This window comes from Cognatitamlana onchidii (assembly GCF_004804355.1).
Taxonomy (GTDB): domain Bacteria; phylum Bacteroidota; class Bacteroidia; order Flavobacteriales; family Flavobacteriaceae; genus Cognatitamlana; species Cognatitamlana onchidii.
In genome coordinates this window covers 57,672-115,342 of sequence record NZ_SRWZ01000006.1, presented here as the reverse complement: position 1 = coordinate 115,342, position 57,671 = coordinate 57,672, and the positions used below count along the sequence as shown (strand labels likewise).

General features: G+C 35.2%; 47 protein-coding genes (2 of these 47 cut by a window edge). 28 read left to right on the top strand and 19 right to left on the bottom strand.

Annotated elements, in window-relative coordinates; all coding sequences use genetic code 11:
- The 3 genes in view from E5D58_RS12045 to E5D58_RS12035 are tightly spaced (at most 21 nt apart) and all read right to left on the bottom strand, a layout consistent with a single transcriptional unit that may run on beyond the window.
- Positions 1-800: the start of a GNAT family N-acyltransferase gene (locus tag E5D58_RS12045; RefSeq protein ID WP_136482122.1), read on the bottom strand. It extends 1,030 nt beyond the left edge of the window; the window shows 800 of its 1,830 coding nt (coding positions 1-800); it begins with the start codon at positions 798-800; the stop codon falls past the left edge of the window.
- Positions 801-821: 21 nt separating this feature from the next.
- Positions 822-2,072, bottom strand: a complete 1,251-nt coding sequence (locus E5D58_RS12040) for an aspartate kinase (protein WP_136482121.1) — start codon at positions 2,070-2,072, stop codon at positions 822-824.
- 1 nt (position 2,073) lies between these two features.
- Positions 2,074-2,553 (bottom strand): GNAT family N-acetyltransferase, encoded by a 480-nt coding sequence (locus E5D58_RS12035; protein WP_136482120.1) that lies wholly within the window; start codon positions 2,551-2,553, stop codon positions 2,074-2,076.
- A 119-nt stretch (positions 2,554-2,672) separates the two neighbouring features.
- Between E5D58_RS12035 and fbp the strand changes: the two genes are divergently transcribed.
- Entirely contained in the window at positions 2,673-3,680 is a 1,008-nt protein-coding gene (fbp, locus tag E5D58_RS12030) for a class 1 fructose-bisphosphatase (protein WP_136482119.1), read from the top strand.
- Between the two features lie 71 nt (positions 3,681-3,751).
- On the opposite strand, the gene E5D58_RS12025 is transcribed toward fbp, so the two are convergent.
- Complete coding sequence (locus E5D58_RS12025; RefSeq protein WP_136482118.1) at positions 3,752-4,381, bottom strand: outer membrane beta-barrel protein; 630 nt, start codon at positions 4,379-4,381, stop codon at positions 3,752-3,754.
- A gap of 195 nt (positions 4,382-4,576) precedes the next feature.
- Here E5D58_RS12025 and E5D58_RS12020 point away from each other — a divergent pair, with 195 nt between their 5' ends.
- The 4 genes from E5D58_RS12020 to nadD all read left to right on the top strand — a co-directional run bounded on the left by E5D58_RS12020 (position 4,577) and on the right by nadD (position 7,855).
- The gene (locus E5D58_RS12020; RefSeq protein WP_136482117.1) at positions 4,577-5,689 is read left to right on the top strand and encodes a BamA/TamA family outer membrane protein; all 1,113 of its coding nucleotides are present in this window, start codon (positions 4,577-4,579) and stop codon (positions 5,687-5,689) included.
- 117 nt (positions 5,690-5,806) lie between these two features.
- Complete coding sequence (locus E5D58_RS12015; protein ID WP_136482116.1) at positions 5,807-6,664, top strand: YicC/YloC family endoribonuclease; 858 nt, start codon at positions 5,807-5,809, stop codon at positions 6,662-6,664.
- Positions 6,665-6,679: 15 nt separating this feature from the next.
- Positions 6,680-7,267 carry a guanylate kinase gene (gmk, locus tag E5D58_RS12010; protein WP_235835910.1) on the top strand — a complete coding sequence of 196 codons (588 nt, stop codon included), beginning with the start codon at positions 6,680-6,682 and terminating at the stop codon, positions 7,265-7,267.
- 9 nt (positions 7,268-7,276) lie between these two features.
- On the top strand, positions 7,277-7,855 hold the full coding sequence (gene nadD, locus E5D58_RS12005; RefSeq protein ID WP_136482115.1) for a nicotinate (nicotinamide) nucleotide adenylyltransferase: 579 nt from the start codon (positions 7,277-7,279) through the stop codon (positions 7,853-7,855).
- Between the two features lie 76 nt (positions 7,856-7,931).
- Here the strand turns inward: nadD and E5D58_RS12000 are convergent, their stop codons facing one another.
- On the bottom strand, positions 7,932-9,395 hold the full coding sequence (locus E5D58_RS12000) for a glutamate synthase subunit beta (protein WP_136482114.1): 1,464 nt from the start codon (positions 9,393-9,395) through the stop codon (positions 7,932-7,934).
- Positions 9,396-9,400: 5 nt separating this feature from the next.
- Positions 9,401-13,915, bottom strand: a complete 4,515-nt coding sequence (gltB, locus tag E5D58_RS11995; RefSeq protein ID WP_235835909.1) for a glutamate synthase large subunit — start codon at positions 13,913-13,915, stop codon at positions 9,401-9,403.
- A gap of 510 nt (positions 13,916-14,425) precedes the next feature.
- Here gltB and E5D58_RS11990 point away from each other — a divergent pair.
- From E5D58_RS11990 to E5D58_RS11975, 4 genes are all read left to right on the top strand, one after another.
- A complete protein-coding gene (locus E5D58_RS11990; RefSeq protein WP_136482113.1) occupies positions 14,426-15,445 on the top strand; it encodes an outer membrane beta-barrel protein in 1,020 nt (339 codons plus the stop codon).
- 94 nt (positions 15,446-15,539) lie between these two features.
- On the top strand, positions 15,540-16,805 hold the full coding sequence (locus E5D58_RS11985; RefSeq protein WP_136482112.1) for an ammonium transporter: 1,266 nt from the start codon (positions 15,540-15,542) through the stop codon (positions 16,803-16,805).
- A 192-nt stretch (positions 16,806-16,997) separates the two neighbouring features.
- The gene (locus E5D58_RS11980) at positions 16,998-17,336 is read left to right on the top strand and encodes a P-II family nitrogen regulator (protein ID WP_136482111.1); all 339 of its coding nucleotides are present in this window, start codon (positions 16,998-17,000) and stop codon (positions 17,334-17,336) included.
- Positions 17,337-17,357: 21 nt separating this feature from the next.
- Positions 17,358-18,587 carry an ammonium transporter gene (locus tag E5D58_RS11975; protein WP_136482110.1) on the top strand — a complete coding sequence of 410 codons (1,230 nt, stop codon included), beginning with the start codon at positions 17,358-17,360 and terminating at the stop codon, positions 18,585-18,587.
- Between the two features lie 232 nt (positions 18,588-18,819).
- Here the strand turns inward: E5D58_RS11975 and E5D58_RS11970 are convergent, their stop codons facing one another.
- The gene (locus E5D58_RS11970; RefSeq protein WP_136482109.1) at positions 18,820-21,411 is read right to left on the bottom strand and encodes a phosphoenolpyruvate carboxylase; all 2,592 of its coding nucleotides are present in this window, start codon (positions 21,409-21,411) and stop codon (positions 18,820-18,822) included.
- Positions 21,412-21,734: 323 nt separating this feature from the next.
- On the opposite strand from E5D58_RS11970, the gene E5D58_RS11965 reads away from it, so the two are divergent.
- The 3 genes from E5D58_RS11965 (at position 21,735) to nadB (ending at position 26,241) form a co-directional block, all read left to right on the top strand.
- Entirely contained in the window at positions 21,735-23,543 is a 1,809-nt protein-coding gene (locus E5D58_RS11965; protein ID WP_136482108.1) for a hypothetical protein, read from the top strand.
- A 219-nt stretch (positions 23,544-23,762) separates the two neighbouring features.
- Positions 23,763-24,689 carry a quinolinate synthase NadA gene (gene nadA / locus E5D58_RS11960; protein ID WP_136482107.1) on the top strand — a complete coding sequence of 309 codons (927 nt, stop codon included), beginning with the start codon at positions 23,763-23,765 and terminating at the stop codon, positions 24,687-24,689.
- Position 24,690: 1 nt separating this feature from the next.
- Entirely contained in the window at positions 24,691-26,241 is a 1,551-nt protein-coding gene (gene nadB / locus E5D58_RS11955) for an L-aspartate oxidase (protein WP_168796682.1), read from the top strand.
- Between the two features lie 122 nt (positions 26,242-26,363).
- Here the strand turns inward: nadB and E5D58_RS11950 are convergent, their stop codons facing one another.
- A complete protein-coding gene (locus tag E5D58_RS11950) occupies positions 26,364-26,696 on the bottom strand; it encodes a single-stranded DNA-binding protein (RefSeq protein WP_136482106.1) in 333 nt (110 codons plus the stop codon).
- 220 nt (positions 26,697-26,916) lie between these two features.
- Here E5D58_RS11950 and E5D58_RS11945 point away from each other — a divergent pair, with 220 nt between their 5' ends.
- The 4 genes from E5D58_RS11945 (at position 26,917) to E5D58_RS11930 (ending at position 30,234) form a co-directional block, all read left to right on the top strand.
- Complete coding sequence (locus tag E5D58_RS11945; protein ID WP_136482105.1) at positions 26,917-28,629, top strand: DUF262 domain-containing protein; 1,713 nt, start codon at positions 26,917-26,919, stop codon at positions 28,627-28,629.
- A gap of 202 nt (positions 28,630-28,831) precedes the next feature.
- Entirely contained in the window at positions 28,832-29,341 is a 510-nt protein-coding gene (locus tag E5D58_RS11940) for a DinB family protein (RefSeq protein WP_136482104.1), read from the top strand.
- Between the two features lie 9 nt (positions 29,342-29,350).
- Positions 29,351-29,881, top strand: a complete 531-nt coding sequence (locus E5D58_RS11935) for a GNAT family N-acetyltransferase (protein WP_136482103.1) — start codon at positions 29,351-29,353, stop codon at positions 29,879-29,881.
- A 2-nt stretch (positions 29,882-29,883) separates the two neighbouring features.
- Complete coding sequence (locus E5D58_RS11930) at positions 29,884-30,234, top strand: hypothetical protein (RefSeq protein ID WP_136482102.1); 351 nt, start codon at positions 29,884-29,886, stop codon at positions 30,232-30,234.
- 109 nt (positions 30,235-30,343) lie between these two features.
- On the opposite strand, the gene E5D58_RS11925 is transcribed toward E5D58_RS11930, so the two are convergent.
- A complete protein-coding gene (locus tag E5D58_RS11925) occupies positions 30,344-30,811 on the bottom strand; it encodes a CBS domain-containing protein (protein WP_136482101.1) in 468 nt (155 codons plus the stop codon).
- Positions 30,812-31,022: 211 nt separating this feature from the next.
- Here E5D58_RS11925 and E5D58_RS11920 point away from each other — a divergent pair, with 211 nt between their 5' ends.
- Positions 31,023-31,736, top strand: coding sequence for a tetratricopeptide repeat protein (locus E5D58_RS11920; protein WP_136482100.1), 714 nt, complete (start codon positions 31,023-31,025; stop codon positions 31,734-31,736).
- A 67-nt stretch (positions 31,737-31,803) separates the two neighbouring features.
- Here E5D58_RS11920 and E5D58_RS11915 read toward each other — a convergent pair whose 3' ends face one another.
- Positions 31,804-32,322 carry a hypothetical protein gene (locus E5D58_RS11915; protein WP_136482099.1) on the bottom strand — a complete coding sequence of 173 codons (519 nt, stop codon included), beginning with the start codon at positions 32,320-32,322 and terminating at the stop codon, positions 31,804-31,806.
- Between the two features lie 158 nt (positions 32,323-32,480).
- On the opposite strand from E5D58_RS11915, the gene E5D58_RS11910 reads away from it, so the two are divergent.
- From E5D58_RS11910 to E5D58_RS11895, 4 genes are all read left to right on the top strand, one after another.
- Positions 32,481-33,443 (top strand): NAD-dependent epimerase/dehydratase family protein, encoded by a 963-nt coding sequence (locus E5D58_RS11910; protein WP_136482098.1) that lies wholly within the window; start codon positions 32,481-32,483, stop codon positions 33,441-33,443.
- 22 nt (positions 33,444-33,465) lie between these two features.
- Complete coding sequence (locus E5D58_RS11905; protein WP_136482097.1) at positions 33,466-34,056, top strand: HupE/UreJ family protein; 591 nt, start codon at positions 33,466-33,468, stop codon at positions 34,054-34,056.
- A 206-nt stretch (positions 34,057-34,262) separates the two neighbouring features.
- Positions 34,263-34,694, top strand: coding sequence for a deoxycytidylate deaminase (locus tag E5D58_RS11900; RefSeq protein ID WP_136482096.1), 432 nt, complete (start codon positions 34,263-34,265; stop codon positions 34,692-34,694).
- On the top strand, positions 34,694-36,286 hold the full coding sequence (locus E5D58_RS11895) for a S41 family peptidase (RefSeq protein WP_136482095.1): 1,593 nt from the start codon (positions 34,694-34,696) through the stop codon (positions 36,284-36,286). The genes E5D58_RS11900 and E5D58_RS11895 overlap by 1 nt, the downstream gene beginning before the upstream one ends.
- On the opposite strand, the gene E5D58_RS11890 is transcribed toward E5D58_RS11895, so the two are convergent.
- The 3 genes from E5D58_RS11890 to E5D58_RS11880 are packed head-to-tail and all read right to left on the bottom strand — an operon-like array spanning position 36,283 to position 37,700.
- Positions 36,283-36,888 carry an FAD-dependent oxidoreductase gene (locus tag E5D58_RS11890; protein WP_136482094.1) on the bottom strand — a complete coding sequence of 202 codons (606 nt, stop codon included), beginning with the start codon at positions 36,886-36,888 and terminating at the stop codon, positions 36,283-36,285. The genes E5D58_RS11895 and E5D58_RS11890 overlap by 4 nt on opposite strands.
- Entirely contained in the window at positions 36,888-37,091 is a 204-nt protein-coding gene (locus tag E5D58_RS11885) for a hypothetical protein (RefSeq protein ID WP_136482093.1), read from the bottom strand. The genes E5D58_RS11890 and E5D58_RS11885 overlap by 1 nt, the downstream gene beginning before the upstream one ends.
- 21 nt (positions 37,092-37,112) lie before the next feature.
- Positions 37,113-37,700: a MarC family protein gene (locus E5D58_RS11880; RefSeq protein ID WP_136482092.1), complete on the bottom strand. Its 588-nt coding sequence runs from the start codon at positions 37,698-37,700 to the stop codon at positions 37,113-37,115.
- A 108-nt stretch (positions 37,701-37,808) separates the two neighbouring features.
- Here E5D58_RS11880 and E5D58_RS11875 point away from each other — a divergent pair, with 108 nt between their 5' ends.
- From E5D58_RS11875 to E5D58_RS11865, 3 genes are all read left to right on the top strand, one after another.
- Positions 37,809-38,372 (top strand): DUF3109 family protein, encoded by a 564-nt coding sequence (locus E5D58_RS11875; RefSeq protein WP_136482091.1) that lies wholly within the window; start codon positions 37,809-37,811, stop codon positions 38,370-38,372.
- A gap of 297 nt (positions 38,373-38,669) precedes the next feature.
- Positions 38,670-39,650 (top strand): ribonucleotide-diphosphate reductase subunit beta, encoded by a 981-nt coding sequence (locus E5D58_RS11870; protein ID WP_136482090.1) that lies wholly within the window; start codon positions 38,670-38,672, stop codon positions 39,648-39,650.
- A 201-nt stretch (positions 39,651-39,851) separates the two neighbouring features.
- Positions 39,852-42,335: a ribonucleoside-diphosphate reductase subunit alpha gene (locus E5D58_RS11865; protein ID WP_136482089.1), complete on the top strand. Its 2,484-nt coding sequence runs from the start codon at positions 39,852-39,854 to the stop codon at positions 42,333-42,335.
- A 79-nt stretch (positions 42,336-42,414) separates the two neighbouring features.
- On the opposite strand, the gene E5D58_RS11860 is transcribed toward E5D58_RS11865, so the two are convergent.
- Positions 42,415-43,137 carry a DUF6503 family protein gene (locus E5D58_RS11860; RefSeq protein WP_136482088.1) on the bottom strand — a complete coding sequence of 241 codons (723 nt, stop codon included), beginning with the start codon at positions 43,135-43,137 and terminating at the stop codon, positions 42,415-42,417.
- Between the two features lie 134 nt (positions 43,138-43,271).
- Here E5D58_RS11860 and porZ point away from each other — a divergent pair, with 134 nt between their 5' ends.
- Genes porZ through E5D58_RS11845 form a run of 3 tightly spaced genes read left to right on the top strand, consistent with a single transcriptional unit; the run spans position 43,272 to position 48,761 of the window.
- Positions 43,272-45,623 (top strand): type IX secretion system anionic LPS delivery protein PorZ, encoded by a 2,352-nt coding sequence (gene porZ / locus E5D58_RS11855; RefSeq protein ID WP_136482087.1) that lies wholly within the window; start codon positions 43,272-43,274, stop codon positions 45,621-45,623.
- Complete coding sequence (gene recO / locus E5D58_RS11850; RefSeq protein WP_136482086.1) at positions 45,623-46,342, top strand: DNA repair protein RecO; 720 nt, start codon at positions 45,623-45,625, stop codon at positions 46,340-46,342. Before porZ ends, recO begins: the two co-directional genes overlap by 1 nt.
- 4 nt (positions 46,343-46,346) lie before the next feature.
- Complete coding sequence (locus E5D58_RS11845; protein ID WP_136482085.1) at positions 46,347-48,761, top strand: TonB-dependent receptor plug domain-containing protein; 2,415 nt, start codon at positions 46,347-46,349, stop codon at positions 48,759-48,761.
- A 62-nt stretch (positions 48,762-48,823) separates the two neighbouring features.
- Here E5D58_RS11845 and E5D58_RS11840 read toward each other — a convergent pair whose 3' ends face one another.
- The gene (locus E5D58_RS11840) at positions 48,824-51,247 is read right to left on the bottom strand and encodes a T9SS sorting signal type C domain-containing protein (RefSeq protein WP_136482084.1); all 2,424 of its coding nucleotides are present in this window, start codon (positions 51,245-51,247) and stop codon (positions 48,824-48,826) included.
- A gap of 147 nt (positions 51,248-51,394) precedes the next feature.
- Positions 51,395-55,117, bottom strand: coding sequence for a T9SS sorting signal type C domain-containing protein (locus E5D58_RS11835; protein ID WP_136482083.1), 3,723 nt, complete (start codon positions 55,115-55,117; stop codon positions 51,395-51,397).
- Positions 55,118-55,182: 65 nt separating this feature from the next.
- Here E5D58_RS11835 and E5D58_RS11830 point away from each other — a divergent pair, with 65 nt between their 5' ends.
- Positions 55,183-55,653: a regulatory protein RecX gene (locus E5D58_RS11830; protein WP_136482082.1), complete on the top strand. Its 471-nt coding sequence runs from the start codon at positions 55,183-55,185 to the stop codon at positions 55,651-55,653.
- Between the two features lie 67 nt (positions 55,654-55,720).
- Here E5D58_RS11830 and E5D58_RS11825 read toward each other — a convergent pair whose 3' ends face one another.
- From E5D58_RS11825 to bioB, 3 genes are all read right to left on the bottom strand, one after another.
- Complete coding sequence (locus E5D58_RS11825; RefSeq protein ID WP_136482081.1) at positions 55,721-56,212, bottom strand: DUF6646 family protein; 492 nt, start codon at positions 56,210-56,212, stop codon at positions 55,721-55,723.
- Between the two features lie 63 nt (positions 56,213-56,275).
- Positions 56,276-57,136, bottom strand: coding sequence for a cupin-like domain-containing protein (locus E5D58_RS11820; protein ID WP_136482080.1), 861 nt, complete (start codon positions 57,134-57,136; stop codon positions 56,276-56,278).
- Between the two features lie 156 nt (positions 57,137-57,292).
- A protein-coding gene (gene bioB, locus E5D58_RS11815; RefSeq protein ID WP_136482079.1) for a biotin synthase BioB crosses the window boundary here: on the bottom strand, positions 57,293-57,671 show its 3' portion. Its footprint extends 716 nt past the window's final position; only the last 379 of its 1,095 coding nucleotides appear in the window; the start codon falls outside the window, past its right edge — the gene reads right to left on this strand; it ends in the stop codon at positions 57,293-57,295.

Genomic DNA, 57,671 nt, shown 5'->3' with positions numbered 1-57,671 from the left:
AAAAATTCTGTAAATTCTTCCAAAGATTGATGCTCTTTTTGATCTTCTACAGAAATAGGTTTGCCTATCCTTACTTTAATGGTTCTTCGCTTTTGCGTAAGCAACTCTGAAGGAAGTTTTGCCGTTCTAAATGTGTCGCTTATTTTAGAAAGCTGATAAAACAGCCTGCTGTTTTTTGCATGAAAATATATTGGAACCACTGGTACTTTTGCCTTTTGTACCAATTTCATGGCGGTTTCTTCCCAGGGTCTATCTACAACCAATTTGCCGTCTCGATAGGTAGAGACTTCACCTGCAGGAAAGATGCCTAAGGGGTGCCCGCTTCTTAAATGTAGAATCGCATTTTTAAACCCTGCAATGCTTGATTTGACATCCTTTCTGTCTTCAAAAGGATTAACAGGCATAATATAAGGTTTCATAGGTTCAATTCTATGGAGCAAAAAATTAGCTATAATTTTAAAGTCTGTTCGCTGTTCTAGCATTAATTTTAAAAGTAAAATACCATCAATACCTCCAAGGGGATGATTGGAAATAGTAATAAAAGGCCCTTCTTTTGGAATACGTTTTAAATCCTCCTCAGGTATTTCAAATTTTATCTGGAAATCGCCTAAAATGCCATTAAGAAATGGAATATGACTTAAATGTTTATTCCGTTTATATATTTTATTGAGGGTTGATATTTTAAGAACTTTCATTAGTAGCCAGCCAACAAATGTTCCAATAAAACCATATCGTTCTAGCTGAATGGCTTTTGCAACTTCTTTGGCATTTACTAACCCTACATCTTGTTGTTTACTCATGTTTGTAAATGTACTAAATGTTTACCTAGTTACCATTTGAAAGGTTTCCTGTGTTAATTGCTTCAACAAAATGGTTTTACCTCTTTCAATATCGTTAATAGCCTTTTCCGTATAATGCCTAATAGTATAAAGCGATACATTATCATAGCAGGTAACTTTAAACTTAGCTTTTAATTGTTGTAAGAGTGTATCCAAATTATTATAAATATTATCTACACAAACAGAAAAGCTAATAGCTGAGTTTTGGATAAGATCTACCTTCATTTTATTAGTGTGTAAAAGTCTAAAAATTTCACTAATGTTATCTTCTACCATGTAAGAGAAATCTAAGGAAGAAACAGATATGAGTACTTGTTTTTTCTTAACGATAAAGCAAGGTACGAGTGGCTCTAATGGGGCATTTTTTCCTATGTGGGACCCTTGTGCTTCTGGTTTAAAAAAGGGTTTCACGTATAAAGGGATTTCTTTTCGTTGCAGAGGTTGCAATGTTTTTGGATGTATTACTGAGGCGCCATAAAAGGCCAACTCGATAGCTTCTCTGTAAGATATTTTATTGAGCAACTGCGTATTTTTAAAATACCTTGGATCGGCATTAAGAACTCCGGGTACATCTTTCCAAACAGTAACACCTTTAGCATTAAGGCAATAGGCGTAAATAGCTGCCGTATAATCACTTCCTTCCCTTCCAAGTGTTGTGGTAAAATTATTGGCGTCGCTTCCTAAAAATCCTTGTGTAATGTTTAAATTCTTAGTGTTGAGAGTGCTTAAAATTATTTTTTTCGTGTTTTCCCAATTAACATGAGCGCTTCGGTAATAGTTATCAGTTTTTATATGGTTTCTAGAATCAACCCAGTTGTTTTTTAAACCTATTTGGTTAAGATATTCGGCAACTATTTTTGTTGAAACCAATTCGCCGTAGGGTATAACTTGATCATACACAAAGTTGTAATCAGGCGATTTATTAGTTTTTAAAAACGTGTCTAATTCCAAAAAAAGAGCAGATATCTTTTTGAAGATGGGATGTGTTTGGTTTTCAAATAAATTATGAAGAATTTCAGAATGATATTGTTTTACTTCTTGCAAAGAATTTTGAAGCTCCTGTTTGTTATTAAAATAATGCTTAACAACCAGTTCTAAGGCATTGGTAGTTTTTCCCATCGCAGAAATTACTACTAATGTGTTTTTGTAACCTACTTTTTGTAATACTGACGCAAGATTTCTTACACCATTAGCATCTTTTACAGAAGCGCCTCCAAATTTGAATATTTGCATGTTACAAATTAGCTATGTAGTTTTCTATGGCTTCTTTATTGAGTTGAACAACATTCCAATCGCGCATCACATGGGCTCCTTTTTTTTCATAGAAAGCAATAGCAGGTTCATTCCAATCTAATACTTCCCAATTAATGCGTCTTACACCAAGATTATGACCGTATTTAATAACTTCGTCTAATAAGGCTGTGCCTATACCAGTGCCTCGCATAGATTTACTTACAATTAAATCTTCCAAGTGAATGGCCTTTCCTTTCCAAGTAGAATATCTATTGTAAATGAGAGCGATACCCATTATTTTAGAATTAACTTCTGCAACAAAACAATGAAAAGCTGGGGTGTCTCCAAAGCCATCAAGCTCAAGGTCTTTAACTGTAATTTCAACTGCTTCAGGTTCTTTTTCAAATATAGCCAGTTCTTTAATTAAATCATGAACTTCTGGCATATCTGTTTTTTGGGCGTTTCTAATTATAAAATCCATAGTTGTACTAAATCGTTCAAATATAGTTTAAAGTTAAATATATTTTGTGTTTAAGACTTCCGAAAACGATGTAGTTTACTAAAAATTGTAGATATTTGTAAAAATCAAAACAAACTAACATGACGCATAAAAAACAGACCTTAGGCGAGTTTATTATTGAAAACCAAACCTCTTTTCAATATTCCTCAGGAGAATTATCAAGCTTACTAAATTCCATCAGACTGGCAGCTAAGATTGTAAATCATGAGGTAAATAAGGCAGGATTAGTTGATATTATAGGTGCTGCTGGCGACACTAATATTCAAGGAGAAGATCAGCAAAAATTGGATGTGTATGCTAATGAAAAGTTTATACAAACTTTAACTAAAAGAAATATTGTTTGCGGTATTGCTAGTGAGGAGGAGGATGATTTTATAACCATTAATAGTCAAGACGAAAATCATCAGAATAAATATGTGGTTTTAATTGATCCCTTGGATGGATCATCAAACATTGATGTTAACGTATCTGTGGGGACTATATTTTCAATTTATAGACGTGTTACACCGGTGGGAACACCTGTTCAACTTGAAGATTTTCTTCAAAAAGGAAGTGAACAAGTAGCTGCTGGGTATGTGGTTTATGGAACCTCTACCATGTTGGTATATACTACTGGAGATGGTGTAAATGGATTTACTTTAAATCCAGCCATAGGATCTTTTTACCTCTCACACCCTAGAATGCAGTTCCCAGAAGATGGACAAATTTATTCAGTGAATGAAGGGAACTATATTCATTTTCCGCAAGGTGTAAAAAACTATATTAAGTATTGTCAGGAGGAAGAGGGCGATAGGCCTTATACTTCAAGATATATTGGGTCTTTGGTTTCAGATTTTCATAGAAATATGATTAAAGGAGGGATTTACTTGTATCCACAGAGTTCAAAAAACCCAAATGGAAAATTACGTTTGTTATATGAGTGTAATCCTATGGCTTTTTTAGCAGAACAAGCTAATGGGAAATCTAGCGATGGGTATACAAGAACCATGGATATAGAGCCAACAGAATTGCACCAAAGAGTACCCTTTATATGTGGTAGTAAAAATATGGTTGAAAAAGCCGAAGAGTTTATGCGTAACATGTTATAACTCTATAAAAACTAAAAAATGCTAACCTCAATCAAGGTTAGCATTTTTGTTTTCATTCTATATCTGGTTTATTAAAACCTAAAGCCTAAATTTAAGTAACCTTGGTTGGGGTTAGAATTTACGGTGTTTATCATATCGTCAAATCCGTAATTATACCCAAGTTCTACAAAAAAGAAGGCAATGTCTACACCAACACCCAGCTGTCCATAAAAAATAAAATCTTCTAGGTTATCAGTTGTTATATCATCAATATTCTCTACACTTTTTGAGGTGGTAAAAGAGGGTATGCCACTTACAAACACCCGTACTCCAACTAGTCTATCTGCAAAAGAGGTTAAGTTAACCCCAAGAGAAACAGGTACATCAATCGCCGTAGTTTTAAAACTAAAAGTGTCACTAGAATCGAATGCATCTGTAAAATCGTAAGGCCTGTTATTTAGGCGCGCTCCAATTTCATAGTAGAAAAAGCGACCTCTCTTGTAAGAAAGGCCTAGGTTATAACCAATGGTTAAATCTGATGTGGTTTGGGTTTTGGTGTCTAAATTAAGTCCATTAAAATTAACACCAGCCGATATTTTAAATGAGCTTCTTGCCTTACGTTCTTTTTTTTCTTGAATATCGCCATTTTGGGCAAAGGCCATATTAGAAAGCCCACAAAAAAGAATCATAAAAAAAGTTAGGTATGTTGTGGTATGTTTCATTTTGGTGTAAGTTTTATTTAAGCTAAATATAAAACAATTTCAGCAAAGCCATTTAGAGTGGGTGAGCTGGTTAAATGGTGAGCTGGTTAAATTAAAGAATGACCGTATGCATGCAATTAGTTTTAAAACGTATTCTTGTTCTGGGTTGAAGTATTTTACTAACTTCGTTTTTCGATCAAACATTTAAAAAAAGTCATGTTCAATATTAATAGAACGCTTAATTTTTCTGTAAATAGAAACTTGTGCTATGTCATTTTTTTTATAATGGTTATAGGTTTTAAAGGTTTTTCGCAAAAGAAAAATGATTCTATTAAAAAGGTCAATTTTGCAGGGATTCCCATTATAAATTATAGTAATGCCATTGGTCTAAGTGCTGGGGTTATGGGACAAATGTTTTATAAAGTAAATGCAAAAGATACTATTTCGCCTACATCGTCCACAGGCGTTTTTGGAATGTACTCAACAAATAACACGTTTTTTGCTGCAGCGTTTCAAAAACTATATTTAAATGAAGATAGGTGGCGACTCATGTTTGGTATAGGTCTGGGAAATATTAATTATCAGTATTGGCAGGAAATTCCAACTATTGGCGGTGATTTTATTGGGTTTAATACAAGGGCAGAGTTTGCAATGCTAAAGGTAGAACGAAAAATTATAGGCAAATTGTATGGAGGTGTAAGAACTGTAATATCTACTAGTAAGACGGATTTTGATCTCCCCGATTTTTTACCGCCAGAACTATTAACCGACGAGCGGCGCATGAATAGTTTGGGATATCTATTTAATTACGACGAGCGTGATAATCAGCTAAACCCATACAAGGGATTTAACGTGGAGTTTAAAAATGATTTCTTTAGAACATGGCTTAATAGCGAAGATAACTTTGAAAGTTTTGAGTTAACCTATAACCACTATTACCCCTTAAGCTCGGAAAGAAAAATTATAGCTACACGAGTACAGGCTTCTATAGCTACTGGCGATGTGCCTTTTCAAGGACAGAACGTAGTTGGTCAAGACGATATTAGAGGCTATTCTAACGGGAAGTACCGCGATAATCAGGTATATGCTATCCAATCTGAATACAGATGGCGTTTCGAGAATAAATTTGGTATGGTTGGTTTTTTTGGATTAGCGACGGCTGTTGAGAATTTTGCGGACTTAAGTAATGCAGAGATATTACCTGGTGGTGGTGTTGGGATTCGATATATGATGATCCCCAAAGAACGTATTAATATAGGTATTGATGTGGCAGCGGGAAAAGATGACTGGGGGTTGTATTTTAGAATTGGAGAGTCGTTTGGGAGGTAGCATTACGGTCATCTTAGAATAGATTATAAAAAATTGTTAGAAATAAAAGTTGCCTTACACATACTGTTTCTATCCTTATGGTTTTGTTACCTTTGCATAACTTAAACAATAGTATATATGATATATTCAATGACAGGTTATGGGAAATCTGTTTTGCAATTACCTACTAAAAAAGTCACTATAGAACTTAAATCTTTAAACAGTAAAAATTTAGATTTAAATGCCAGAATGCCCTCAATTTACAGAGAAAAGGAATTGAAGGTTAGAAAGGTTCTTGCCGATAAGTTAGTTCGTGGAAAAATTGATTTCTCGATATATGTGGAGGCTACCGCTGAAGATACCTCGACACAGATAAATAAGCCTGTTGTAAAGCAATATATAGCACAGCTTAAAGACCTTGTAGCTGGTGATGATGTTGAATTGCTTAAAATGGCAGTGCGTTTTCCCGATGCTTTAAATACCGTGAGAGAAGAGATCGATGAAGATGAATGGAAAGCCATTGAAACTGGAATTTATAAGGCCGTAGAAGATTTAACAGCTCATAGACTTGATGAGGGTAAGGTTCTAGAAAAGGACTTTAATAGTAGAGTAAGGACCATTACTAATATTTTGGAACAGGTTATTGCCATGGATCCCCAACGTATTGAAGGCGTTCGGGAACGCTTATTAAGAGGGGTTGAGGATTTAAAAGAAAAGTATGACGAAAACAGGTTTGAGCAAGAGCTGGTTTATTACATAGAGAAGTTCGATATCACAGAGGAGAAAGTTCGACTAAAAAATCATTTAAGTTATTTTACCGAATCAATAAACTCTCAGGAGTCCAATGGTAAAAAATTAGGGTTTATTAGTCAGGAAATGGGAAGAGAAATCAATACCATTGGTTCTAAAAGTAATTATGCACCCATGCAACAATTGGTTGTTCAAATGAAAGATGAACTTGAAAAAATTAAAGAACAGTTATTAAATGTACTCTAGTTAAAGTCATTTACAATGGAAAAGAATATGAAGAAAAAAGGAAAGCTCATTGTTTTTTCTGCTCCATCAGGCTCAGGAAAAACTACCATTGTTAGGCATCTTCTTAAAAATAAAGAGTTAAACCTGGAGTTTTCAATCTCTGCAACGTCTCGTGCAAAAAGGGGCACGGAAGAACACGGGAAAGATTATTACTTCCTATCTGCAGAAGAGTTTAAAAGTAAAATAAAAAGTGATGCTTTTTTGGAATGGGAAGAGGTATATCGCGATAATTTTTATGGGACTTTAAAAACAGAAGTGGAGCGTATTTGGGCTCAGGGCAAGAACGTTATTTTTGATATTGATGTGTCTGGCGGGCTTCGTATAAAAAGAAAGTTTCCTGAAGAAACGCTTGCCGTTTTTGTTAAACCTCCAAGTGTTGATGAATTAAAAATTCGTTTGAAAAAGAGAAAAACAGAGAGTGAAGATAAAATAAACATGCGTGTTGCCAAGGCGTCTGCAGAATTAGCAACATCGCCGTTATTTGATACCATTGTTGTGAATGATACTTTAGAACATGCTCTTGAAGAAGCTTATGAAAAAGTAAGTACGTTTATTAATTCATAACAAAGAAGCATGAAAATAGGCTTGTATTTTGGTTCTTTTAATCCTATTCATGTGGGTCACCTTATTATTGCTAACCATATTGCGGAGTTTAGTGATTTAGATCAGGTTTGGTTTGTTGTGACGCCGCATAATCCTTTTAAGAAAAAATCGACGTTATTAGATAATCATCAACGCTTAGAAATGGTATATAGAGCGACCAAAGATTATCCGCATCTAGAACCAAGCAGTATTGAATTTAATCTTCCGGAGCCTAATTACACAGTGAATACCTTGGCGTATTTAGAAGAAAAGTATCCCAGTCATGAGTTTTCTTTAATTATGGGAGAAGATAATTTAAAAAGCTTTCATAAGTGGAAAAACTATGAAGTTATTTTAGATCGTCATCATATTTATGTGTACCCAAGAATCTCTAAAGAGGAGGTAAAAACAGACTTTCATGATCATAAAAGAATTCATTTTATTGATGCGCCAGTCATGCAAATATCTTCTACGTTTATAAGAAAAGCCATAGCGGCTGGGAAAAACGTAAAACCTATGTTTCCAGAACCTGTTTGGGAGTATTTAGATCACATGAATTTTTATAAATAGCTATTTGTTGGTCTCTATAAAAACAAAAAGCGAACCATATAAGGTTCGCTTTTTATATATGCTTTAATATTACATCTTACATAGCAACTAAATCGCCAGACATATCTTTTGATGGTAAATTAGATTTACCCATTAAATATAAATCTACTTGTCTAGCGGCTTCTCTACCTTCAGAAATAGCCCATACAATCAACGATTGGCCGCGACGCATATCGCCTGCAGTAAAGATGTTAGGGATATTGGTTTGGTATTTGCCGTATTCCGCTTTGTAGTTAGAACGTGCATCGGTTTCTATGCCTAACTTGTCGGCTAAAGTGCTTTCTGGTCCAGTAAACCCAAGCGCTAATAAAGCTAATTCACAAGGCCAAGTTTTTTCAGTACCTTCAATTTCTACAAGCTGAGGACGCTGACCAGGAACCATTTTCCATTCTACATTAACCGTTTTTAATGCGGTTAATTTGCCGTTCTCATCGGTAACAAACTCTTTAGTGTTTATTAACCAATTGCGTTCTACACCTTCTTGATGAGAAGAAGAGGTTTTTAACTGAAGAGGCCAATACGGCCATGGTGTTGTTGGAGAACGATGCCCTGGTGGTTTAGGCATAATTTCAAAGTTTACTACAGATTTAGCTCCATGACGGTTTGAGGTTCCAATACAGTCAGATCCTGTATCACCACCACCAATTACAATCACGTTTTTATCTGTAGCCATTACTTGGTTTTCTACTTTTTTACCAAATAATACTTTTGTTTGCTGTGTTAAAAAATCCATGGCTTGAACCACACCATCGGCATCAATACCTGGTGTTGGCAAACTACGTCTTTCTGTAGCACCACCACAAAGCACAACAGCATCAAAGCTTTTTAATTCCTCAGTATCATAATTAACACCAACATTAACATTGGTCTTAAATGTGATGCCTTCGGCTTCCAAAATGGCAAGTCTACGGTCAATAATTTCTTTTTCCATTTTGAAATTAGGGATACCATAGCGTAATAGCCCCCCAATTTCATCATCACGTTCAAAAACGGTTACGGTATGCCCAGCTCTATTTAATTGTTGAGCAGCTGCCAATCCAGCAGGACCAGACCCAACAACAGCAATGGTTTTTCCTGTTCTTGTTTTTGGTGGTTGTGGTTTTATCCAACCCTCCTTAAAAGCACGTTCTACAATGTTTTTCTCAATATTTTCAATAGAAACAGGATCTTCAATAATACCTAGCACACAGGATTTTTCACAAGGCGCAGGGCATAGTCTGCCCGTAAATTCTGGGAAGTTATTTGTAGAGTGCAACAACCAAGAAGCTTTTTGCCATTCTCCTTGATGCACCATATGGTTAAAGTCTGGAATTAAATTACCAAGTGGACATCCACTATGGCAAAATGGAATTCCGCAATCCATACAACGCGATCCTTGCTTTGTTAACTCTGCTTCACTTAAGGGAACAGTAAATTCTTTATAATGTTTAACACGATCCTCAACTGGTGAGTATGTTTCATCTTGTCTTTCAAATTCTTTAAATCCGGTTACTTTACCCATGACAATTATGCTATTTCTAATTCTTCAACCATTACTTCTCCTTTTGCTAAACGCGCAAGGGCTTTTTTATACTCTATTGGCATCACTTTCACAAAGTTTCCTAAACTGGTATCCCAATCGGCTAATAATTCTTGGCCTTTGTTACTGTTAGTATACAGTGTGTGTTTTTCAATAGATGCTTTTAAGTCTGCTGCATCTTCTGAAGTGATATCTTCAAATTCAATGGTTTCCGTATTACATAAACCATTTACAAATTTGTTTTCTGGATCATAAACATAGGCTATACCTCCACTCATACCAGCAGCAAAGTTTCTACCTGTGTCTCCTAGAACGATTACTTTTCCTCCAGTCATGTACTCACAACAGTGATCACCTACACCTTCAACAACGGCACTGGCGCCCGAGTTTCTAACGGCAAAACGTTCTCCAGCAATACCATTTATATAGGCCTCGCCTTCAACAGCTCCAAATAAGCATACATTACCAACAATAATATTATGTTCTGCTATAAAATCGGCAGCGTCTGGTTTTTTAACAATAAGTTTGGCTCCAGACAGCCCTTTACCAAGGTAGTCGTTGGTATTGCCATCTACAGTAAATGTTAAACCATGAGCACCAAAGGCTCCAAAACTTTGCCCTGCAGAGCCTGTAAAACTAATATTTAAGGTGTCTTCAGGTAAGCCTAAATGGCCATAAATTTTTGAAATTTCGTTACTTACTATGGCTCCTACCGTTCTATCGATGTTTTTTATAGGGTATGAAAGGTTTGTTTTTTCCTTTCTATATAAAGCTCTATGAGAATCTTTTAGTATCGTAAAGTCAAGAACGTTATCTAAATTATGGTCTTGCGTTTCGGTATTGCGAACGGTAAGTTCTTTATATACAGATGGTCTATGCAAAATACTTGATAAATCTAGACCTTTAGCCTTATAGTGTTTAATAGCTTTGTTTGCATTAATTTTATGCGTTTGCCCAACCATTTCGGCCAGCGTTCTAAACCCTAATTGCGCCATAATTTTTCTTAATTCTTCAGCAACATAATAGAAGAAATTAATTACATGTTCTGGCGTGCCTTTAAAGTTTTTACGTAACTCTTTATCTTGAGTGGCAATACCAACTGGGCAGGTATTTAAATGACACTTACGCATCATTATACATCCAGAGGCAACAAGCGGAGCAGTAGCAAAGCCAAATTCTTCAGCTCCTAATAAGGCTGCAATGGCAACGTCTCGACCTGTTTTTAACTGACCATCGCACTCTACAACAATTCTACTTCTTAAGTTATTAAGTACAAGTGTTTGTTGTGCTTCAGATAAACCAAGCTCCCATGGTAGTCCGGCATGTTTAAGTGATGTAAGCGGAGAGGCTCCTGTACCACCATCGTAACCAGATATTAATACCACATCAGCTTTCGCTTTTGCTACACCAGCAGCAATAGTACCAACACCAACTTCTGATACTAGTTTTACGTTAACGCGTGCATCTCTATTCGCATTTTTTAAATCGAAGATTAGCTGTGCTAAATCTTCAATAGAGTAAATATCGTGATGAGGCGGTGGAGAAATTAATCCAACAAAAGGCGTTGAATTTCTTGCCGATGCAATCCAAGGTAGTACCTTTTCTCCAGGAAGTTGTCCTCCTTCTCCAGGTTTTGCACCTTGGGCCATTTTTATCTGAATCTCACGTGCATTGGTTAGGTAGTGTGAAGTTACTCCAAATCGTCCAGAAGCTACCTGTTTAATCGCCGAATTTCGGCTATCACCATTAACATCTTTCTGGAAACGTTTTCTGTCTTCACCACCTTCACCAGAGTTAGATTTACCTCCAATACGGTTCATGGCAATGGCAAGGTTTTCATGAGCTTCTCTTGAAATAGATCCGTAAGACATGGCGCCTGTTTTAAAACGCTTTACTATTTCTGTCCATGGCTCTACTTCATCAAGAGGGATAGGGTCTAAATTATCGAACTCAAATAGGCCACGAATAGTCATTAAGTTTTCAGACTGTTCATTGATAGTTTTTGAGTATACATCATAACTTTTCTGATCACTTAACCTCACGGCTTGCTGCAATTTAGCAACCGTTGTAGGATTAAACAAGTGTCTTTCGCCATTACGTCTCCAGCGGTAATCACCACCAATATTTAATCCTAATTTTTTGTCAACTTTGTTGTCAGGATAGGCCTGTTTATATCGTTGGTTGATTTCTTTTTCGATTTCATACAAACCAATACCTTCAACTCTTGAAGCTGTATAAGGGAAGTACTTTTCTACAAACTGAGAGTTAAAACCAACAATTTCAAAAATTTGTGAACCTCTATAAGAATGTAATGTCGAGATTCCAATTTTATTCATGATTTTAAGAATACCTTTACCTATGGCTTTATTAAAATTATCGACAGCCTTTTGCTCGTCCATACCTGTAATAAAGCCTTCTTTAACCTGCATTCTTATAATCTCATTCACCATATAAGGGTTAATGGCACTAGCACCATAACCAAATAAGGTAGCAAAATGATGTGGTTCGCGTGGCTCCGCAGACTCTATGATAATATCGAAATAAGAACGCTTACGTAAACGATTAAGTTGATGATTAACGTACGAACAGGCCAAAAGTGCTGGGATAGGTGCGTTTTCTTGATTTACACCTCTATCTGAAAGAATAATAATATTTGTTTTTCTTTCTAAAGCTTTTTCAACTTGTCTAACAATATCTTCAAGCGCATCTTCAAGACCATTTAAGCCTTGGGCTTTTGGATAAAGCATTTGAATAGTTTCTGCTTTAAAACTCTCTATCTTTATGGTTCTTATTTTTTCTAGATCGCCATTAGAAATAACAGGATTTTGAATTCGTAGTTTTCTACACTGTCTTTCTGTAATGCTAAAAATATTTCTGTCTTTACCAAGGTTTAAGCTAATATCGGTTACAATTTCTTCTCGAATACCGTCCAATGGAGGGTTGGTAACCTGAGCAAATAATTGCTTGAAATAGTTCGAAATAAGTTGAGGCCTGTCTGATAAAACGGCAAGCGGGGTATCAATTCCCATGGAGCCTAAGGCTTCTTTTCCTGCCACAGCCATTGGGGTGATAACTTCTTGAATATCCTCGAACGTATAGTTAAATAAACGTTGGCGTGTTTTTATGTCGATAGTTTCGATTGGACACGTTTCATTCGTGTAAGGAACGTCTCTTAAGTGTAAACGCGTTTTATCTAACCATGCTTTATAAGGTCTTTCAGAAACGATTTTTGTTTTAATCTCTTCATCTTCTATAATGCGACCTTCATTCATGTCTACCAAGAACATTTTTCCTGGTTCTAATCGTCCGTGTTCTTTTACATCTTCAGGGTCTACTTTTACAACGCCAATCTCTGAAGACATAATTAATTTACCACTTTTGGTTACGGTGTATCTTGATGGTCTTAATCCGTTTCTATCTAACAAGGCTCCAATGTAGTCTCCATCAGTAAAAGGTACTGAAGCTGGTCCATCCCAAGGCTCCATGATACAGCCGTTGTACTCATAAAACGCCTTTTTGTCGTCACTCATGGTTTTGTGTTTTTCCCATGCTTCAGGAATCATCATCATCATGATTTCTGGTAAAGATCTATCGGTATGTGTTAATAATTCAACAACCATATCCATAGATGCAGAATCCGATTTTCCAGGTAAAATAATCGGGAAAAGTTTGTCTATTTGAGGACCAAAGACATCACTTCTCATAATTTCTTCACGCACACGCATTCTACTTACGTTTCCGCGTAAGGTGTTAATTTCACCATTTTGACACATAAAGCGAAATGGTTGTGCCAACTCCCAAGTAGGCATGGTATTCGTTGAGAATCGCTGATGTACCAGAGCCAGTCTGGTTACAAGATCTTGCTGTTGTAAATCGGTATAATAAGGGCCAATATCTTCTGGCATAATAATGCCTTTGTAGATAATGGTTGTTGTCGATAAACTTGGTACGTAAAAATAATCACTTTCAGAGATTTTCGATTCTCTTATGGCATGCTCAGTAATTTTACGGGCAGCATATAATTTGGCCTTAAAAGTAGCCTCATCTATCGGGTCTGTTTTTCCAATAAAAAGTTGTTCTATATTAGGTTCTGAAGCCAAGGCTATTTGTCCTAATTGTGTAGAATCTACAGGGACTTTTCTCCAGCCTAAAATAGACAGGCCTTGCGCTTTTACTTCGGCTTCGAAAGTAGCTTTACAAAATTCATATTGGTTTTTTACTTTTGGTAAGAAAACCATACCAACAGCGTATTCTCTTTGTTCTGGAAGTGAAAACGCACAAACACGCTTAAAATAGTCATGAGGGATATCAATTAACAAACCAGCACCATCACCAGTTTTTCCATCAGCACTTACACCACCACGGTGCTCTAATTTTACTAGAATTTCTAAAGCATCATGGATGATTTGATTTGTCTTCTCTCCTTTAAGATTACAAATAAAACCGGCACCACAATTTTCATGTTCAAATTCCGGTAAATAAAGTCCTTGTTTCTTCAGCATAATCAACAAATATTGGTTTTAAAAACTTGAGTTGAAGCGCTAAGATACGCTCTACTTTTCGAATTACAATAAAGGCGTTTTCATTATTTCGATTTTAGAAGCTATCTCGAGATAAAAATAATTATATATCAATATTCCACCACTTTTTTAATAAATCATCAAATCATATTATATGGTGTTAAATGTAGATATCTGAATTTCTTGTATGGTTTTCTTGAATTCTTCAAAATTATATCAGTAATCCATGGAAAATACTGACAATAATTCAAATACTAGGTTTGTTGAAAAATCAAAAAACAACGAATTATTGTAAATACCCTTAAAAAAATAGGGGTAAAATTTTAATTTTAATAAAAGTTACACAAATACCCCTATTTTTTATGGGGGTTATGTGAATTTGATTTAGTTTTGACTCGTTCTTAAGGAAAAGTAAGCCTGTTAAAACAACCAAAAAAACAATAACAAACGATTTAGGCTTACTTAATTAAATAACTTAAAATGAAAACAATTATGAAAAAATTATTTACTCTTTCAATGCTTTTTGTAGCAACAGCGTTATTTGCTCAAGAAGAAGCGACAGAAAGCAAACTTTCAATTACAGGTTCTGTGGATGCTTATTATCAAACATACTTAACAGCTCCCGATAATGAGGGCGCAACTTTTGGAACTGCTTTTGCAGGTCAATCTGGTTTCGCTTTAGGTATGGCCAACTTAGTGGTAGGCTATGAAGGAGAAAAAGCTGGTGCGGTGATTGATCTTGTTACTGGACCAAGAGGAGCAGGTGCTACTTTTAATACTGATATAGTTGACGGTATTGTAAATCAAGCTTATGTTTACTGGAATGTTTCTGATAAAACAACCTTAACCTTTGGTAGATGGAATACGTTTTTAGGATATGAAGTTATTGCTCCAGCAGGAAACTTTAACTACAGTTGTTCTTATTTATTCTCAAGTGGTCCATTTTCTCATATGGGTTTAAAAGCTGATTTTGCTTTATCTGATGATTTAAGCTTAATGTTAGCTGTTACTAATCCTTGGGATACGAACGATATCTCTATGACAGGAGAGTATGCTCTTGGAGCTCAATTGGGTTACAAAGGACAATTCTTAAACTTATACTATGACAGTGGTAATGCTGGTGGTTTAGGTTTTGAAGTTGACTACACTGGTGGTTTTGATTTAACAGATGCATTTTATTTAGGAATCAACGCTGCATATAATGATAATGACGGATCTGGTTTCTATGGTGCTGCATTATATCCACAGTTAGCTGCTTCTGACAGCTTCTCAATTGGTTTAAGAGGTGAGTATTTCGCATTACATGGTGATGGTGATGATTTACCATCTGTGTTTGCAACTACTTTAACAGGAAGTTTTACTGTTGATAACTTAATTATCAAGCCAGAACTTAGGTTAGATGCCTTATCTAACCAAGATGACGGAATGTTCTACGGTAAGTTTATTGATAATGACGGAGCTCCAACGGATAGTTTGGCTGCGTTTACTTTAGCTGCTATCTACGCATTCTAAGAAACAGTTTAAAAAACACATATATAGAGAATCAAGGCAAGTTCTCTTAGAACTTGCCTTTTCTTTAATTAACTAACCCTAAAAATTATTTATTATGTCATTATTTAATATGCCCCTTATAATGCAAGACACCGCCGCAGTTGAAGGCGATATGGGAATGTTATGGATGCTTATTTCTGGTATCTTGGTATTCTTAATGCAAGCAGGATTCACTTTAGTTGAATCTGGTATGACCCGCTCAAAGAACGTTGTAAATATTGCTATGAAAAATGTATTGGACATTGCAGTAGGATCGCTAGTATTTTGGTTTATTGGGTATTCGCTTATGTATGGAGACACCAACGGATGGATAGGTTGGGGTGGACTTATGTATAACCAAGGTCCAGCGGATTTATTTTTCCAAACAGTATTCTGTGCTACTGCTGCTACTATTGTATCTGGAGCTATTGCTGGTAGAACAAAATATTCAACTTACCTTATTTTCTCTTTAGTATTAACCGCTTTTATCTACCCTATTGCTGGTGGATGGCAATGGAACGGTGATGGTTGGTTAGCTCAAATGGGCTTTATCGATTTTGCTGGTTCTTCTATTGTACACGCTGTTGGTGGATGGGCTGCTTTAGTTGCTGCTTATTTGGTAGGACCAAGATTAGGGAAATACATGGATGGAAAAGCCGTTAATATTCCTGGTCATAACAAATTATTAGCAGCCTTAGGTGTATTTATCTTATGGTTTGGATGGTTTGGATTTAATGGTGGATCTCAATTAGCTTGGGGTGGTGATGACGCTGTAGGTGCTTCTATGGTAGTTTTAGTTACTAACTTGGCTGCTTCTGCCGGTGCACTTGGAGCTCTTTTCTTATCATGGTTTAAATACAAAAAGCCAAATTTAGATATGACGTTAAATGGAGCCTTAGCTGGTTTAGTGAGTATTACAGCTGGTTGTGGAAACATGACTGAAGGTGGTGCTATTATAGCAGGTTTTGTTGGTGGTATTATTGTAGTATTCTCAATGGAGCTTGTAGAGCAAAAACTTAAAGTTGATGATGCCGTAGGTGCGTTTTCAGTACATGGTATTGCTGGTGCTTGGGGTACTTTAGTTATTGGACTTTGGGGTGTTGACGGAGATACTGGAATTGGATTATTTAATGGTGGAGGTTCTTCACAGTTTGTAACTCAGTTAATAGGTACTTTGGCATATGCTGCTTGGGCTGTAATTACTTCTTTTGTTTTCCTAACGGTGTTGAAAAAGACTTTAGGACTAAGAGTATCGGAAAAAGTAGAGATTGAAGGTCTTGATTTATCTGAGCACGGTGCTTTAGCGTACCCAGGTAAAAGACAAAGAGAAATTGAAGATTAATCTTATTGAACTAACAAAGAGATTTGACGATTAGTTTGATAAATTTAAGTGTTAATAAAAAGGATGCCCGATTTAAAGGGCATCCTTTAATTATGTAGTTAGGGGTATGTTTTTGGCATGTTATTTAAGTGCCTTAATGTAGTTTAAATATTTTTTTACTTTTACGGACTAACTAAAACAACTATTAGACATATGAAAAAAATTGAAGCAATTATTAGAAAATCCAAATATCGTGTGGTTAAAGAAGCGCTGCATGAGGTTGGTGTAAATTTTTTCTCTTACTGGGATGTTACTGGTCTTGGTAATGAGAAGGAAGGGCATGTTTACAGAGGAGTATCATATAGTACAAGTGATATCCAGCGCAGACACTTGTCCATCGTTGTAAATGATGATTTTGAAGAGGCAACTATTCAAGCCATCCTTAATTCTGCTGCTACAGGCGAAGTAGGGGATGGAAAGATATTTGTTTCAGATGTTTCTGAATGTTACAGAATAAGAACGGGAGAAAAAGGTGGAGACACTTTAAAATAATTATTTACTAAAAACGATATAATGGAAGGTTTATTTACAGCGAATAATGTATGGATGATGATCTGTACAGCACTAGTTTTCTTTATGCATACGGGATTTGCATTTTTAGAGATTGGGTTAACTAGGCAAAAAAACACAATCAATATTTTATTTAAAAACATATTTATTATTACAGTAGGGTTGTTACTTTACTACATTGCAGGATTCAATTTAATGTACCCTGGTTTTTCTGAAGGATCTGCTGGTATATTCGAATTTGCAGGTTTTGGTATTGCGCCTCCAGAAAATGGTATGACTCCAGAATATGCCGATGGCGGGTATACTTGGTGGACAGATTTCTTATTTCAAGGTATGTTTGCTGCAACGGCCGCTACAATTGTTTCGGGAGCCGTTGCCGAACGTATGAAAATTGGACCATTCATGATTTTTACAGTTATATATGTAGGTTTAGTTTATCCTATTGCTGGTTCATGGAAATGGGGAGGTGGATTCCTTGATCAAATGGGATTCTATGATTTTGCAGGTTCTACACTAGTACATTCAGTTGGGGGATGGGCTGCTTTAGTGGCTGTTTATTTGCTCGGTTCACGTATTGGTAAATTTAAAGATGGTAAACCTCAGGCCATTCCAGGTCATAGTATACCTTTAGCTACGGCTGGTGTATTAATACTTTGGTTAGGATGGTTTGGGTTTAATGGTGGTTCTGTATTGTCTGCTGACCCTGAATTAACTTCTTTAGTATTGGTTACAACATGTTTAGCTGCTGCTGCCGGTGGTGTGGTTGCTGCTTTGGTATCATTCTTAAAATTTAAGAATTTAGATTTAACAATGTTTTTAAATGGTATTTTAGGTGGTTTAGTTGGTATTACGGCTGGAGCCGATGTAATGACACCAGAAAGTGCTATTCTTATTGGAGCTATTGCAGGTTTACTTATAGTTTTTGCAGTAAGTTTTGTGGATTCTATTAAGTTAGATGATCCTGTTGGAGCCATAGCGGTACACTTAATTTGTGGTATCTGGGGTACTTTGGCTGTTGGGATATTTTCAACCAACCCAGAGCATACTTTTATGACACAACTAATTGGAGTGCTTTGTTATGCGGCATTTTGTTTAGTAACATCATTCTTAATTATTTTCACACTGAAGAAAGTAGTGGGCATTAGAGTGTCTGAAAGAGAAGAGTTAGAAGGATTGGATGCCCATGAACATGGTATGGATGCTTATCCAGATTTCCGATTAAATGAACACTAATATAATACTTTATTTAAGTAGAGATTAGATTTAATTTTATTTAGTTAAAAAATGCCTTGCTTACTATTAGCAAGGCATTTTTTGTGCGTTATAATAAACAACTAGATTAGAAATGTGTTATAGGTTTTCGGCAAATAATAAGTGGTGAGAGTTAATAATTAAACTGTGCATAAATAAAAAACCTCGCTTATGCGAGGTTTTTTATTTATTGTATTATTTAGAGACTTGATTATTAAGCCGAGTTTCTACTAGCATTAATATTACCAAATAAAGATCTAGTTACTATTTTTTCAAAAATTAGTTTCTCAGGATTGTCTGCAGCGACCCCTGCTTTTTCAAGCTCCTGAACTTTTTTAAGGGCGTATTGCTGAATAGTTAACAATGGTAATACAATAGATTCTCTTACTTGAATAGAGGCTTTACCGGCAGGCTCATTTTCCATGAGCTCATCATAACCAGTAAGTTTTAACAGTAGTCTTTTTGTAATCTGGTATTCTTCAAAAATAATTTTCCAGAATTCACCAAATTCTTCATCTTTGGCCATGTATTTGGTAAGATCAAAGAATGATTTGGTTAAAGACATCATACTATTCTCTAATAATGTTTTAAAGAATTTAGAGTTGTTATATAGATTTATAACTTTATCCCATTCCCCTCTATCCTCATACATTTTAAGAGCTGTACCTACGCCATAAAAACCTGGAACATTTTGCTTTAACTGACTCCAAGAGCCTACAAATGGAATGGCTCTCAAGTCTGAAAACACCAACTTATCAGATTTTCCTCGTTTTGATGGTCTACTTCCAATATTTGTTTTTGCGTAGTATTTCAAGGTACTCATGCGCTCCAAATAAGGAATAAACATGGCATGACTCTTAAAGTCTTTATATGTTTGGTAGCTCGTTTCTGCTAATTCGTTCATTACGCTTCTATCTTCATTAGATAAGCGATTCTTTTCACCGTCAATTCTATTCTTAATACCAGAACTAATTAACTGTTCCAAGTTGTATTGCGACGAATCGTTGGTTCCAAAATTAGAACTTACTGTTTGTCCTTGAATAGTTATTTGCACTTCTTTGTCTTCAATTGTTGGACCAAGTGAAGAATAGAAGTTGTGAGTTTTACCACCGCCACGCGCTGGTGGTCCACCTCTACCATCAAAAAATATGGCCGTGATGTCATATTTTCTAGACATTTCGGTTAATAATTCTTTGGCTTTATATATCCCCCAGTTGGCCATTAAATAACCACCATCTTTGGTTCCGTCAGAGAATCCTAACATGATATGTTGTCTGCTTCCTCGAGCTCTTAGGTGTGCCATATATTCTGGGTTCTGGTATAATTGTTCCATAACTCCAGGTGCGTTTTCTAAATCGGGAATCGTCTCAAATAATGGCGCAACATCTACCGTTAATGCATCTTTAAAGGCTACTATCTTCAGCATCGAAAATAATTGCATAACGTTAAGCGCTGTTTGGTTGTTGCTTATAATATAACGATTTGCTCCACGCTCGCCATTGCTTTTTTGAATGTCTTTTATAACAGAGATGGTTTTTAGAGTGTTTCTAACCATTTCATCTTCAAAAACTTCTAAATCTTCAATCGAATCGTCGGCTTTCGATAGGATTTCAATTTGCTCAGATTCAGATAAATCATGATAGTTTTTAGGAAATGAACTGCTACCTTTTTCAATTAAATGATCTATAACGGTAGTGAAAACATTATGGTGAATCCTACTATCTTGTCGTATATCTAGCGTTGCAAACCTGTAATCAAAAAGGTGAACTCTGTTTATAAGTTCATTAATTTCATTCACGTAAAGCGATTGGTGCTGCTCAACAATAATATCTCTTATACTTAAAAGTTCTGTTCTTAATTCTTTGGCGCTAATCGCTTTTTTGGTTTTAAGATTTATACTGTACTCATACATTATGGTTTCCAAACGAATGATGCGTTCTTCTACACCTCTAAACGTTAGTTTTTTTCTTAAAACTTTTAGATCTTGATAGTATTTTTTAAGAATTGCTTTTTTAAGCTTTTTAGCCACTTTTAAAGTGGTTTCTGGTTTTACAAATGGGTTTCCGTCGCGGTCACCACCTGGCCAAAATCCAATGTTGATGATGTCGTTATGTTTTTTACCATCATCATAAATATTGGTTTGAATATAGTTGTATATCTCTCCAAAGGTTTCGTAGAACACATTTTCTAAATACCAGATTAAACTTTTAGCCTCTTGGTATGGTGTTGGTTTCTTGTGTTTAAAGAACGGTGTTTTACCTAATTGACCAAACAAGTTATTAATATCTGTAAGGTCATTTCTTTTAATAGCATCTGTTAGATTTGTAATAATTCCTAGAACAGATCCTGGATAAAACTGCGTGGGGTGTGCTGTTAAAACAATACGCACTTTAAATTCCTCTAAAAAGTCCTTAAGTTCTTCTAGTTTGCCCTCAGATCTTGCAGAACCTTTAAGGTTTCTTAAGGTACCAACACCTTCCATATTATTTACCGTAGAAAATGAAGCGTCTTCTATAGCGTCAAATAGTACAACTTGTCTTTCTATATATTGAATAAATCTAAAGAGTAAATTTATTTGACTTTCTTTATTTCTTCGTGCTTGGTACTTCGTGAAAAAAGTATCAACAATGGTTGTAGGGTCATCACCCTGCTCAAAACCTTTTTTACAGGTTTCATGAAATAATGGGAGAAGCACCCCAGTTTTTGTTACCGCATCAAAAGGTAATGTCATAAATATACTGTTGTATATCTGGTATTTTGACAAAACGCTTTGGTTAAATCTGGTTAATTTTGGCTCTACTGACATAGTATCTATCTGTTGAAAATTGAGCATAAAAGTACTAAACAGGTGGTTATTATCACAGCTTTTCAAAAGTTTTATAGATATTCAATCGATAATTAATTTAATTTGATGATTATTAAAAAATAAGCTCTAATCCTTTCGTTTTTCATTTAAACGCATCTAAAAGCTTATACGCTCTAATTTGTTGTGGCATGACATATGTCATAATTTAACCCAAACACCGTGTTTAGCTTTGCAGATTAATTAAATAATAAACGACATACTAGCGTTTAACTAGTGGCATCATGAATGAATCCTGATTTTACTAGTTCAATTAAAATTAGTTTATGAAGAAAGCACATTCTTTTCATATTCCTGTTATGGGAATAGGTTTTACAATAGATACACCACTAAAAGTGGCACAATATGGAATGGATTCGGTAATCTCGTTGGTAGACGACATTTTGCTTGAGAAATTAAGGAAAATGTACAGCGAGAAATTTGAAATTCCTTATCAGGAAATAACAGATAAAATTGAAGATTTTAGAGCAAAGCGTATAACGTCTTACCTGAATTTAATTAGTGATTTGGCAGAAGAGAAGTTTGAATCTCTAAAAAACATGACTTCAAAAAAAGGCGATGAGCTTTTAGCATACATTCATATGTTGCCTGACAATTCGAAGTTGAAGTCTGAATTTAAAAATATGACCGCCAAAGGTTTTAATTTTTCTGAAATTAAAGAGTGGGCTTCAAAAAATTTGGTGATGGGAGCTATCGATGTTAATATCATGACTAAAGTAGATAAAGATAATTATACGAAGTCTGAAAAATTAGCTACCGAATATAATGATGCTCACGCCGCTTTACGTGGTTTTGCACAAAGTAAATTGAATTCTTCAGTGGTTTTATCGGCGGGGATGAATCCAAGGCTATATAGCTACATGGGGCAGTTTGATGATTTTTATCCAGATAAAAACGGTCATTTTAACAAACGTATTATTTTAAAAGTGAGTGATTATAGATCGGCACTTATTCAAGGGCGTTTTTTAGCAAAGAAAGGCTTATGGGTTTCGGAATACAGAATTGAGTCTGGATTAAATTGTGGTGGCCATGCCTTTGCAACAGATGGGTATTTACTCGGGCCTGTTTTGGCAGAGTTTAAAGAAAAGCGAGCGGAACTCCTAGAAGCTATTCAAGGAGTTTTACAAAAAGAACTTACTAATCAAAACAGAATCATTCCTAATGTGCCCTTGTCTTTTGAAATAACCGCACAGGGAGGAGTGGGAACAGAGGAGGAACATGAGTTTCTATTAGAGCACTACGATTTAGATTCTGTAGGTTGGGGAAGTCCTTTTTTACTGGTGCCAGAAGCCACAACGGTAGATGATGAAACATTAATGAAGTTGGCTAAAGCAGAAGAAAAGGATTTATATTTAAGTGATATTTCTCCACTAGGAATCCCGTTCAACAATTTAAAGAACAATACAAAAGACATTGAGAAACAGACGTTAATTGATAAGAATAGACCTGGTAGTTCGTGTCCCAAAAAGTTTGTTGCCTTGAACAAAGAATTTAAAGAGGCTGGAATTTGTACAGCATCCAGGGAGTATCAATATTTAAAAATTAAGGATCTAAAAGAGCAGAATCTAGACCCAATATCATATCAAAAAGCTTATGATAAAATTATTGAAAAGTCATGTACTTGCGTTGGTTTGGGCACATCGGCTTTATTAAAGTACAAATTAGATACAAAGGTGGAAGGAAATGGAGTGTCTATTTGCCCTGGACCTAATATGGCTTACTATTCTAAAGTTATGAGTCTTCAAAATATTACAGATCATATTTACGGAAGGTCTAACATGGTATCTCGCACAGACCGACCTAACTTGTTTATTAAAGAGCTTCACATTTATATAGATTATTTAAAAAATAAATTGGATGAAGCACGCATGTCTATGAATAAAAAAGAAGAGAAGTATTTAAAAACATTTACCAGTAATATGAAAGTAGGTGTGGCATATTACCATGGTCTTTTTGATAACGTTAAGCATCGATTTGAGGATATTAAATCTTCAGTTTTAAAAGAACTAAAGGAGACGGAGGCTGTTTTAAATCAAATTCAAATGGAGCTTCAAAGCCTAACGGTAACGGCTTAATGGGCTAAAACCCGGAAAAATACTTTCTTGTTTTATTAAATAATAAAGACATTGTTTAACAAAAGTTTAATGATTTAATAAAAAAACTAACGGTTTTATATTCAAAGTGTTTTTTTAGGGAATTCACATTTTATTAAAGCTTTTAATTAAGATATTTGTAACTTTAAGAATAGTAAATACTGGCTATTTAATATTTTACAATTATTCTCACAGATTAAAATGGATTTAGTAGAAGAAATAAAACGCCTTAAAAAGGAGAAGAATGCTGTTATTTTGGCGCATTATTATCAAATAGGTGAAATTCAAGATATAGCTGATTATGTTGGTGATAGTTTAGGTTTGTCTCAAAAAGCGGCAGAGACAGATGCCGATATTATTGTTTTTGCTGGGGTGCACTTTATGGCAGAGACTGCAAAAATATTAAACCCTTCAAAAACAGTGGTATTACCAGATGTGAATGCTGGATGTTCTTTGGCAGATTCTTGTCCACCAGAAGCTTTTGAGAAGTTTACAAAAGCACATCCTAACCACGTTGTTATTACTTATGTAAACTGTTCTGCAGAGATAAAGGCGCTTAGCGATATTGTTTGTACCTCTTCAAATGCATTGAAAATTGTAGAGTCTATCCACAAAGAAACACCTATAATTTTTGCGCCAGATAAGAACTTAGGGCGTTATATAATTAATGAGACAGGTAGAGATATGTTGCTTTGGGACGGTAGTTGTGTGGTGCATGAGGCTTTCTCTATGGATAAACTTATAGAACTTCATAAAAAATATCCTGACTATAAAATTATTGCGCATCCAGAATCTGAAACGCATATTTTAGATACGGCCGCCTATATTGGTTCAACATCAGGGATGATAAATTATGTAAAGGAACATCAAGACCAAAAGTTTATTGTGGCCACAGAAGCTGGGATATTACATAAAATGCAACAGGAAATGCCAAATACAGAACTGGTTCCTGCGCCAGCTAAAGAAGATAATACCTGTGCTTGTAGTGAATGTCATTTTATGAAAATGAATACTATGCAAAAATTATACGACTGCCTTTTGAATGAGTCTCCTCAAATTGAGGTCGATCCTGCAATTATAGATCGTGCTTTATTGCCCATAGAACGTATGCTAGAGTTGTCAAAATAAAATGATGACAACAGATTATTTAGTTATCGGTTCGGGGGTAGCAGGGCTAACATTTGCTGTAAAAATCGCAGAAAAGTTTCCCGAACGTACGGTCGTTATTGTTACCAAGTCTTTTGAGGACGAATCCAATACTAAATATGCTCAAGGAGGTGTTGCTATCGTTTCTAATAAAGAAGATTCTTTTAAAAAGCATATTAAGGACACCTTAATTGCTGGCGATGGCCTATGTGATAAGGAGGTGGTGGAAATGGTTGTTAAAGAAGGTCCAGATAGACTGAAAGAACTTTTACTGTGGGGCGCTAATTTTGATGTAAATGACTCCGGAAAATTCGATTTAGGGAAAGAAGGTGGGCATTCTGAATATAGAATAATACACCATAAAGATATTACTGGATTCGAAATTGAGCGTGCGTTACTAACCAAAGTCCATCAGCTTGATAATGTCACCATTTTACCGCATCATTTTGCTATTGATTTGGTAACTAATCACCATATTGAAGAAAACGAAACGAACACATTACGTTGTTATGGCGCCTATGTGTTAGATCAAAATTCTGGTAGTATATTTACAATTAAGGCAAATAATACCTTATTAGCTTCTGGTGGTATAGGTTGCGTGTACGGTCATACTACCAACCCTGTAATTGCCACTGGTGATGGTATTGCCATGGCTTATAGAGCAAAGGCGAGGATAAAGGATATGGAATTTGTGCAATTTCACCCTACAGCATTGTATGAAGCCAAAGGCGAATCTTCTTTTTTAATTTCTGAGGCAGTAAGAGGTTTTGGTGCTTATTTAAGGAATAAGGAAGGCTATAGATTTATGCCTGATTATGATGAACGCGCTGAGTTGGCATCTAGAGATATCGTATCTCAAAGCATAGATAATGAATTAAAAAAGTCGGGAGAAGCTCATGTTTATTTAGATTGCACTCATTTAGATATGGATGCTTTTATAGATCACTTTCCAAATATATACCAAAAGTGTTTAGAACATCATATTGATATTAAGACAGACTGGATTCCTGTTGTGCCGGCATCCCACTATGTGTGTGGGGGTATTAAGGTTAATAAAAAGGGAAAAACCACTATAGATAATCTTTATGCTTGTGGCGAATGTTCAAGAACTGGATTACACGGCGCTAACAGGCTTGCTTCAAATTCTTTATTAGAGGCTTTAGTGTACGCTCATAATATTTATAAAAACTTGGCAAAAAAAGATAATAATCCTTTAGATGTTAATATTCCAGATTGGAATGATGAAGGCACAAGTATTCCTAAAGAGCACATATTGATTCAACATAACTTAAAACAGCTTCAGGCCTTAATGCGCGATTATGTTGGCATTGTAAGAAGTAATAAACGTTTAAAAAGAGCGATAAAACACTTAGATTTAATTTATGAGGAAGTTGAGGATTTGTATAAAGAATCGAAAATAACAACCTCCCTTTGTGAACTTCGCAATATGATTAATGTGGCGCATCTTATTATTAGACAATCGTTAGATCGTACTGAAAATAAAGGTGGTTATTACAATGTTGATAATCTATAAATCATAGTTTTTTACGTGTTCTTGTTTCCTTTTTTTAGGAGGTAGGCCTAACAAGTTTGATTAAAATAAAAAGGAAGTTTTTAATTAAAAAACTTCCTTTTTCTATCAAGATGTTACCAGATTTATTTCCCTAACATTAGGAGCTCGTTGCATACTATTTCAGTAATATATCTTTTATTACCATCTTTGTCATCATAACTTCTAGAGGTAAGTTTTCCCTCAATGGCAATCTCCTTGCCTTTAGTAACATATTTTTCAATAATTTGGGCTGTTTTCCCCCAAGCTACAATATTATGCCATTGGGTATCCGTAATGCGTTCACCACTATTGTTCGTATAACTTTCGTTGGTAGCAATATTAAATTTTGCTAAAGTTTTACCAGATTCTAGATTGATGATTTCAGGATCATTTCCTAAGTTACCAATCAATTGTACTTTGTTTCTTAGTGTACTCATAATTTTAATTTTTTCGTTAAACAATTGATACTATCGAGTCTGTCTGTTGGTAGGCAGGTTCTTATGTTTCGACACTGCAAATATGAGATGGAAAGCAAAAGATATTCGGTCGTTACTTATTTAAAATCGTTTGTAAATGTTTGTATTCGTTTGTAAACGGATAAATTTTTATTATCTTGGGGATTATTAACTAGTTGTAGGAAATTTAAGAAAAACGTAAATGAACATATCAAGTATAGATAAAACCATAAGAACAGTACTTAAATCAAGTTATTATAAAATACCTAGGTTTCAAAGGCCATACTCTTGGGACAGAGAACATATTGAAGATTTTTGGAATGATTCCATTCGAGAAAGTAGCGGAGACTACTTTATCGGTTCAATGGTTGTTTATGAAATTACAGAGGATACTTTTGGTGTAGTCGATGGCCAACAGAGATTAACTACAATAACAATGCTTTTAGGTGTTATTCGTGAAGCATTTAAAAATATTGGAGAAGATAGTTTAGCTAAAGGCACTCAAGGTATGATTGAGCGTAAAGATTTAGACGACCAACTGAACTATGTACTTCAAACAGAAAGCAGTTATCCTTTTTTTCATGAAAATGTTCAAAAATTTGATTTATCGGATGTGTCAGAAATTCCCGCTAAAAAAGAAGAAGAGTATATAAAGAAAGGATATGATTATCTAATGACATTAGTCAACAAGGAATTGGACTCTATCGATAAGAGCACTACTATATCCGATAAAGAAAAACAAGAACAAAAAGTCAAGACCTTAAAAGATATTCGTGATAAAATACTCAACTTAAAGGTCATATACATTGAACTTGGAAATGAAGATGATGCTTATATCATTTTTGAAACACTCAATACTCGCGGGAAAGATCTGAGAGTATCAGATTTAGTAAAAAATCATCTAACCAAAATGCTTCCAAAAAAGAATAAGTCCGTAGACCTGTCAAAAGATAAATGGACTGATGCTAGAACCATAATTGAGGGCTCGAATGCTGATTTAAATATGGACAGTTTCCTTCATCATTTTTGGCTTTCAAAGTATGAATTCACAACCCAGAAAAAATTATTTAAGTCATTAAAGCAAATTGTAAATAAAAGAAACGCAAAGACATTTCTAAATGATATCTTAAATGAAACTAGAATTTATAGAGAAACATTAGACACATCTTATAGGGAATGGAAAAATGAAGAGGAAGACGTAAAAAACTCACTTCAAGCACTAAGCATCTTTCGTGTTAAACAACAGATTCCTATGTTATTATCAGTAATGAGGGAATATGACAAGGGAAGTTTAAAACTTAAAAGAGTTAAAGATATTATTAATGCCATTGAATGCTTCCATTTCATATTTACCGCTGTAACATCTCAACGCTCATCAGGTGGAATTTCATTTATGTACGCATTTCACGCAAGACAATTAGACCAAGCTGACCAAAATAATAAGACTAAAGCTTTAGACGACTTAAAAAAGAAGTTAAGAGATAAATTACCATCTAAAGATGAATTTGTTGCAAATTTTCTAGAATTGAACTACAGTTCGGTATACACAAAGGAAAAAGCTCTAATTAAGTATATACTGACTAAATACGACAACTTCTATTCAAAACAAACACAGACAGGAACTGCAATTCACTATGAACTAATGACTATTGAGCATGTTTTCGCAGAAAAGGATAATTCAAAAACAATTGATATTTCAGATATAGGGAAAATTGGAAATTTACTTCTAATGGACGAAAGTCTCAATGGAAAATTGGGCAATAAACCATTTTCAGTAAAAAAACCTGTTTATTTGAATTCGAATGTATATTTGGATGACGAGGTTAAAAATGCGACTGATTGGACAAAAGAAAGTATTATCGAACGAACTGAATTAATAGCAGAAAAACTATTTGATAGTGTGTTTAAATTTTAAAAAAAACTGGCTACAACAATGGCTATAAGTAATTGCTAGTTATCGCCTACTTCTAAAAATCCTAGCGGATTTTCAGTTTGGTGTGTACTTGCAAAGTTAAGTGCTAAACCACGCAATTACTCACAGCAATCGTAAAAAATATTACTTGGAACTTATGGGTAATAAGTACCCAGAACATCAGGAAAACATAGAACATTAGGGAATGAGCAGTGCATTTATAATTAAAAAGTTAGAGGAAAATATTTTGGTTTTTGAAGGCTTACTCAAAAATAAAAGCCTCGAAGAAACGCTTTGGAGGACGAAACCAGAAAAGTGGTGCCTTTTAGAAATTGTGTGTCATTTACTAGATGAAGAACAGTACGATTTTAAAGCAAGATTAAAACATGCCCTTGAAACACCCCAAAAACCTTTAGTCCCAATAGACCCAGTTGGATGGGTTGCCAGACACGATTATATTTCAAAGAATTATAACGACACCTTAATCATGTTTTTAAACGAACGTAAAAAATCGATAGCTTGGTTGAAAAATTTGAAAAAGCCCTCATGGGGCCATGCCATTAAGCATCCAGAGTTAGGTGAGTTATCAGCGGAGTTATTCTTAAATAATTGGCTAGCTCATGATTATTTGCATATCAGACAAATTTTGAACTATCAGTATTTGTATTTAAAGCAGCAAACCAACACACCTTTAAGTTATGCTGGGAATTGGTAATTAAGGCATATGAAATTCGAAATAGAAACAGAAAGACTAATTTTAAGGGATATGCGAGAAGCAGATCTAGAAGGCATGTTTGAGTTAGATTCAGATCCAAGAGTCCATAAATATTTAGGGAATAGACCGTTTACAAATAAAGCCTCATCGCTTGCCGTGATACGAGGCGTGATAAACCAGTACCATGAAAGAGGAATAGGGCGTTGGGTTGCTATAGAAAAAGAATCAGGAGATTTTATTGGTTGGTCTGGGCTGCGGTTAAATATAGAATTTAATATGAATGGATTTACAAAATATTACGATCTTGGTTATAGGCTAATTCCCAGATATTGGGGTAAAGGATATGCTACAGAATCTGGAAAGGCCGCCCTTGCCTATGCTTTTAAAACAATGAAACTAAAACGACTTTACGCAACGACACATATAGATAACCAAGCGTCGCACCAAGCCTTATTAAAAATAGGGTTGAATTATATAAATACATTTTATTTTGAGAGAGAGCATATGGATCTTAGATGGTATAAAATTGAAAACAAGTAATTATGGAAAAGCAATGTTTGGAGTGTGGAGATAAAATTGTGGGAAGAATTGATAAAAAATTCTGTAACGATGGATGCAGGAACGCCTATAATAATAGGGTAAATAAAGATAGTAAAAACCTAATAAGAAATACCAATAATAGGTTAAGGAAGAACTATAGAATTTTAGAATCTCTAAACGTAAGTCAAAAAACTAAGACCTCAAGAGCAAAACTTATTGAGGCTGGTTTCGATTTTAATTATTTCACTAGTTTGTATACTACCAAAGCAGGTACTGTATATTATTTTGTTTATGATCAAGGGTATTTGGCCCTCGAAAATGATTACTTTGTTTTGGTGAAACGCGAAAGCTAATAACAAGAAGCAAGCCACATGTTTCTGACGCTGTTTGGAAAAAATCTAATAAAGAAAAGCTTTTGATTAATAACAATCAAAAGCTTTAATGTTTAAAAAAGGCTTTAGGTTATTTCCAGGTTTGCCCCTTCATAGTCATAGCTGCCTTTAAAATATCTTTTTGACTTATTTGTCCCACCAATTTTCCGTTTTCAAGAATTGGAAAACGCCGACGTTTTGAATCTAAAAACTTTTTGGCAGCATCAAAAATATTCATGTTTCCATCAATAGTTTCTACATTAGAAACCATATGCTTTTCAATGGTTTGATCTTGCATTGGCATATTGTAGTATCTACTTTCACTAATTTGCTTAATACAATCGCCTTCAGATATAATACCTACTAATTCATGCTTATCATTGACAACAGGTCCTCCAGAGATTCTGTGTTTAATTAATGCCTGCATAACGCTTTCAATACTCTGGTCGGGTTTAAACGTAATCAAGCTTCTTGTCATATAATCGCTTACCGTTAAGGATTGCGACTCCGAACTGCTTGATTGTTGCCTTCTGGCTCCTTGAAAACTCTTTATTCCCATATGTAATTTATTTTTTAGCTAAACTTAAATATAGCCAATCTTTTTTAATTTTCCTAGAAAAAAAATGAGAGCCAAATTGTAAGACATGGTATCGGTTTCCAAAAATCATACGTTATTAAATCATAAAACCCTTAAATAATTAGCAATCTTTTAAGAGAATAGAGACCATTTTTTTATAGTTTTAGGCCAGAATTTTAACAGATTAAACAGAATGAAGACATTAATTGGATTGGTTTTAGTGATGAGTAGTTTTATGTTGAATGCACAAGCTAACTCAGAATTGGTAACACATTACGAAGCTTACTATAAGCAAATGAAAAAACAAGGGGATGTACAGGGTATGATTAACGGGATGACACACCTAAACATCCTAAATCCATCTCAAGCAAGAACAGATACCCTAGCTTATGTTTATATGAGAGAAGGAAAGTATATGCAGGCACTAAATACCATTGGAGTTGAGTTTAACCCTTCTGATTCGGATATAGCCATAGAGGTAAAGGCAATTTCGTTACAGGCCGTAAAACAGCCAAAGCTGGCCATAGAGCAGTTTAATGAAATATTTAAACGAGCTGCGAGTCCAGCTGTTGCTTACGAGCTGGCTGAATTAAACTTGCAGTTGAAAAATTTAGAAGAAGCAGATAAACATATTGCCTATGGTTTAGCAAATTCTAAAGACGATATGAATCGGGCGTTTTACGAATCGCAACAACCATACGAAGTGTCGCTAAAGGCAGCATTTATGTATTTACAAGCCTTATCTACCTACAATAAGGATACTAAGGCAAATATTGATGCGTCGGTTGATATTTTAGATGCTGCGCTTAAAATGGCTCCAAATTTTAATCTCATTAGAATTTCAAAAAATGAATTATTAAGGCAGAAGCAGGTGCTGCAAGAACAGGCAGAGCCCTCTAAAGAATAAGAAGGTATTAACGAGTTGGTTTTAAAATCGCTGTTCAGATATTGAGCAGCGTTCTTGTTTCAATGCGCTATGGCTTTTCAATGACTTGAGTATCAAACTCAATTTTTTTGTTGATTTGAAGGCTTAAATTAGAAAAAGCAACTAGAAACTCTTTTATGGTAGACAGTAATTCCTCTTTACTTGTTGTTGATAAATTAGACAAGCTTTCAAGCTGATAAAGTTTGGTTTCAAATACTAATATTCTAGCTTCAATAGATGCGGTTTTTAATGCTTCTGGAATATTAGATTTTAGTTCTTTTAGTAGTTGTTTAATAGCTTTTTTATTATCGTTAAAAAAACTTAAATCGCCCGTTTTAACACTACTTATAACTTCCTGAATTTGGATGTATTCCGACCAATCCTGTATTAGCTTGTCGGCTTTCGAATCTATAATGTACTCTGTATAGTCTAGGGCTTCTATGTCATTTCTTGAAACCTCATGGTGTATGTTTTGTTCAATCTGGGAAGAAACATTGTTTTCTTGCTCTTTCTTACAGGCCGTTATTAAAAACAAAAAACTTAAAAAAAATAGGGGTTTTATTGCCATGACGTAGTATTTAAAGAAATATAGAACAAATATATGCTAAAGGTTTATACTTTCTAGAATTCGTAAGTCATGCAAATCCGTATTTTTTCACCTTAAAAATAAATTATTATCAATAAAATCTTATTATTTTTGAAAAATCCTCATAATTATGATTGTAAATGGACTCTAAAATATTAATTATTGGAGCTTGCGGGCAAATTGGTTCTGAGTTAACGTTTAGGCTGCGGCAGCTTTATGGTGATGATAAGGTGGTAGCTAGCGATATTAGTTACAGCAATCTTGATATCGTTAATTCTGGAATTTTTGAAATAGTGGATGCTATGGATTATTCTAGTGTAAAAACCTGTGTTGAAAAATTTAATATTGATACTGTGTATTTAATGGCAGCGATGTTAAGTGCTACTGGTGAAAAATACCCTATGAAGGCTTGGGATTTAAACATGAACTCTTTGTTTAATGTTTTAAATCTAGCAAAATCGAGATTTATTAAAAAGGTATTTTGGCCTTCCAGTATCGCTGTTTTTGGGCCGAGTACACCCACGCAATACACACCGCAATACACGACTATGGAACCAACTACCGTGTATGGGATTACCAAGCAGGTCGGGGAACGCTGGTGTGAATACTATCATAGCAAATATGATGTGGATGTTAGAAGTATACGATATCCTGGTATTATTAGCTGGAAAACGTTACCAGGAGGGGGAACCACAGATTACGCTGTAGAAATATACCATGAGGCTATTAAATATGGGGTTTATGAATGTTTTTTAAAGCCGGATTCAGAATTACCTATGATGTTTATGGATGATGCTATAAAAGCAACTATTGATATTATGAATGCTAAGGCAGAGGCTATTAAAATTAGGTCGTCGTACAATCTGGCAGCGATAAGTTTTTCTCCAGAAGAGATTGTCACATCCATTAGAAAGTATATTCCAGATTTTAAAGTAGCGTATAAACCAGATTATAGGCAAGACATCGCTAACAGTTGGCCAAAGAGTATAAATGATTCTTATGCCAGACAAGATTGGAAATGGAAGCATCGGTTCTCCCTCGATGCTATTACCGAGGAGATGATTTTTCAATTAAGTAAAAAATATAATAAATCGTATATTTGACGCTCCCTAAATCTTAATTATTATGCTCGACAGTTTTTGGTTTAATGTTGAATATGGTATTAATCATGTGCTTGATATTAATGCCTACGACCATGTTTTATTTCTTATTGTTCTAACCATTCCTTATTTGTTTAAAGACTGGAAACGGGTGCTTTTGTTAGTTACTATGTTTACACTTGGCCATACCTTATCTTTGGTTTTAGCGGCTTATGGTGTTGTTCATGTAAATGCTAGTTTGGTAGAGTTTTTAATTCCTATAACTATTATGGTTGTTGCACTGTTTAATGTATTTACTGCCGGAAAGGGTGCTCAAAAAGAAAAGGTAGGGGTATTGTTTTTGTCAACCCTATTTTTTGGTTTAATCCATGGATTAGGCTTTGCACGCGAGTTTCGTATGCTTTTGGGAGATTCCGATAATAAGTTAGTTATGTTATTAGAATTTGCATTGGGCATTGAGCTTGCGCAGGTTATTATCGTATTTATTGTGCTGTTTCTAGGGTTTGTGGCTCAAACCATATTCAGGTTTTCTAAACGAGATTGGATTATGGTAATATCGGCCATTGTTGTTGGTTTAGTGATTCCAATGATTTTGAACAGCGATTTTTTAGCATAAAATTTTCGTAAAACTTTAACGTCATTAACATTGTGTTTAAAACACGAAGCGATTATATTCGTTATATTGTTTCGCGTTAAGGATTGCAGTAGAAATCCTTTTGCTTTTTTTGGCAAAAGATTGTCGCGTAAAGCCTGCCCCGATAGTTAGAGTTTTTAATATAGTTTTTAATTTTCAAGGAGGGGAACGCCGTAATTATTTAAAACATGTTAGAAAATAAACAGCGTAAGTATGATAAGGCTTATTTAAGAATTGCTCAAGAATGGGGTAAGTTATCATATTGTAACCGTAGACAGGTAGGAGCGATTATTGTTAAGGATAGAATGATTATTTCTGATGGTTATAATGGAACACCTTCCGGGTTTGAGAATTTTTGCGAAGATGAAGAAGGTTATACCAAGTGGTATGTTTTACATGCCGAGGCAAATGCCATTTTAAAGGTAGCATCGTCTACACAATCTTGTAAGGGAGCCACCTTGTATATAACCATGTCGCCATGCAAAGAGTGTAGCAAACTAATACATCAAGCAGGGATTGTAAAAGTGGTTTATCATGAAGCGTATAAGGATAATTCTGGCTTGAAGTTTTTAGAAAAAGCTGGAATAGAACTCGAACAAATTGAAGATTTAAAAGCATAATGTCTTTTCAAAAAAAATATTTACCCTTGGTTTTTGGTGTTGCTATAGCCATAGGCATTCTTATTGGAGGGAAACTTAGTTTTACAGATTCTCCCGATAGACTGTTTTCAACAAATAGTAAGAAAGACAAACTAAACAGACTTATAGATTATATTGAATATGACTATGTTGATGAAATTAATACGGATAGTATTGTTGACGTTACAGTAAATGGTATTTTAGATAATCTGGATCCGCATTCGGTATATATTCCAAAAGAAGACATGGAGCGTGTTGCTGAGGAAATGAAAGGTGATTTTGTAGGTATAGGGGTTAGTTTTTACACCTATAAAGATACCATTGCGGTTATAAGAGCTATTGAAAATGGCCCTAGTGAAAAGGCTGGTATTAGAGGTGGCGATAGAATTATTATGGCAGATGGGGATTCTCTTTATGGAGATAATTTAAATGACGGCGAACTAGTTAAGAAATTAAAGGGGCCTATAAACTCAAAGGTTAAGTTAAAAGTTTACCGCCGGGGAGAGCCAGAGCTCCTTGATTTTTCAGTAAAGCGTGGTAAAATCCCAATAAAAAGTGTTGATGCTGCATACATGCTTACAGATAAACTCGGGTACATTAAAATTAATCGATTTGCGGAATCTACGTTTAAAGAATTTAAAAAAGGACTTGATAAATTAGAGGACTTGGGGGCTCAAGAGATTGTTATGGATTTAAGAAATAATCCAGGAGGTTTTCTAGGCATAGCCGAACAGATAGTCGATGAATTTTTAGAAGATGATAAGTTAATTTTATTTACAAAAAACAAACGTGGCGATGTTGAAGAGAGCTTCGCAACCAGAAGAGGCGATTTTGAGGACGCCAAGGTGTATGTTTTAATTGATGAGAACTCAGCCTCTGCTAGCGAAATTGTTGCTGGAGCTTTGCAAGATAACGATAAAGGAACTATTGTTGGTAGACGCTCGTATGGAAAAGGCTTGGTGCAGCGCGAAATGGATCTAGGTGATGGTAGTGCGGTGCGATTAACCGTATCCAGATATTATACACCTACAGGGCGTTCTATACAACGGCCATATAATAACGGGAATAATGATTACTATGATGAGGTTTTCGACAGATTGGAAAGTGGTGAACTGTTGGATCCAGAAAAAATAAAAGTTGATGATTCTTTAAAGTTTACAACGCCAGGAGGTAAGACTGTTTATGGTGGGGGAGGTATTATACCAGATGTTTTTGTGCCTCTAGACAGTAGTATGCAAAACGAAACCTTGTCTTTCTTGCAACGCAGAGGTTATTTTGGAAACTTTGTATTTGAAGAGTTGGAAAAAGACAGACATGCTTATGATGGTATTTCTAGAGAAGATTTTATCAGTGATTTTGAGATAGGGGAAGATTTAGTTTATGCCTTTCAAGATTATTTAAACTTGCGGTCCGACTCCAAAGTAACCTTTGTAGCTTATCATGATGAAGTTAAGCAATATATTAAAGCAACTTTAGCAGATCAGCTGTATGGTGCCGGGGCTTTTGAAGAAGTATATAATCAGCGTGATATTATGATTGATGAGGTTATTAAGTTGAGTGCTGAAATAGACTAGACGATTTTATCATGCACTTTCGTGTGCTTCCCATTATTCCATAGTGTTAGTATGTCGGTGGCTACTTGCGCACCACTGCCAGAAGCTATGGCGAACTGACTTCTCCAACCAGCCAATGTTCCTGCAACATAAAGGTTTTCTTTAATCAAGTGGTCGGTATTTTTTAGCCAAACCCTATCTTTTTCAATAGCAGCCCTAGGATGTGGCTCAATAAAGTCTTCAATGCCTTTAATATGTATTAAATTAGTATACCCAACGGTGATTACCACGATTTTAGAGTGATAGCTGTTTTTGTTGGTTCTAACAGAATAAAGGTTGTTTGTATGACGTATTTCAAGAACCTTTTCTTTTGCTATTTGTTCAACATGTGGATATAGCTCTTTGAGTTGCGCTTTGCCGCTTTCTAAAATTGAGGCGCCCGTTGTTCCAGGTGCTAATCCTAATACGTTATTGAATAAAGCGGTTTGTAGGTGCGATGTTTTTTGGTGCGCAATAATACCTATGGCTTTATCTTTAGCAAAGACCTTATTCTTGGCTGATCCTAAAACTAACGCACAAGACATGCCAGCGGCACCACCACCAATTATTAAGGCATCAAACATTATTTGTGCTCTTTTACTTTTTGCTCTATTCGTCTTGACACTAAAAGAATTAGCATTAAAATAATAGCACATAGCGAAGCTAAAATGGTAATTAGGGCAATAATACTCTCTCCTTCAAACGGATTGGTAAAATCAATTTTCGTCATATTAAAAGCGCCCAAGCCAACGGACAAAGCAATAATGGTGTAAATGAAATATTTCATTCAAATAAGTTTTTTGCAAATTTAAGCAATATCGAACAATGCTTTTATATTGTGAGCGAATAACTTAACGGCTATAGCTAATAAAATAACTCCAAACACCTTACGAATGATGTTTATGCCATTGGCGCCCAAAAAGCGCTCAATTCTTGCAGATGTTTTAAGAACAATATAAATAATAATAACGTTTAGTACTACAGCTACAATAATGTTTTCAGTATTAAACTCAGCTCGTAAGGATAATAAAGTTGTTAAACTACCAGGGCCTGCAATTAACGGAAAAGCTAAAGGGAAAACAGCTGTAGTTAGCGAGGCATTTTCGTCCTGTTTGTATAAAGTAATCCCAAGAATCATCTCTAGGGCGATAAAAAATAAAATGAAAGCACCTGCTACAGCAAAAGAGTTCACATCAATACCAATAAGTTTTAAAATGCTATTCCCTAAAAACAAAAATACGATTAAAATAACGCCTGCAATTATGGACGCTTTTTCACTTTGAATATGTCCTGCTTTTTTTCTTAAATCTATAACAATAGGGATATTGCCAACAATGTCTATTACGGCAAACAACACCATAAATGCTGTAAATATTTCTTTGAAATTTAGTTGCATGACTTTGATTTTTAAGGTTTTCGCAAAAGTATGTCAATATTGCTAAACAATCTTAAAAAATAAAGTCAAAGTTTGTCTATTTTTGTGAGCGCTTTTAACGACGTTTTTATGTTCCAGTTAGGTAAAACCATAGTTTCAGAAGATATTATAGAAAAAGATTTTGTATGCAATTTAAGTGCATGTAAAGGTGCTTGCTGCATTGATGGTGATGCCGGAGCACCTCTCGAGGCAGAAGAAGCAAATATTCTAGAAGCTATTTATCCTAATGTGAAGCCTTTTTTACGAAAAGAAGGTGTTGATGCTATCGAAAAACAAGGGGTTTACATTCGCACGGAGGAAGGGGAGCTTGAAACACCACTTATAAATGGTGCTGACTGTGCCTATGTGATTTTTGATGATAACAACGTGGCGCTTTGCGCTATAGAGGAAGCGTATAATCAAGGCGAGGTGTCTTGGAAAAAGCCAGTATCGTGTCACTTGTACCCGGTTAGAGTTCAGGATTATTCTGAGTTTAGTGCAGTTAACTATCATAAATGGCAAATTTGTGATGATGCTTGTGTTTTGGGAAAAGAACTACAGGTTCCCATTTATAAGTTTGTAAAAGAAGCTCTCATTAGAAAATTTGGTGAAGATTGGTACGCCGAGTTGGAAAAGGTTGCAAAAACTTTTTAGCCTAAATTTAAGTTTAAAAAAACCTTTAAAAAGCCTTGTAAACAAAGGCTTTTCGTGTTTAAATCTTTTATTTTTTTTGTAAACTTTTTTAAGTTTTAAAATATTTAATTATCTGAAAAACAGATCGTTAAGTGTTTTTTTCTGTAAACTTCTCGGCGTCAAGGGTATTTATTGTTTGTTAAAAACTTGTTGAAAAGCTTTCATACTTTTTTTTAAAAAATAGCAATCATTTTATAATCTTTGTTAACCTGAAATCAAATAAATTTTTAGTTTAATTTTTCAAAGAACCAATAAACAATGTCTCAAGCAGTAGAACCCATTCTTCAAGAAAACAAAGATCGTTTTGTAATTTTTCCTATTCAACATCATGATATATGGGAATGGTATAAAAAATCGGAGGCTAGTTTTTGGACTGCTGAAGAAATTGATTTACATCAAGATTTAACAGATTGGACGACAAAACTAAATGATGATGAGCGTTATTTTATTAAGCATATTTTAGCGTTTTTTGCTGCAAGTGATGGTATTGTAAACGAGAATTTAGCGGAGAATTTTGTTAACGAAGTACAATATAGTGAGGCGAAATTCTTCTATGGGTTTCAAATAATGATGGAAAACATTCATAGTGAAACCTATTCGCTTTTAATAGACACATATGTTAAGGATGAAAAGGAAAAAGACTTGCTTTTTAATGCTATAGAGAACTTTCCTGCTATTAAGAAAAAAGCGGATTGGGCTTTGAAATGGATTGAGTCTCCTAGTTTTGCAGAGCGTTTAATTGCTTTTGCGGCTGTAGAAGGGATTTTCTTTTCTGGTGCTTTTTGCTCAATCTTTTGGCTGAAAAAAAGAGGCTTAATGCCAGGATTGACCTTTTCAAATGAGTTAATATCTCGTGATGAAGGTGTGCATGCCGATTTTGCAGTACACTTACATAATAAACATTTAGTAAACAAAGTGCCAAAGTCTCGTATTAGAGAGATTTTAATTGATGCCTTAGATATAGAACGTGAGTTTATAACAGAATCATTGCCAGCTAGCTTAATTGGCATGAATGCTGTTTTAATGGCACAATATTTAGAGTTTGTAACAGATAGATTGTTAAGTGAATTGGGCTGTGAGAAAGAATACAATACAGCAAATCCTTTTGATTTTATGGATATGATTTCTTTACAAGGAAAAACTAATTTCTTTGAAAAGCGTGTATCTGAATACCAAAAAGCAGGGGTTCTTAACAAAGAGGAAGAGAAAGATAAATTTAGTTTTGACGCCGATTTCTAGTTGACCTCATTTTTTCAGAACAAATCTGTGCTGAAAAAATAACTAGAATGATTTTTCCACCTTGTGGAAAGCCAACAGAGTAACATTTATTGAATTAATTAAACCAACTGAATTAGGCAAAACACTTATGTGCCAAATTTAGAATGACTAACCAACCCGTTTTCTGAAGGTGTATCAGAAAAGTTTAAAAAAGTGTAAAATATGTATGTAGTAAAAAGAAACGGCAGAAAAGAGCAAGTTATGTTCGATAAAATTACTGCCAGAGTAAGAAAATTGTGTTACGGATTAAACGAATTAGTAGATCCTTTAAAAGTAGCTATGCGTGTTATAGAAGGACTCTATGATGGTGTAACTACAAGTGAACTTGATAATCTTGCTGCAGAGGTTGCAGCTACCATGACTACGGCGCATCCTGATTATGCACGTTTAGCGGCACGTATTTCTGTTTCTAACCTACATAAAAATACCAAAAAGACTTTTAGCGATGTAATGGAAGATTTACATAAATATGTAAATCCAAGAACAGGCAAAAAAGCACCATTGCTTTCAGATGAGGTTTATAAGGTTATCATGGATAACAAAGACCGTTTAGATTCAACAATTATTTATAACCGTGATTTTGGATATGATTTTTTCGGATTTAAAACATTAGAACGCTCATACCTTCTAAAATTAAATGGAAAGATTGCTGAACGACCACAGCATATGCTTATGCGTGTTTCAATAGGAATTCATTTAGATGATCTCGATGCAGCTATTGAAACTTATGAGTTGATGTCTAAAAAATATTTTACACACGCTACACCCACTTTATTTAACTCAGGAACACCTAAACCACAAATGTCTTCGTGCTTTTTACTTACTATGAAGGAAGATAGTATTGATGGTATTTATGATACATTAAAGCAAACTGCTAAAATTTCTCAGTCAGCCGGAGGTATAGGATTGGCAATGCATAATGTAAGAGCGACTGGTAGTTATATTGCTGGAACTAATGGAACTAGTAATGGTATTGTACCTATGTTACGTGTTTTTAATGATACGGCGCGTTATGTAGATCAAGGTGGAGGAAAACGAAAGGGAAGCTTTGCGATCTATTTAGAAACATGGCATGCCGATATTTTTGATTTCTTGGATTTAAAGAAAAACCACGGAAAAGAAGAAATGCGAGCACGTGACTTATTCTATGCCATGTGGATTTCAGATTTATTTATGAAACGTGTTCAGGAAAATGGCGATTGGACGCTTATGTGTCCTAATGAATGCCCAGGGTTGCCAGAAACGCATAGCGAAGAATTTGAAGCATTATATACTAAATACGAAGCTGAAGGACGCGGTCGAAAAACGATAAAGGCTCGCGAGCTTTGGGAGAAAATTTTAGAATCTCAAATAGAAACAGGAACACCTTATATGTTGTATAAGGATGCTGCCAATAGAAAATCAAATCAACAAAACTTAGGAACAATTCGTTCCTCAAACCTTTGTACAGAGATTCTAGAATATACGTCACCAGATGAAGTGGCTGTTTGTAATTTGGCATCAATTGCCTTACCTATGTTTGTTAAAAATGGTCAATTTGATCATAAGGAATTATTCAGAATTACAAAACGAGTAACAAAAAACTTGAATAGAGTAATCGATAGAAATTACTACCCTGTTCCAGAAGCTGAAAACTCAAATATGCGCCACAGACCAATTGGGTTAGGGGTGCAAGGGTTGGCAGATACTTTCATTCAGTTGCGTATGCCTTTTACTAGTGATGAGGCTAAAAAATTGAACCAAGATATTTTTGAAACCTTATATTATGCTGCGGTAACAGCAAGTATGGAAGAGGCTAAAAAAGATGGGCCATATCAAACGTATGAAGGTTCTCCAATAAGCAAAGGAGACTTCCAACATAATCTTTGGAATATTAAAGATGATGAATTAAGTGGCAATTGGGACTGGGAAAAACTGCGTAAACAAGTGCTTAAAAATGGTGTTCGTAACTCGTTGTTAGTTGCCCCAATGCCTACAGCTTCAACATCCCAGATTTTAGGAAACAATGAGTGTTTTGAACCATATACATCCAATATTTACACACGTCGTGTATTATCTGGTGAGTTTATTGTAGTAAATAAGCACTTGCTAGAAGATTTAGTAGAGTTAGGACTTTGGAATGAGAGTTTAAAGCAAGATATTATGCGAGCTAACGGTTCTATTCAACATATAGACATAATTCCTCAGGAGATCAAAGATTTGTACAAAACAGTTTGGGAATTGAGCATGAAAGATATTATTGATATGTCTCGTCAGCGTGGTTATTTTATTGACCAGTCACAATCCTTAAACTTGTTTATGGAAGGTGCTACTATGGCTAAGCTTACATCTATGCATTTCTATGCTTGGAAAAGCGGCTTAAAAACGGGTATGTATTATTTAAGAACTAAGAGTGCTGTTGATGCTATTAAGTTTACGTTGCAAACCTCTAAAAAAGAAGAGCCAGTTGCAGAAGTTGTCGAGGTAGATAATGTAGTTTCGCAACAGGAGGAGTCTAAAAAGAAAAAACTAGCGGCTCAGAATGCGGCTAAATTTGCAAAACAGAATGAGGCAGAAGTAGAGCCTATGAGCCCAGAAGAAATGAAAGCACTTATTGCACAAGCAAAAGCATCTGAAGGTGACGATTGCTTAATGTGTGGATCATAAAGAAATAGTTACTGGGTGAGTTCCCTCGAAAGGGGGAACCCCAAATTTTTAGAAAAGCATCTCAATTTGAGATGCTTTTTTATGGATTCAAAACGTCTGTTCCTAAATACTGGTCGTCTTTATTGTAGTACCAAGCTCTTACTTTAGGCATTTTAATACCATTTAATAAGACAGTTTCAGATAATAAAATATATTCGCCGCTATCAGGCTTAATTTGACCTTTGTTGTCCGTTCTAAAGAATTGATAAACCTCCATGGCGTAGGTTGTTGGGTCAAAGTAAAAATACCAAACATCACTGCCAACACTTTCTTCATACCATGCTTTGAGAACTAAATACGTTTTAGCTTTAAAGGTTTTGGTTTCAACAGCTGTGTCTATAATGGTGCCCGGATCCTTTAATTTCATTGGCAAGCCATATAAGTAAGTGTAGTAATTTTTAAAAAGTTCTGCCATATCACAATGAGACCTTTTAGGTTTTTCTTTCTGATTCGCAATTCTTAGCGAGTCTTTTTGAGAGATGATACAATGGTTTTTAGTAATTGTATAGGTTGTTTTAATTGAATCTTGCTCTGTAATCAAATTGAAATGTTCTTGAGGTAAATTGATGCTAACTTTACTGTGTCTATCTATATTTTTTGGAGTTGTCATAACAATGTTGAGCTCACCATTAAATGTATTCCAATTATTATGAGGGTCATGATAGTTAATGACCTTTTCCAGCAACTCATTGACTGTTATGTCTTGACTAAAACTTACATTTACTAAAAGCATGCCCATACATGCCAAAATATATTTGCGCATAGTGATGATTTTTTTTTAAAATACGGCTTTAATTGTCAGAAATAGTAAAGACCAGATGATTAATTGGCTATACATATATGATTTTGAGGCATAATTCGTTAGTTATAAATATATTTGAATTTCAAAAAAAGAGTATGCTCAAAAGACTTATTACCTTATTGCTTTATTTCATACCATTGATGCAGTTTTCTCAAAACTTTTCGAATGAATGGGAAGGCCATTTTTCCTATAATGAGATTAAAGACATTAGTCTTGGAAACAATAAGGTATATGCTGCTGCAGATAATGCTATTTTTATTTTAGATCTTCAGACGAATGAATTACAGGAGAGAAGCACTATTGATGGCCTTTCTGGAGAGTCTATTTCTGCAATTTATTACAGTGAGGTTTATGAACTATTGGTTGTTGGGTATGAAAATGGATTAATAGAAATAGTATTCGATAACGAAGAGCGAATTGTATCGTTTGTAAATATTTTGGATAAGCCCACAATAGACCCTAATAACAAACGTATTAATCATTTTAATGCCTACCAGAATAATGTTTATGTCTCCACAAACTTCGGACTAACGGTTTTAGATTTAGAACGCTTAGAGTTTGGAGACACCTATTTTATTGGGGCTGGAGGTTCTCAAATACCTGTTACACAGAGCGCTGTTTTTGAGGGATTCATTTATGCGTCTACCAGAAATAGTAATGGCATAAAAAAGGCCGATATTTCGCGACCAGACCTTATTGATTTTCAAGCTTGGGAAACTTTAGGCGGCGGGAATTGGAATGGTATTGAAGTAAACGCAGACAGGTTGTATGCCATAAACGACGATAGCAAGATTTATCAAGTTATTAATAATAGTTTGAATGCTTTGTTTACCTACCCAAGTAAGCCCGTAAGTATAAAGTCATCCAATCAAAACCTGGTAGTAACAACAGATAATGAAGTTTATGTCTACGATTCAGGTTTTGGTATAGTATCTGTAATAGGTAGTAGTTCTGAGTTTGAAACACCATATAACACAGCCAATGTTGCGAACAATGATGCTTTGTTTATTGGAACAGATTTGTTTGGGGTATTAAAAACAAATTTGTCTAATTCTATGGAATTCCAAGAAGTCCATCCGGAGGGACCTTTATTAAATGTCCCTTTTTCAGTTCAAGCTCAGGCTAATGGGGTTTGGGTAACGTTTGGTGAGTATGATTTGTTTTTTGATCCATATCCTCTAAATCAACGAGGGATTAGTCATTTAGTGAATGATGAATGGGTCAACAATCGATACGAAAATGTTTTGGAAGCTAAGTGTCTAAACGCTATTGCCGTAAACCCATTCAAAGTTTCACAAGTTTTTATAAGTTCTTTTTTTAGTGGACTATTAGAAATTAATGAGGATTTACCAGTTATTCTTTATGATGAGTCTAATAGTGGACTTGAATCTTTAGTATTACCAGAAGACCCTAATTACAAGGATTTAAGAGTTGGAGCCTCAAAGTTTGATGATGACGGGTTGTTGTGGACCATTACGAGTAGGATTGATAGACCTTTAAAATCGTATGATCCCTCAAATGAGAGCTGGCGGTCTTATAGTTTCACAGATATCATTTCTGATGGGTTTTCAGATGAGTTAGGATTTGGAGATTTGGCCATTGGTAATGACGGAACGAAATGGGTGGCAAGTTATAGAAATGGGTTAATTGGGTTCAACGAAAATGGCGGTAATCCGCAGATTAGAAAAGTTGATACAGAAGCAGAGAATATGCCAACAGAATTGGCTACAGCCGTAGCTATTGATAATAGAAACCAATTATGGGTAGGAACCTTTAGAGGATTAAGAGTATTGTATAACACGTCTAGCTTTTTTTCAAATGAGGCGGTTAGGCTTGATCAAATTATTATAGAAGAAGATGGAATCGCTAAAGAGTTACTATTTCAGCAAAATATAACCGATATCAAGGTAGATGGTGCAAACAATAAGTGGATTGGAACTTCAGATTCTGGACTGTTCTATTTTTCGCCCGATGGGCAAAATACTATTTTTCATTTTACTCGAGATAATTCACCTTTACCATCAAATAGTATTAGAGATTTATCTATTGATGGTGTTAATGGTATTGTTTATATCGCAACAGATAGAGGTTTGGTGTCTTTTAAATCGGGAAGTTCAAGTCCAAATGAAACTTTAGATAGAGCATTTGCATACCCGAATCCTGTAAGGCCAGGGTTTAACATTGTAGATAAGAAGGTTAAAATAAAAGATATTTCAGAGAATGTAAATATTAAAATTACCGATATAGAGGGTAATTTAGTGGCTGAGGCACAATCTAAAACTAATCAACGTTACGGTGGATATAACCTTGAAATTGATGGAGGAACAGCCTATTGGAATGGGAAGAATTTAGCCAATAATGTTGTGGCTTCTGGGGTCTATTTAGTTATGCTTTCAGATTTAGATACTTTCGAAACAAAGATTATTAAATTAATGGTTGTTAGGTAATGCAAGTATCAACAAAAGCCATTGTATTATCTAAAATAAGGTATAGGGATCATGATTTAATTGTGAAATGTTACACGGAAGAAAGAGGGGTTCTCAGCTTTTTATTGAGAGGTGTTTTAAAAAGCAGAAAAAGCTCTGTTAAAATAGGGTATTTCCAACCGCTAACTCAATTAAATATAATTGTTAATTACAAGCCCAATAAATCCTTACAAACAATCAAAGAGGTTAAGGTGTTTTCAATTTATGAAAGTTTACACGCCAATATTTTAAAAGGCTCTATTGTTCTTTTCTTATCGGAAATCTTATCAAGTGTTTTACAAGAAGAAGAAAAAAATGAGATTCTTTATAGTTTTATAGAAAATACCTTTTTATGGCTTGATACACAAGACAACTTCTCTAATTTTCATTTGTTGTTTTTACTGAAACTCACAAGATACCTTGGTTTTTATCCGGATGAGAAAAATGATGGCTATCCTATTTTTAATTTAGAAGAAGGAAAGTTTGAGCTTAAACCAACTAGTAAATATTATTTATCTGGAGAGAATCTTTTAGTATTAAAACAGCTGTTGGGCACAACATTTGATGCACTCTCAAATATTAAACTCAAGTCAAAACAAAGACAATCTTTTTTAAGTATGATATTGCTTTATTTTGAATTACATTTGGGAAGTTTTAAGCTCCCAAAGTCTTTACAGGTATTTAATCAGGTTTTTAGCTAAGCGCATGAAATTGCACTCTTATTTTTTTTTCTTTTTAGCATTAACTTCATTGTCGTTATCTGCTCAAACCGTAAAGGTGCTCAATAGTGTCACCAATGAGCCTATTTATGGTGTCGCTATTTATAATCAAGGAAAAGCTAAGAGTGTTATTTCCAATTTTCGAGGCGAGGCAGATTTGAGTGTTTTTTCTAACGATGAGATAATATATTTCAAGCATTTGTCACATATCTTGAAGAGGATTAAAAAAAACGAGCTTCTTCAAGCTAATAAGGTCTTTTTAGTTTCAAATACGCAAGGGTTAAAAGAAATTGTTATTTCAGCTTCAAAGTTTGAGCAAAGCAAAAAAGATATTCCACAAAAAATAGTAAGTATTGATTCAGATCAGATAGCATTCAACAACCCCGCTACTAGTGCAGACTTATTAGAAAACACGGGGTTGGTTTATGTTCAAAAGAGCCAGTTAGGAGGGGGAAGCCCAATGATTAGAGGCTTTGCGACAAATAGGCTATTAATTACAGTAGATGGTGTAAGAATGAACAATGCTATTTTTAGAGGAGGCAATTTACAAAATGTAATTTCTATCGATCCATTCACTATTCAGGATACAGAAATAACATTAGGGTCTGGTTCTGTAATTTATGGAAGCGATGCTATTGGTGGCGTTATGAGTTTTTATAGTTATAAGCCTCATTTGTCTTATACCGACTCTATTGCTTTTCAAGCAAATGGTGCAGTAAGGTATGCTTCTGCAAGTCATGAAAAAACAGGTCATTTTGATTTTAATTTTGGATTTAAGAAATGGGGTTTTCTAACAAGTGTTAGTTATTCTAATTTTGATGATTTGGAAACGGGGAAGCATGGTAAGAATGAATATTTAAGACCGGAGTATGTTGAAGTTACAAATGAAGGAGATTTAATTACGGCAAACTCAAATCCAAGAATTCAGAGGTTTACAGGTTATAATCAGTTAAATATAATGCAGAAAATTAAGTACGAATCTACTAGTGGCTTGACTTTTGATTTTGGATTGCATTATACCACAACTTCGGATATTCCAAGGTATGATCGACTTATTCGTTATAATGATGATGTTTTACGGTCGGCCGAATGGAATTATGGGCCCCAAAAGTGGTTTATGTCTAATTTGCATATTACCAAATTAAGCAGCCGTTCAAACCTATACGATAAAATAAAGACAACACTGGCGTATCAAAATTTTGAAGAAAGCCGAAAAGACAGATATTATCAATCTATATATAGAACTATTAGAGAAGAATCTGTAGATGCGTTTTCTTTTAATTTAGACTTAGAGAAATCCATTAGCCCCAGAACAAAATTGTTTTATGGAGCTGAATATATTTTTAATCATGTTAAATCCATGGCTAAACAAGTCAATGTTTCAGATTTATCGAGTGAAAAAACGGTTTCAAGGTATCCAAATGGATCAAGTTGGCAATCGGCTGCCCTTTATACAAGTATAAAATATAAACCGAACCCGAACTTCGTTTTTCAATCAGGTTTACGATATAACTATGTAGTTTCCAAGGCAGATTTTCAAGAAAATAATGTGTTTTTAAATTTACCCTTCAGTAGTTCCAAAAACGAATCGGATGCCCTTACTGGAACTGCGGGAATAAGCTGGTCTCCAAGCGCATTAATGCAATGGCGGTTAAATGGATCGTCTGCTTTTAGAGCACCTAATATTGATGATATTGGCAAAGTATTCGACTCAGAACCTGGATCTGTAGTAGTGCCTAATGATCAATTAATGCCTGAGTATGCCTATGGTGGCGAATTGGGGTTAAAATTAAATTTTGATGAGCGGTTTATTTTAGATTTGGCAACGTATTACACTTACCTAGATAATGCCTTAGTGAGAAGAGATTATAGTTTAAATGGTGAGACAGACATTATATATGATGGGGAGTTAAGTAACGTACAAGCCATTCAAAATGCTTCTAAAGCTTGGATTTATGGTTTCGAGGTAGGTTTAAAACTGGTGCTAACAGAATCTTTGAAATTAACGTCTCAATACAGTATTGTTGGAGGTACTGAAACTATGGGAGGTGTTGAGGTGCCGGTAAGACATGTCGCTCCACAGTTTGGAAACACTCATTTAGTGTGGGACAATAAAAAGTTAAAGGTAGATTTATTTGCTAATTATAATGGAGAATTATCTAATAATCAGCTTGCACCTTCAGAATTAGAAAAGGATTATATTTATGCAAAAGACGAAAACGGACAGCCGTATAGTCCGTCTTGGTATACCTTAAATTTTAGAACTCAATATCAAATTAGTAGTGCTGCTGTTGTCTCGGCCAGTTTAGAAAATTTTACAAATCAGCGGTACAGGACCTACTCATCGGGAATAGCTGCTGCAGGAAGAAATCTAATTGTGGCTTTAAGGTATCAGCTATAAATAAAAAGCTCTAAACCAATTTTAGTTTAGAGCTTTTACTTCTTATATAGAAATTGTGCGAACTAATTCTTAATTATTTTTTTAGTCAGTACACTACCATTAGAGAGTTGTACTTTCACAATGTAAGTAGCATTGCTTAAGTTCGATAGCATATAGGTTTCAGTACTTTTATTTCCTTTTAAATTGTATAGTTGTCTGCCTAAAACATCGTAGATAGAAACTTTCTTTATTAGCAGTTGTTCGGAAGTTTTAAATTGCACAAAACCGTCATTTAGTTCAATAATCCTAAGACTATTATTCTGAGAAAGCTTGTCATCAATAGATAAGGCTTTTTCACTAAATACTATTTCAAAACGATCATTAAATTCACCAACTTCTGAGGTAAAACTATAATCAGAGTCATTTAAATTATGTATGATACTTAATAAGTTATCTTTAAGGTAGATGGCGTTACTACTTAAAAACTCGCCTTCAATGTTATCAATAGAAAATTTATAAACAGTCTCTTGTTCAATATTGGTAATTAGACCTAATTTGATAACCTCGTCTTCATTAATACTATTGATGTTTTTACCTTGAATAACATACTTGGTATTATCATTGTCTATCTTACTATAAAATGCAGTAGCATAATTAAACGTTAATAATTTAGGGGCGTCATAGGACATGCCATCAAAAGCGTCAGTAGCATTTTCAACATAACCTATTAATATTTGATTAAACACCCCATTGTTAGATGTTAAGTTTACCCAAAGTTTGTTTTCTAAAGGATTTATAGCGGTAGTCTTTAATGTTTTTGTAGTAGATGTTTTAAAGAATTGCCCGTTACTTGTTGGATCTGCTGAGCGCATGGCATTGGTAAATGTAGCCGAATGACCAGAAGGACTTGTAAGGCTTGTTCTGGCAGGAATGAAAAACCCTTGGCCAGAAGCAACAAAACCATTTGGTTTAGCTCCAGTATCTCCTCTGGCTCCTACACCTCCAGTACCAACAGTAAATACGGCATAATCATCACCGCTCAAACTTCCAGAAGCGGGAGGGGTGCCTTGATCCCAAAAGTATGCTACCCCCTCTAATACAGAGGCATTAGCTAAATGGAATGCCACAAAGTCAATAGCCGAAGGATACGGGTTTCCTATAAAGTTCCATCTAATGTTAGGATTCCCTGCCCCATAGGTAATAGGGACACTAATATCACCGGTATTAAAGGTTCCTGTAAACGAAATATTGTCGGCTCTAGGGTAAGCGCCTGAACTTGATCGCTCTCCAGCAACTGCAAAACCTACTCCAGGTGTCATGGTGTCTCCGGCTCCTGCAATTTCCCAATCATTACCGTCATCATCAATGTCGTCGCCATCGGTGTCAACAAAATTAGCGGCATTAAAACTATAACGCCAATCAAAGAGTACATTTGGGAATACGTTACCAATAGTTTCTCCAACTACAGGAGACCCCCAATAGGTATAGTAATACCATTCATCTTTTAAAGGCGTTGTTTTATTTAGGGTCGCTGTTCCTGTAAAAGTACCGGCTGAAGCACCAACACCGTTTTGAACAAAATTACCGCTAGTTTCTACAATTAAATTCCCATTAATACTCGTATTGTTTTCAATTTCAATGAATGACCCGTTATTAATTGTTAAGGTGGCTCCTGTATTAACAATAACACTGCAACATTGAACATTTCCAGAGCTCGTACTGTAGTCGCTTTTGAAAAGAACTTCCGTTGTTAAATCTGGAGTTCCACTCCAAGAACCGTCCCAAATAACAGCTGATGAGCAGCCATTACAGCTAAATGAACAGCCTCCTAAGGGAGAAAATCGAGCATTGTTGTTTCTTATCCAATTTGAAGCATTGGTAATGCCTAATAATGTATTGGAGATGCCAGATGTTGCAGTACAGTCATATTCTGCATTGTCTATTTCATTAATGTGTAAAGCATCGGTATTATTTATTAACCCCGCTGGTATAGCAGATGTGGCATTGTTAACTGCGTTTGCGCTCCAGTTTGTCCCGTTAAAATTTATTGCATAAAGGAAACTTGGCGCTAAGGAAGTGCCTTGATAGGCTAATATTTGGTCGCCGTTAGTTGATAATTCAAAATTGGCAAAATTAGATGAATCTATTGAACCTGCTGAAGCGTTATAGAAAGGGAATGTGAAAAAGAAAAAGTTAACAACGCCTGTACTTATATTGACTTCGGTGCCGCAAGGAAGATTAGAATTCGCTTGCCATGTTATAACACCTTCATTAGCTCTAAAACCTCCAGATGAAAGCCAACCATTATCAGTAAATCTGATGGTTGTTCCGCTTTCAATATCCCTTAATAGCACAAAGGTAAACTCGTTTTCTGTATTTATAAGTCCTCCAGTATCATCACAATTAAATCCAGTAATGGCGATTTCTCCAGAGTTTAAAATAGTTTGTCCGTAACCATATGAATATGTTAGAAGTAATAAAACATATAATATAGCACTCTTAACCATAGGAAATAAATGGACTTAGGGATGTAATGAGTGGCAAAAATAGCGAAATTCAGGTGTTTAGTAAAATACAGGTTTGAATCTTAATTTAAATAAAAAACCCAAAAGCAATTTTGCCTTTGGGTTTTTGAGATGCGTTTAAAAACCTAATTACTTAAGTACTATTTTTTTAGTCAGTACACTACCATTAGAGAGTTGTACTTTCACAATGTAAGTAGCATTGCTTAGGTTTTCAAGTTTATAGATTTCAGAGCTTGAATTTCCTTTTAAGTCATACAGTTGTCTGCCTAAAACATCGTAGATAGAAACTTTCTTTATTAGCAGTTGTTCGGAAGTTTTAAATTGCACAAAACCGTCATTTAGTTCAATAATCCTAAGACTATTATTCTGAGAAAGCTTGTCATTAATAGATAAGGCTTTTTCACTAAATACTATTTCAAAACGATCATTAAATTCACCAACTTCCGAAGTGAAGGAATAGCTAGAGTCCTTTAAATTATGTGAAATACCATTTAAGTTGTCCTTTAAATAAACATTAGTATTATTTAAAAAATCTCCTTCTAGGTGGTCAATAGACAGGGAATAAAGGGTTGCTATGTCAATAGTGGTACTTAATCCTAATTTAATAACCTCATTTTCGTTAATACTGTTTAATGATTTACCTTGAATTACATATTTGGTGTCATCATTTTCCATATTACTATATAATGCAGCAGCATAGCCGGGGGTTAACAATTTGGGAGCATCATAAGACATGCCATCAAAAGCATCAGTAGCATTTTCAACATAACCTATTAATATTTGATTAAACACACCATTATCAGATGTTAAGTTTACCCAAAGTTTATTTTCTAAAGGATTGCTAGCATTAGCGCCAGATGTTTTAGTGGTTGTTCCTTTAAAGAACTGCCCATTGTTAGAGGGATCTGCAGAGCGCATGGCATTGGTAAAGGTAGCGGAATGGCCAGAAGGACTTGTAAGGCTTGTTCTAGCAGGAATGAAAAACCCTTGACCAGAAGCAACAAAACCATTTGGTTCTACACCAGAACCACCAGCAGTGCCTCCTGTACCAATAGTAAATACAGCGTAATCATCAAGGTTTAAGTTTTCGGCATTATTCCCCGGGTTTCCAGAATCAGGAGGAGATGCCTGCGACCAAAAATAAGCCACACCTTCTAGAACTGACGAATTAGCTAAATGGAATGCCACAAAGTCAATAGCCGAAGGATACGGGTTTCCTATAAAGTTCCATCTAATGTTAGGATTCCCTGCCCCATAGGTAATAGGGACACTAATATCACCGGTATTAAAGGTTCCTGTAAACGAAATATTGTCGGCTCTAGGGTAAGCGCCTGAGCTTGATCGCTCTCCAGCAACTGCAAAACCTACTCCTGGGGTCATGGTGTCTCCGGCTCCTGCAATTTCCCAATCATTACCATCATCATCAATGTCATCGCCATCGGTGTCAACAAAATTAGCGGCATTAAAACTATAACGCCAATCATAAAGTACATTAGGGAATACGTTACCAATAGTTTCACCAACTACAGGAGACCCCCAATAGGTGTAGTAGTACCACTCATCTTTTAAAGGTGTTGTTTTATTTAGGGTCGCTGTTCCGGTAAAAGTACCGGCTGAAGCACCAACACCGTTTTGAACAAAATTACCGCTAGTTTCTACAATTATATTACCACTAGTTATGGTAACATCATTTTCTACAACAACGAATGTGTTATCCGAGACTGTCAAAACAGCCCCTGCATCAATCTCAAGGCTACAAGAATTAAAACTACCATTTACACTGGTATCATAAGATGTTAAAAGAAAAACAGCTGTACTTGAGTCTGGTATAACCGTCCAAGTTCCAGTCCAAAACGCATTACTCGCACAAGTACCAGCAGCTGAACATGAAAAAGAACCTATTGGGATACCTAATGTTTGACGAGAGCCATTACTACCATTCCAGTTAGAAATATCAGCAACTGCAGCCAAAATTAAAGACTGATTTGTGGTTACAGAGTAATCATAAATAATATTGTCAAAATTAACAGCCAAGGCATTCACTGCATCTGTTAATCCGGCGGGAACAGCACTTGAGCTGGTACCAGTGGCATCAGTCCAACCATTGCCATTTGCAAAGTGTACTGCGAATAAAAACTGTGGAGTGGCTGTAGTTCCTTGAAAACCAATAATTTGATCACCTCCAGCCCCTAGAGCAAAGTCGGTTTCAGACTCTACAACAGTTCCAGAATCGGCAGACCAGGTATCACTTCCAGTATCTAATATAATTATCTCTGTGCCACAGCTTAGATCACTAGAAGCAGTCCATGTTAGAAATCCTTCGCCAATGGTATTACCGTTGGCATTACTAAAAGTGAAATTTCGAAATCCACCTGCTGCTTGCCAACCGCAATCTGTAAAATTAATCTCTGTACCAGAGGTTACATCCGTCAATAAAACAAAAGAAAACTCATCAGGATCGTCTGCATTAGCCCCTGTTATGGCTATATCGCCAGCACTTATAATTGATGCATCACAAGTAAAAGAAACCCCAATTGGTAGTCCTAATGTTTGCCGTATGTTATTATCTCCAATAAATTCTCCTGGGGTAGCTAAAGCCCCTAAGATTAAAGATGTATTTCCGGTAATATTATACTTATAAACAAAATTATCTCTATTTCTAGTAACCGCATTAACACCATCTACTAAACCAGCAGGTACTGCACTGGTGCTACCACTTGTAGCTTCAGTCCAGCCAGTATCATTACCATAGTGAGTTCCAAATAAAAATGTGGGGGATCCAATGGTGCCTTGAAAAGCAATTACTTGATCGGCACCTCCAAGTGCAAAGCCATCTTGTATTTCAACGGCTGTTCCCAGTGATGCTGTATATATATTTGAGCCAGCAAAGGTTTCGCCAATAATAATTTCTTCCCCACAACTTAAATCACTAGGAGCAATCCACTTTACAAAACCCTCACCAATTGTATTTCCATTGGCATTACTAAAACCAAAGTTTCTAAAATTCCCAGCAGCTTGCCACCCGCAATCTGTAAAGTTTATCTCGGTACCAGCAACGATATCGGTTAATAATACAAAAGAGAATTCGTCAGGGTCGTCTGAATTAACTCCCGTTATAGCAACATCACCTGCTCCAAGAGTGCTAGTAGCATCACAGGTAAAAGAAATACCGCTAGGTAGTCCTAAGGTTTGAAAGACAGAATTACTGCCAAGCCAATTACCAGAGTCGGCCAGAGCTGCCAAGATTGAAGATGCGTTTGAAGTAACATTATATCTGTAAACGATATTATCTCTGTTTCTTGCAAACGCGTTTGTGCCTTCTGTTAGTCCAGCAGGTACGGCACTTGTTCTCACATTAGTAGCGTCAGTAGACCAACCATTCCCATCCGCAAAATGAACGCCGAATAAAAATGTAGGCGATACCGTAGTACCTTGAAATGCTATTAATTGATCTCCATTTCTTCTAAGGTCAAAACCAAGATCTAATACGGTAACTGTACCAATGGATGCAGTATAAGTATTGGTACCGGTCTCTTCTATAATGATTTCAGTTCCACAATCCAAATCGCTAGGAGCTGTCCAAGTAATAGCACCTTCTCCTATGGTGCCAGTACCAACATTTAAATTTCTAAAAGCACCAGCAGAGGTCCACCCACAATCTGTAAAATGAATTTCAGTGCCACTATCTATGTCAGTTAACAAAACAAAAGAGAATTCGTCCGTTGTATCTGCAGGAGTTTGTGTTTCTGAATTAATTCCAGTTACCGCCACTTCACCAGCACTAAGAGTGGTCTGCCCAAACCCAAAACTAAACGTTAAAAGTAAGAGTATTAAGAAAGTAGTTTTTTTCATGAGAGTAAATTTATGAGGGAAATTACATGCTGTAAAGTTAAACTTTTTATTTTAGACAGGAAATTATGACGAAGAAAACATATACTTTACAAGAGGCTATCAGAAAATTAGAGCAGTATTGTGCTTATCAGGAGCGTTGCCATCAAGAAGTTAGACAGAAGTTAGAGGCTTTAAACATGATACCAGAAGCTATTGATGTGGTTATAGTACATCTTTTAGAACATAACTTTTTAAATGAAAGCCGTTTTGCAAAAACCTTTGTAAGAGGCAAGTTTAATATAAAAGGCTGGGGCAAGCAGCGGTTAAAACTAGAGTTAAAGCGCAGATTTATTTCTGAGTATAACATAGGAGCAGCTTTAGCAGAGATTGAAGAGACCGAATATTTGGATATCTTCTACACGATATCCCAAAAAAAAATACAAAGTATGAGGGAAACCAATGTATTAAAAAAGCGCCAGAGATTTATTAACTATTTCTTATATCGTGGCTGGGAGTCTCATTTAGTTTATGAAATGGCTAATACAATAAAGGTATGAGAATATAAAAGAAAGGGTAAGACTATGCATCTTACCCTCCCCTTTTTATGTTTTCAAAGTGTGCTTGTTACAAATTGAAAGAAGCTCCAATATTTGCCGTAAACTGGTTGTGTAATTTTTCAGCTGGTGTTAGTACTCCTGTATCATACTTGGCTAGAGGTACATTGAACTCTGTGTAAACACCGAAGCCTGTTGTAAAGAAGTAACGCAAACCTAAATGGCCTCCAAAGTTTTTCAAGCTAAAATTTAACCCTGGGTAAATGTCAAAATTTTCATCGATGTTGATCACGTTTCCTAGGTTGGCATTAAATCGAGCCTTTACGTCAATACGGTCCTTAAAATCGGCATCGAGAACGCTATCAACACCAAGCGCATATGATGATGAGAATCCTAAGGACATATTCTCTCCCACACCAAAATCGTAGGACGCATTAATTCCAGTGGCATTATTTTGAAGATTAAGACCTATTTGGAACTTGTTGTCTCCACTGCCAATAAAAGCTTGAGCATTTAAAATTGAACCACTTAAAATAGCGATTACAAAAAGTAATTTTTTCATGATTTGAGTATTTGATTTTTAAACGAGCAAAGATATTATAACTTATAAATTATCAAATAAAACTTAAAGGTGTTTATGGGTTCTAATTATGGCCTGTTCGTTTTTCCAATCAATCCATTTTTGTCCTTTAATTCTTCGCATTAGGTTATCGTAGTTGCGCATAACAAAAACGTTATAAACGGCTTTACTGAAATTTTTAGGGTTTCTAGCGATGGCTCTTAAGCTCATTGAAAATCCGGGCGTGATGTAGCGCATATAATGCCAGTAGCCTTCAGGCATGTAAAGCACTTCGCCATGATTTAATTCGGTGATATAGCCGGTTGCTTTTTTTAGCATGGGCCATTTTTCGAAATCTGGGTTATTAAAATCTATGTCCTCTCGGGTGATTAAAGAGTGTGGTATTTTATATAAGTATTCATTTTGATTTTGATCGAAAAGGATGCAACGTTTTTTTCCTTCAAAATGGAAATGAAAAATATTGGCCAAATCAATATCATAATGCATGAAAGTGTATGAATCTTTACCACCAAAAAATAACATAGGAATACCTTTCATGAGGCGCAAACCAAAATCGGGAAACGAAAAATCTTGTTGTAACGAGGGAATCTCTTTAAGGGCATTCCAGAGAAAAATCCTAAACTTAGTGGGCTTACTTTTAAGTAGGTCAATATAGTCCGAAAGCTTCATTTTAGCATGGGGTTCATTAAAACCATCTTTGTAATCTACCGGTCTGTCATCATAAAGAGGGACCGTAATATAACCTCCTTTGCCCTTCATATAGTCTAAACTCCATTTACTGTATGCTGGCCAGTCCTTAATGGCATTTTCGATAACAACAGGTTTTTGGGGTTTAAAATAGTGCTTTAAAAAATCTGCTTTGGTTATCGTTTTTACGCGCGGAATGTCCTTTAGGTTTAATGCCAAAGTTTGAAAGTTTAGTCAGACAAAGTTAAGAAAAGGATGCGAAACTTAAAACAGCATAGGATGAGTTTAACCAACAAAGTGAATCTGAATAATCATTTCACCTTAGACAGAAAACAAGCAAACTAATATTTTTCAAAAGGTTAAACAGAAATTCGTTTATTTAAGCGTTTTAGCCTTTTCTTTTGCAGCTTCATTTCGCTCTATGGTATGCTCTGGTCGTGTCCATTTTGGCTTTTCACCCAGACTTTGTAGTTGGGAGTCCTGTGCTTCTACCGTTTGTGGTTGCACTTTTTTAGTAAAAGGTTTTTGCGGTTTCATACCTAACAATGCAAACATTTCCATGTCTTCATTAACATCAGGGTTTGGTGTAGTGAGTAATTTATCACCAGCAAAAATAGAATTAGCACCAGCGAAGAAACACATCGCTTGTCCTTCTCTGGTCATTTGCGTTCTACCAGCACTTAAGCGTACTTGAGTTTCTGGCATAACTATTCTTGTGGTTGCAACCATACGCACCATATCCCAAATAGATACT

Excerpts from the sequence above, each read along its gene's own strand:
- E5D58_RS11925 (WP_136482101.1), bottom strand. The coding sequence starts at position 30,811 with ATGGGAATAAAGAGTTTTCAAGGAGCCAGAAGGCAACAATCAAGCAGT.
- nadB (WP_168796682.1), top strand. The coding sequence starts at position 24,691 with ATGATGACAACAGATTATTTAGTTATCGGTTCGGGGGTAGCAGGGCTA.
- E5D58_RS11975 (WP_136482110.1), top strand. The coding sequence starts at position 17,358 with ATGGAAGGTTTATTTACAGCGAATAATGTATGGATGATGATCTGTACA.
- E5D58_RS11915 (WP_136482099.1), bottom strand. The coding sequence starts at position 32,322 with ATGGCAATAAAACCCCTATTTTTTTTAAGTTTTTTGTTTTTAATAACG.
- E5D58_RS11860 (WP_136482088.1), bottom strand. The coding sequence starts at position 43,137 with ATGCGCAAATATATTTTGGCATGTATGGGCATGCTTTTAGTAAATGTA.
- E5D58_RS11895 (WP_136482095.1), top strand. The coding sequence starts at position 34,694 with ATGTCTTTTCAAAAAAAATATTTACCCTTGGTTTTTGGTGTTGCTATA.
- E5D58_RS11840 (WP_136482084.1), bottom strand. The coding sequence starts at position 51,247 with ATGGTTAAGAGTGCTATATTATATGTTTTATTACTTCTAACATATTCA.
- porZ (WP_136482087.1), top strand. The coding sequence starts at position 43,272 with ATGCTCAAAAGACTTATTACCTTATTGCTTTATTTCATACCATTGATG.
- E5D58_RS11835 (WP_136482083.1), bottom strand. The coding sequence starts at position 55,117 with ATGAAAAAAACTACTTTCTTAATACTCTTACTTTTAACGTTTAGTTTT.
- gltB (WP_235835909.1), bottom strand. The coding sequence starts at position 13,915 with ATGCTGAAGAAACAAGGACTTTATTTACCGGAATTTGAACATGAAAAT.
- E5D58_RS11845 (WP_136482085.1), top strand. The coding sequence starts at position 46,347 with ATGAAATTGCACTCTTATTTTTTTTTCTTTTTAGCATTAACTTCATTG.
- recO (WP_136482086.1), top strand. The coding sequence starts at position 45,623 with ATGCAAGTATCAACAAAAGCCATTGTATTATCTAAAATAAGGTATAGG.
- E5D58_RS11930 (WP_136482102.1), top strand. The coding sequence starts at position 29,884 with ATGGAAAAGCAATGTTTGGAGTGTGGAGATAAAATTGTGGGAAGAATT.
- E5D58_RS11900 (WP_136482096.1), top strand. The coding sequence starts at position 34,263 with ATGTTAGAAAATAAACAGCGTAAGTATGATAAGGCTTATTTAAGAATT.
- E5D58_RS11985 (WP_136482112.1), top strand. The coding sequence starts at position 15,540 with ATGTCATTATTTAATATGCCCCTTATAATGCAAGACACCGCCGCAGTT.
- E5D58_RS12020 (WP_136482117.1), top strand. The coding sequence starts at position 4,577 with ATGTTCAATATTAATAGAACGCTTAATTTTTCTGTAAATAGAAACTTG.
- E5D58_RS11990 (WP_136482113.1), top strand. The coding sequence starts at position 14,426 with ATGAAAAAATTATTTACTCTTTCAATGCTTTTTGTAGCAACAGCGTTA.
- E5D58_RS11830 (WP_136482082.1), top strand. The coding sequence starts at position 55,183 with ATGACGAAGAAAACATATACTTTACAAGAGGCTATCAGAAAATTAGAG.
- E5D58_RS11870 (WP_136482090.1), top strand. The coding sequence starts at position 38,670 with ATGTCTCAAGCAGTAGAACCCATTCTTCAAGAAAACAAAGATCGTTTT.
- E5D58_RS11970 (WP_136482109.1), bottom strand. The coding sequence starts at position 21,411 with ATGTCAGTAGAGCCAAAATTAACCAGATTTAACCAAAGCGTTTTGTCA.
- E5D58_RS11825 (WP_136482081.1), bottom strand. The coding sequence starts at position 56,212 with ATGAAAAAATTACTTTTTGTAATCGCTATTTTAAGTGGTTCAATTTTA.
- E5D58_RS11905 (WP_136482097.1), top strand. The coding sequence starts at position 33,466 with ATGCTCGACAGTTTTTGGTTTAATGTTGAATATGGTATTAATCATGTG.
- E5D58_RS11875 (WP_136482091.1), top strand. The coding sequence starts at position 37,809 with ATGTTCCAGTTAGGTAAAACCATAGTTTCAGAAGATATTATAGAAAAA.
- E5D58_RS11950 (WP_136482106.1), bottom strand. The coding sequence starts at position 26,696 with ATGAGTACACTAAGAAACAAAGTACAATTGATTGGTAACTTAGGAAAT.
- gmk (WP_235835910.1), top strand. The coding sequence starts at position 6,680 with ATGGAAAAGAATATGAAGAAAAAAGGAAAGCTCATTGTTTTTTCTGCT.
- nadA (WP_136482107.1), top strand. The coding sequence starts at position 23,763 with ATGGATTTAGTAGAAGAAATAAAACGCCTTAAAAAGGAGAAGAATGCT.
- E5D58_RS11940 (WP_136482104.1), top strand. The coding sequence starts at position 28,832 with ATGAGCAGTGCATTTATAATTAAAAAGTTAGAGGAAAATATTTTGGTT.
- E5D58_RS12040 (WP_136482121.1), bottom strand. The coding sequence starts at position 2,072 with ATGCAAATATTCAAATTTGGAGGCGCTTCTGTAAAAGATGCTAATGGT.
- E5D58_RS11885 (WP_136482093.1), bottom strand. The coding sequence starts at position 37,091 with ATGAAATATTTCATTTACACCATTATTGCTTTGTCCGTTGGCTTGGGC.
- E5D58_RS11920 (WP_136482100.1), top strand. The coding sequence starts at position 31,023 with ATGAAGACATTAATTGGATTGGTTTTAGTGATGAGTAGTTTTATGTTG.
- E5D58_RS12000 (WP_136482114.1), bottom strand. The coding sequence starts at position 9,395 with ATGGGTAAAGTAACCGGATTTAAAGAATTTGAAAGACAAGATGAAACA.
- fbp (WP_136482119.1), top strand. The coding sequence starts at position 2,673 with ATGACGCATAAAAAACAGACCTTAGGCGAGTTTATTATTGAAAACCAA.
- E5D58_RS11865 (WP_136482089.1), top strand. The coding sequence starts at position 39,852 with ATGTATGTAGTAAAAAGAAACGGCAGAAAAGAGCAAGTTATGTTCGAT.
- E5D58_RS11890 (WP_136482094.1), bottom strand. The coding sequence starts at position 36,888 with ATGTTTGATGCCTTAATAATTGGTGGTGGTGCCGCTGGCATGTCTTGT.
- E5D58_RS12025 (WP_136482118.1), bottom strand. The coding sequence starts at position 4,381 with ATGAAACATACCACAACATACCTAACTTTTTTTATGATTCTTTTTTGT.
- E5D58_RS11965 (WP_136482108.1), top strand. The coding sequence starts at position 21,735 with ATGAAGAAAGCACATTCTTTTCATATTCCTGTTATGGGAATAGGTTTT.
- E5D58_RS11910 (WP_136482098.1), top strand. The coding sequence starts at position 32,481 with ATGGACTCTAAAATATTAATTATTGGAGCTTGCGGGCAAATTGGTTCT.
- nadD (WP_136482115.1), top strand. The coding sequence starts at position 7,277 with ATGAAAATAGGCTTGTATTTTGGTTCTTTTAATCCTATTCATGTGGGT.
- E5D58_RS11980 (WP_136482111.1), top strand. The coding sequence starts at position 16,998 with ATGAAAAAAATTGAAGCAATTATTAGAAAATCCAAATATCGTGTGGTT.
- E5D58_RS11945 (WP_136482105.1), top strand. The coding sequence starts at position 26,917 with ATGAACATATCAAGTATAGATAAAACCATAAGAACAGTACTTAAATCA.
- E5D58_RS11935 (WP_136482103.1), top strand. The coding sequence starts at position 29,351 with ATGAAATTCGAAATAGAAACAGAAAGACTAATTTTAAGGGATATGCGA.
- E5D58_RS12035 (WP_136482120.1), bottom strand. The coding sequence starts at position 2,553 with ATGGATTTTATAATTAGAAACGCCCAAAAAACAGATATGCCAGAAGTT.
- E5D58_RS12015 (WP_136482116.1), top strand. The coding sequence starts at position 5,807 with ATGATATATTCAATGACAGGTTATGGGAAATCTGTTTTGCAATTACCT.
- E5D58_RS11880 (WP_136482092.1), bottom strand. The coding sequence starts at position 37,700 with ATGCAACTAAATTTCAAAGAAATATTTACAGCATTTATGGTGTTGTTT.